This window comes from Lentibacter algarum, from assembly GCF_018860975.1.
Lineage (GTDB): Bacteria > Pseudomonadota > Alphaproteobacteria > Rhodobacterales > Rhodobacteraceae > Lentibacter > Lentibacter algarum_A.
On sequence record NZ_JAHKQI010000008.1, the window covers coordinates 597,635 to 654,140 of the forward strand.

The 56,506-nt window shown below is 57.2% G+C and carries 59 protein-coding genes and 1 pseudogene (1 of these 60 only partly in view); 43 read left to right on the forward strand and 17 right to left on the reverse strand.

What is annotated here, in order from left to right:
* Positions 1-393 (forward strand): hypothetical protein (locus KO498_RS12280; protein ID WP_215960176.1); only part of this gene is annotated, 393 nt, incomplete at its 5' end.
* Between the two features lie 58 nt (positions 394-451).
* Here the strand turns inward: KO498_RS12280 and KO498_RS12285 are convergent.
* A complete protein-coding gene (locus tag KO498_RS12285; protein WP_215960177.1) occupies positions 452-1,345 on the reverse strand; it encodes a translation initiation factor 3 in 894 nt (297 codons plus the stop codon).
* Between the two features lie 158 nt (positions 1,346-1,503).
* On the opposite strand from KO498_RS12285, the gene infC reads away from it, so the two are divergent.
* Positions 1,504-2,100, forward strand: coding sequence for a translation initiation factor IF-3 (gene infC, locus KO498_RS12290; protein WP_252731398.1), 597 nt, complete (start codon positions 1,504-1,506; stop codon positions 2,098-2,100).
* 66 nt (positions 2,101-2,166) lie between these two features.
* Here the strand turns inward: infC and KO498_RS12295 are convergent, their stop codons facing one another.
* The gene (locus tag KO498_RS12295; RefSeq protein ID WP_215960178.1) at positions 2,167-2,751 is read right to left on the reverse strand and encodes a YeeE/YedE thiosulfate transporter family protein; all 585 of its coding nucleotides are present in this window, start codon (positions 2,749-2,751) and stop codon (positions 2,167-2,169) included.
* A 1-nt stretch (position 2,752) separates the two neighbouring features.
* Positions 2,753-3,304, reverse strand: coding sequence for a YeeE/YedE thiosulfate transporter family protein (locus KO498_RS12300; RefSeq protein WP_215960179.1), 552 nt, complete (start codon positions 3,302-3,304; stop codon positions 2,753-2,755).
* A 264-nt stretch (positions 3,305-3,568) separates the two neighbouring features.
* Here KO498_RS12300 and KO498_RS12305 point away from each other — a divergent pair, with 264 nt between their 5' ends.
* From KO498_RS12305 to KO498_RS12425, 25 genes are all read left to right on the forward strand, one after another.
* Positions 3,569-4,600, forward strand: coding sequence for a glycosyltransferase family 2 protein (locus tag KO498_RS12305; protein ID WP_215960180.1), 1,032 nt, complete (start codon positions 3,569-3,571; stop codon positions 4,598-4,600).
* Positions 4,597-5,250, forward strand: a complete 654-nt coding sequence (locus KO498_RS12310; RefSeq protein WP_215960181.1) for a sulfotransferase — start codon at positions 4,597-4,599, stop codon at positions 5,248-5,250. The genes KO498_RS12305 and KO498_RS12310 overlap by 4 nt, the downstream gene beginning before the upstream one ends.
* Before the next feature lies 1 nt (position 5,251).
* Complete coding sequence (locus KO498_RS12315) at positions 5,252-7,612, forward strand: glycosyltransferase family 2 protein (protein WP_215960182.1); 2,361 nt, start codon at positions 5,252-5,254, stop codon at positions 7,610-7,612.
* A 4-nt stretch (positions 7,613-7,616) separates the two neighbouring features.
* Entirely contained in the window at positions 7,617-8,330 is a 714-nt protein-coding gene (locus tag KO498_RS12320; RefSeq protein WP_215960183.1) for an FkbM family methyltransferase, read from the forward strand.
* Complete coding sequence (locus tag KO498_RS12325) at positions 8,327-9,364, forward strand: glycosyltransferase family 2 protein (RefSeq protein WP_215960184.1); 1,038 nt, start codon at positions 8,327-8,329, stop codon at positions 9,362-9,364. Before KO498_RS12320 ends, KO498_RS12325 begins: the two co-directional genes overlap by 4 nt.
* A 97-nt stretch (positions 9,365-9,461) precedes the next feature.
* Complete coding sequence (locus tag KO498_RS12330) at positions 9,462-10,424, forward strand: phosphoadenosine phosphosulfate reductase (RefSeq protein WP_252731399.1); 963 nt, start codon at positions 9,462-9,464, stop codon at positions 10,422-10,424.
* Between the two features lie 41 nt (positions 10,425-10,465).
* Positions 10,466-11,506, forward strand: coding sequence for a dihydroorotase (pyrC, locus tag KO498_RS12335; protein WP_215960185.1), 1,041 nt, complete (start codon positions 10,466-10,468; stop codon positions 11,504-11,506).
* Positions 11,507-11,583: 77 nt separating this feature from the next.
* Positions 11,584-12,261, forward strand: a complete 678-nt coding sequence (locus KO498_RS12340; protein WP_215960186.1) for an orotate phosphoribosyltransferase — start codon at positions 11,584-11,586, stop codon at positions 12,259-12,261.
* Between the two features lie 223 nt (positions 12,262-12,484).
* On the forward strand, positions 12,485-13,969 hold the full coding sequence (locus KO498_RS12345; RefSeq protein ID WP_215960187.1) for a replicative DNA helicase: 1,485 nt from the start codon (positions 12,485-12,487) through the stop codon (positions 13,967-13,969).
* Between the two features lie 12 nt (positions 13,970-13,981).
* The gene (gene pepT / locus KO498_RS12350) at positions 13,982-15,229 is read left to right on the forward strand and encodes a peptidase T (RefSeq protein ID WP_215960188.1); all 1,248 of its coding nucleotides are present in this window, start codon (positions 13,982-13,984) and stop codon (positions 15,227-15,229) included.
* Positions 15,230-15,323: 94 nt separating this feature from the next.
* Positions 15,324-16,553, forward strand: coding sequence for a Hint domain-containing protein (locus KO498_RS12355; protein ID WP_215960189.1), 1,230 nt, complete (start codon positions 15,324-15,326; stop codon positions 16,551-16,553).
* 69 nt (positions 16,554-16,622) lie between these two features.
* Positions 16,623-17,660, forward strand: a complete 1,038-nt coding sequence (gene alr / locus KO498_RS12360) for an alanine racemase (RefSeq protein ID WP_215960190.1) — start codon at positions 16,623-16,625, stop codon at positions 17,658-17,660.
* Entirely contained in the window at positions 17,661-18,446 is a 786-nt protein-coding gene (locus KO498_RS12365) for an MlaE family ABC transporter permease (protein ID WP_215960191.1), read from the forward strand.
* Positions 18,447-18,648: 202 nt separating this feature from the next.
* Positions 18,649-19,395, forward strand: a complete 747-nt coding sequence (locus KO498_RS12370; RefSeq protein ID WP_215960192.1) for an ABC transporter ATP-binding protein — start codon at positions 18,649-18,651, stop codon at positions 19,393-19,395.
* 51 nt (positions 19,396-19,446) lie between these two features.
* Entirely contained in the window at positions 19,447-19,809 is a 363-nt protein-coding gene (locus KO498_RS12375; RefSeq protein WP_215960193.1) for a hypothetical protein, read from the forward strand.
* A gap of 227 nt (positions 19,810-20,036) precedes the next feature.
* On the forward strand, positions 20,037-20,501 hold the full coding sequence (locus KO498_RS12380; RefSeq protein ID WP_215960194.1) for a paraquat-inducible protein A: 465 nt from the start codon (positions 20,037-20,039) through the stop codon (positions 20,499-20,501).
* A 127-nt stretch (positions 20,502-20,628) separates the two neighbouring features.
* Complete coding sequence (locus tag KO498_RS12385; RefSeq protein ID WP_215960195.1) at positions 20,629-21,399, forward strand: DNA repair protein; 771 nt, start codon at positions 20,629-20,631, stop codon at positions 21,397-21,399.
* A 63-nt stretch (positions 21,400-21,462) separates the two neighbouring features.
* Positions 21,463-22,827 (forward strand): DNA repair protein RadA, encoded by a 1,365-nt coding sequence (gene radA, locus KO498_RS12390; protein WP_215960196.1) that lies wholly within the window; start codon positions 21,463-21,465, stop codon positions 22,825-22,827.
* Between the two features lie 20 nt (positions 22,828-22,847).
* Entirely contained in the window at positions 22,848-23,429 is a 582-nt protein-coding gene (locus KO498_RS12395) for a CvpA family protein (protein WP_215960197.1), read from the forward strand.
* 147 nt (positions 23,430-23,576) lie between these two features.
* Positions 23,577-25,052: an amidophosphoribosyltransferase gene (gene purF, locus KO498_RS12400; RefSeq protein WP_215960505.1), complete on the forward strand. Its 1,476-nt coding sequence runs from the start codon at positions 23,577-23,579 to the stop codon at positions 25,050-25,052.
* Between the two features lie 129 nt (positions 25,053-25,181).
* Entirely contained in the window at positions 25,182-25,436 is a 255-nt protein-coding gene (locus KO498_RS12405) for a pilus assembly protein PilP (RefSeq protein ID WP_215960198.1), read from the forward strand.
* A gap of 42 nt (positions 25,437-25,478) precedes the next feature.
* Entirely contained in the window at positions 25,479-26,120 is a 642-nt protein-coding gene (locus KO498_RS12410; RefSeq protein WP_215960199.1) for an SDR family NAD(P)-dependent oxidoreductase, read from the forward strand.
* Positions 26,121-26,223: 103 nt separating this feature from the next.
* On the forward strand, positions 26,224-27,003 hold the full coding sequence (surE, locus tag KO498_RS12415) for a 5'/3'-nucleotidase SurE (RefSeq protein WP_215960200.1): 780 nt from the start codon (positions 26,224-26,226) through the stop codon (positions 27,001-27,003).
* Positions 27,003-27,668 (forward strand): protein-L-isoaspartate(D-aspartate) O-methyltransferase, encoded by a 666-nt coding sequence (locus KO498_RS12420; protein WP_215960506.1) that lies wholly within the window; start codon positions 27,003-27,005, stop codon positions 27,666-27,668. Before surE ends, KO498_RS12420 begins: the two co-directional genes overlap by 1 nt.
* A 69-nt stretch (positions 27,669-27,737) precedes the next feature.
* Positions 27,738-28,937 (forward strand): LysM peptidoglycan-binding domain-containing M23 family metallopeptidase, encoded by a 1,200-nt coding sequence (locus KO498_RS12425; RefSeq protein ID WP_215960201.1) that lies wholly within the window; start codon positions 27,738-27,740, stop codon positions 28,935-28,937.
* Between the two features lie 141 nt (positions 28,938-29,078).
* Here KO498_RS12425 and KO498_RS12430 read toward each other — a convergent pair whose 3' ends face one another.
* The 4 genes from KO498_RS12430 to KO498_RS12445 are packed head-to-tail and all read right to left on the reverse strand — an operon-like array spanning position 29,079 to position 31,686.
* Positions 29,079-29,927: an ATP-binding protein gene (locus KO498_RS12430; protein WP_215960202.1), complete on the reverse strand. Its 849-nt coding sequence runs from the start codon at positions 29,925-29,927 to the stop codon at positions 29,079-29,081.
* On the reverse strand, positions 29,927-30,874 hold the full coding sequence (tatC, locus tag KO498_RS12435; protein WP_215960203.1) for a twin-arginine translocase subunit TatC: 948 nt from the start codon (positions 30,872-30,874) through the stop codon (positions 29,927-29,929). Before tatC ends, KO498_RS12430 begins: the two co-directional genes overlap by 1 nt.
* Positions 30,871-31,464 carry a Sec-independent protein translocase protein TatB gene (tatB, locus tag KO498_RS12440; RefSeq protein ID WP_215960204.1) on the reverse strand — a complete coding sequence of 198 codons (594 nt, stop codon included), beginning with the start codon at positions 31,462-31,464 and terminating at the stop codon, positions 30,871-30,873. Before tatB ends, tatC begins: the two co-directional genes overlap by 4 nt.
* A 6-nt stretch (positions 31,465-31,470) precedes the next feature.
* Complete coding sequence (locus tag KO498_RS12445; RefSeq protein ID WP_215960205.1) at positions 31,471-31,686, reverse strand: twin-arginine translocase TatA/TatE family subunit; 216 nt, start codon at positions 31,684-31,686, stop codon at positions 31,471-31,473.
* A 197-nt stretch (positions 31,687-31,883) separates the two neighbouring features.
* Here KO498_RS12445 and KO498_RS12450 point away from each other — a divergent pair, with 197 nt between their 5' ends.
* Positions 31,884-33,179 carry an MFS transporter gene (locus tag KO498_RS12450; protein WP_215960206.1) on the forward strand — a complete coding sequence of 432 codons (1,296 nt, stop codon included), beginning with the start codon at positions 31,884-31,886 and terminating at the stop codon, positions 33,177-33,179.
* Here the strand turns inward: KO498_RS12450 and KO498_RS12455 are convergent.
* The 7 genes from KO498_RS12455 to KO498_RS12485 all read right to left on the reverse strand — a co-directional run bounded on the left by KO498_RS12455 (position 33,176) and on the right by KO498_RS12485 (position 39,838).
* Complete coding sequence (locus KO498_RS12455) at positions 33,176-33,964, reverse strand: squalene/phytoene synthase family protein (RefSeq protein ID WP_354667659.1); 789 nt, start codon at positions 33,962-33,964, stop codon at positions 33,176-33,178. The two genes, KO498_RS12450 and KO498_RS12455, sit on opposite strands and share 4 nt — an antisense overlap.
* Complete coding sequence (locus KO498_RS12460) at positions 33,954-34,940, reverse strand: alpha/beta hydrolase (RefSeq protein ID WP_215960207.1); 987 nt, start codon at positions 34,938-34,940, stop codon at positions 33,954-33,956. The genes KO498_RS12455 and KO498_RS12460 overlap by 11 nt, the downstream gene beginning before the upstream one ends.
* A complete protein-coding gene (locus KO498_RS12465) occupies positions 34,937-35,146 on the reverse strand; it encodes a helix-turn-helix transcriptional regulator (protein WP_215960208.1) in 210 nt (69 codons plus the stop codon). The genes KO498_RS12460 and KO498_RS12465 overlap by 4 nt, the downstream gene beginning before the upstream one ends.
* Before the next feature lie 97 nt (positions 35,147-35,243).
* Complete coding sequence (gene cimA / locus KO498_RS12470; protein WP_215960209.1) at positions 35,244-36,869, reverse strand: citramalate synthase; 1,626 nt, start codon at positions 36,867-36,869, stop codon at positions 35,244-35,246.
* A complete protein-coding gene (locus tag KO498_RS12475; RefSeq protein ID WP_215960210.1) occupies positions 36,862-37,053 on the reverse strand; it encodes a hypothetical protein in 192 nt (63 codons plus the stop codon). The genes cimA and KO498_RS12475 overlap by 8 nt, the downstream gene beginning before the upstream one ends.
* Entirely contained in the window at positions 37,050-38,405 is a 1,356-nt protein-coding gene (gene cysS / locus KO498_RS12480; RefSeq protein WP_215960211.1) for a cysteine--tRNA ligase, read from the reverse strand. Before cysS ends, KO498_RS12475 begins: the two co-directional genes overlap by 4 nt.
* 179 nt (positions 38,406-38,584) lie before the next feature.
* Positions 38,585-39,838: an MFS transporter gene (locus KO498_RS12485; protein ID WP_215960212.1), complete on the reverse strand. Its 1,254-nt coding sequence runs from the start codon at positions 39,836-39,838 to the stop codon at positions 38,585-38,587.
* Positions 39,839-39,938: 100 nt separating this feature from the next.
* Between KO498_RS12485 and KO498_RS12490 the strand changes: the two genes are divergently transcribed.
* On the forward strand, positions 39,939-41,111 hold the full coding sequence (locus tag KO498_RS12490) for a pyridoxal phosphate-dependent aminotransferase (RefSeq protein WP_215960213.1): 1,173 nt from the start codon (positions 39,939-39,941) through the stop codon (positions 41,109-41,111).
* Entirely contained in the window at positions 41,108-41,881 is a 774-nt protein-coding gene (locus KO498_RS12495) for a class I SAM-dependent methyltransferase (protein WP_215960214.1), read from the forward strand. The genes KO498_RS12490 and KO498_RS12495 overlap by 4 nt, the downstream gene beginning before the upstream one ends.
* A 155-nt stretch (positions 41,882-42,036) precedes the next feature.
* Here KO498_RS12495 and KO498_RS12500 read toward each other — a convergent pair whose 3' ends face one another.
* Complete coding sequence (locus KO498_RS12500; RefSeq protein WP_354667660.1) at positions 42,037-43,983, reverse strand: TonB-dependent receptor plug domain-containing protein; 1,947 nt, start codon at positions 43,981-43,983, stop codon at positions 42,037-42,039.
* Between the two features lie 264 nt (positions 43,984-44,247).
* On the opposite strand from KO498_RS12500, the gene KO498_RS12505 reads away from it, so the two are divergent.
* From KO498_RS12505 to KO498_RS12545, 9 genes and pseudogenes are all read left to right on the forward strand, one after another.
* Positions 44,248-45,300, forward strand: coding sequence for a hemin-degrading factor (locus KO498_RS12505; RefSeq protein ID WP_215960216.1), 1,053 nt, complete (start codon positions 44,248-44,250; stop codon positions 45,298-45,300).
* Positions 45,297-46,166, forward strand: coding sequence for a heme/hemin ABC transporter substrate-binding protein (locus KO498_RS12510; RefSeq protein ID WP_215960217.1), 870 nt, complete (start codon positions 45,297-45,299; stop codon positions 46,164-46,166). The genes KO498_RS12505 and KO498_RS12510 overlap by 4 nt, the downstream gene beginning before the upstream one ends.
* A 3-nt stretch (positions 46,167-46,169) precedes the next feature.
* On the forward strand, positions 46,170-47,249 hold the full coding sequence (locus KO498_RS12515) for a FecCD family ABC transporter permease (RefSeq protein ID WP_215960218.1): 1,080 nt from the start codon (positions 46,170-46,172) through the stop codon (positions 47,247-47,249).
* 3 nt (positions 47,250-47,252) lie between these two features.
* Positions 47,253-48,038 carry a heme ABC transporter ATP-binding protein gene (locus KO498_RS12520; protein WP_215960219.1) on the forward strand — a complete coding sequence of 262 codons (786 nt, stop codon included), beginning with the start codon at positions 47,253-47,255 and terminating at the stop codon, positions 48,036-48,038.
* A 1-nt stretch (position 48,039) separates the two neighbouring features.
* Entirely contained in the window at positions 48,040-48,402 is a 363-nt protein-coding gene (locus KO498_RS12525) for a hypothetical protein (protein ID WP_215960220.1), read from the forward strand.
* A gap of 53 nt (positions 48,403-48,455) precedes the next feature.
* Positions 48,456-49,097 (forward strand): annotated as a pseudogene (locus tag KO498_RS12530) (MotA/TolQ/ExbB proton channel family protein); the annotation flags it as partial.
* 4 nt (positions 49,098-49,101) lie between these two features.
* Complete coding sequence (locus KO498_RS12535) at positions 49,102-49,479, forward strand: ExbD/TolR family protein (protein WP_215960222.1); 378 nt, start codon at positions 49,102-49,104, stop codon at positions 49,477-49,479.
* Positions 49,480-49,481: 2 nt separating this feature from the next.
* Positions 49,482-49,862 (forward strand): ExbD/TolR family protein, encoded by a 381-nt coding sequence (locus KO498_RS12540; protein ID WP_215960223.1) that lies wholly within the window; start codon positions 49,482-49,484, stop codon positions 49,860-49,862.
* 3 nt (positions 49,863-49,865) lie between these two features.
* A complete protein-coding gene (locus KO498_RS12545; protein WP_215960224.1) occupies positions 49,866-50,750 on the forward strand; it encodes a cell envelope integrity protein TolA in 885 nt (294 codons plus the stop codon).
* Positions 50,751-50,974: 224 nt separating this feature from the next.
* Here the strand turns inward: KO498_RS12545 and KO498_RS12550 are convergent, their stop codons facing one another.
* Positions 50,975-51,757, reverse strand: a complete 783-nt coding sequence (locus KO498_RS12550) for a ChaN family lipoprotein (protein WP_215960225.1) — start codon at positions 51,755-51,757, stop codon at positions 50,975-50,977.
* Between the two features lie 100 nt (positions 51,758-51,857).
* Positions 51,858-52,061, reverse strand: coding sequence for a hypothetical protein (locus KO498_RS12555; RefSeq protein ID WP_215960226.1), 204 nt, complete (start codon positions 52,059-52,061; stop codon positions 51,858-51,860).
* A 131-nt stretch (positions 52,062-52,192) separates the two neighbouring features.
* Here KO498_RS12555 and KO498_RS12560 point away from each other — a divergent pair, with 131 nt between their 5' ends.
* The 4 genes from KO498_RS12560 to KO498_RS12575 all read left to right on the forward strand — a co-directional run.
* Entirely contained in the window at positions 52,193-53,224 is a 1,032-nt protein-coding gene (locus KO498_RS12560) for a LacI family DNA-binding transcriptional regulator (protein WP_215960227.1), read from the forward strand.
* 112 nt (positions 53,225-53,336) lie between these two features.
* Positions 53,337-54,635 carry an ABC transporter substrate-binding protein gene (locus KO498_RS12565; protein WP_215960228.1) on the forward strand — a complete coding sequence of 433 codons (1,299 nt, stop codon included), beginning with the start codon at positions 53,337-53,339 and terminating at the stop codon, positions 54,633-54,635.
* Between the two features lie 156 nt (positions 54,636-54,791).
* Positions 54,792-55,730 carry a carbohydrate ABC transporter permease gene (locus KO498_RS12570; protein ID WP_215960229.1) on the forward strand — a complete coding sequence of 313 codons (939 nt, stop codon included), beginning with the start codon at positions 54,792-54,794 and terminating at the stop codon, positions 55,728-55,730.
* Positions 55,731-55,741: 11 nt separating this feature from the next.
* A protein-coding gene (locus tag KO498_RS12575) for a carbohydrate ABC transporter permease (RefSeq protein WP_215960230.1) crosses the window boundary here: on the forward strand, positions 55,742-56,506 show its 5' portion. The gene runs 69 nt beyond the window's last position; only the first 765 of its 834 coding nucleotides appear in the window; the start codon lies at positions 55,742-55,744; its stop codon lies off the right edge, out of view.

Sequence of the window (56,506 nt, forward strand, 5' to 3'; positions counted from 1 at the left end):
TGCTGGAAGACTTCGGCCTCATCGAGGGCGCCAACTCCGACCCGCAAACCTATGTTGTTGAAAAAGCCTTTTTGGATTAACGCAGCCATTCTCGCGTGCCTTGCCGGCCTAGCAGTTGCCGAACCTGTCCCTCTCTCGGAATGGACAGCGCAAAAATGCGTTCTTTATACAGAAGGCTGGAACTGGGTTTTGGAAACACAAGACCTGTCCGGCGCGCGCTCGGAGTTCCTAAGCGAACACCAAAGCTTCATCGACGCAGGCTGCGATCACGCAATCGAAATTTGCCCTTTGAGCAAAGGTGATCTGGCCTTGGCCAACCTGCTCACGCTCATTTCAATGAACGAAGGCATGGCGAGCACCTTCGTGCCCTTTGCTTGCGAAATGAATGACTAGGCAAAAAAAAGCCCCGCTCAAACAAGCGAGGCTTTTTCTGTGTCTCTAAAGGACTGGCTTACATGCCAAGTGCTTCTTTAACTTTCGCCAAAATCGCTTGAAGCGCTTCAGGGTTTTCCTGAGCTTTCTTAAGCCCGGCTTTCAAAACACCTTTTTGAACCGTGCCGACTTTGTCTGAACTGTCGATCATTTCGCTAACTTTATCGAGGTCGAAACCATCGGCTGTCAGCAAGTCTGCCATCGAGCCCGTGCCCTCTTCAGCCGCTTCAGTTGCAGCGTCTGTCGCTGCGTCTGTCGCCGCTTCTGTGGTTGTATCAGTGGCCGCATCTGTCGCGGCTTCCGCTGCATCCGAGGCTGCTTCTGTCGTTGCTTCAACCGCGTCGCTTGCTGTCTCTGTCGCGGCTTCTGCTGCGTCCGAGGCTGCTTCTGTCGTCGCTTCAACCGCGTCGCTGGCTGTCTCTGTCGCGGCTTCCGCTGCGTCCGAGGCTGCTTCTGTCGTCGCTTCAACCGCGTCGCTGGCTGTCTCTGTCGCGGCTTCTGCTGCGTCCGAGGCTGCTTCTGTCGTTGCTTCAACCGCGTCGCTGGCTGTCTCTGTTACCGCTTCCGCTGCGTCCGAGGCGGCTTCTGTGGTTGCTTCAACCGCGTCGCTGGCTGTTTCTGTTACCGCTTCTGCTGCGTCCGAGGCTGCTTCTGTGGTTGCTTCAACTGCATCGCCAGCCGCTTCTGCCGCATCGCCTGCTGTTTCAGTCGCAGTCTCAACCGCTGTCTCAACTGCATCAGAAACCGCATCAGCTGCACCTTCAGCTGCGTCTGTAACAGCTTCAACAGGCGCCGCTTCGGTTACTGTCTCGGTGACTGACTCAACAGCTTCGCTAACATCTTGGCCCGAGTAGACAAAATAGCCCACACCCAAAACGATCACTGCAAGTACGACCCATAGTAAATTCTTCATAACTCTTTCCCCTTAAGGTATGACGCACACCAAACAACCGGGTGCGCCTTCCACGTGCCACATGCCGCAGGCTGCATAAAGACACAAGGGGGAATGGCACCACAATAAGCTCATTTCAGCCGATTGCGGGGTTGTAACCCCCGATTTGCAAGTTTACCTTGCGCCATAAGACATTGGTTCATAACAAAAGGAAGAAAACCATAGCCCGCAGACCTCATAACGCGCCTCCGCAGCGCGACACTGGCCCCCGCGTCAATGACCGCATCACCAGCTCCGAAATTCGCCTGATTGGCGCAGAGGGCGAAAACGTCGGCGTGGTCAGTCCCGCCGAAGCTATGCGCATGGCAAACGAGGCTGATCTCGATCTGGTTGAAATCTCACCAAATGCAAGCCCGCCCGTGTGTAAGATCATGGACTTCGGCAAGTTCAAATATGAGCAGCAAAAGCGTGAAGCCGAAGCTCGCAAAAAGCAGAAGACCATCGAGATCAAAGAGGTCAAGTTCCGGCCCAACACCGACATCAATGACTATAACGTCAAGATGCGCAATGTGGTTAAGTTTCTTGAGAACGGCGACAAGGTGAAGATCACCCTGCGCTTTCGTGGCCGCGAAATGGCTCACCAGAACCTCGGCCGCGAGTTGCTCGAGCGCGTTGCCGCCGACGTAACCGATGCTGCCCTTGGCAAAATCGAGAACTTCCCGAAGATGGAAGGCCGCCAGATGGTTATGTTGATCGGCCCGACCGCCAGCAAGTAAGCCAGACAGCACCAAGAACACAAACGGCCTCCGCAGCAGCGAAGGCCGTTATCTGTTTATTGCGCCCTACTCGGCCGCTACCGCCATTGCACCGCCACCGATCCGCTCCGGCAGAACAAAGGCGATGACAATGAACGCCGCGCCGAGAATAATGCCAAGCACATCACCCGACATCGCCATCAGCCCGTCATAGCCCGCATCGGGAACCGTGCCGAGCGTCACTTTGCCGCCCGCTATGTTGTCGAGCAAACCGCTGGCCTTCCAGGCCGGATATGTCACCATATAGGCCGCCGATCCGAGCAGGCCACCGGCGATAAACACCCAGGCATCCTTACGACCAGAGGCCGCAGCACATACGCCGGTTCCCGGGCAATAACCCGCCGCCGCCCAGCCAACACCCAGCAGCAAGCCGCCTATGAACACGCCGACATATGCCGCCTTCACGCTCATGTGGCCAACATCAACGAGGCCGATCATCTGGCCTGCAAACATCAGAACCGAGCCAGTGCCGATCGCTGTCAAAATGGTTTTCATCAAGTTGAGATTGGTCAGCGCCAACATCTTGCCGATCCAGTTCGGGCTGGTCGCGCCGATCCGGTCAAGCACCGCGCCAAAGGCGGCACCAATTATGATTGCTAAAACAAGTGACATCTCAGTTCTCCTTTCTGTACATAAACATCGCCACAGGCACAGCCGAGGCAAAGGCCCCCGCCGCAAAGATGTAGCCGGACAATGAGGTTTGCATCATGCCGCTCATCATGTGGCCCGAGGTACAACCGCCCGCCAAACGCGCGCCGTAAAGAGCAATGAAACCGCCTGCAAAAGCAACGGCATAGCGCTTCATTTGTGTGTCACCAAAGCTGTTGCGCCAAATTTGCGGAATGCTGCGCTCATCCGCGCTCAATCCGCCCTTGGCCATGTTCGAGGCAAACGCACCGAGCATCATCGCCAGCACGAAAACGAACGAATAGTTCAGCGGATTGGCGACAGACTTGGCGTATTTGCCGTCTGATTTCGCCAGATAAGCGTTGGTCGAGGTATAGCCCTCTTCGGTTTTTGTTACCAATTCGCTGTTCACAGCATCGCCGATGATCCCGTCAAGAATGACAAACTGCGTGCTCACGCCGATAGGCTTGACTAGCAGCACCGCTAGAAAAAACACCAACCCGAGCAGCACACCGCCAAGCTTCCAATCTAAAGTCATGGTCTGTTCCTTTCCATATATTCCAGTAATTGAATATAAAAAATCATGAGCCCCGACTTTGATCTGCATCAACTCAAGAAACCGATGTCGAAACCTCACTATTGTTTCCATTTGCGAAAAAGTGTCAGCAAAGATTGACGCTGAATCGCGTAAATGGCATAAATTGTGGAAACAATAACGTGCTAAAAAGCTGAAAAGGCAGGCACTTCAGAGCGGCGGTCAACAGATGTTTTCTACAACCAGCACAATGGCGGGACGCACATAATGCGCATCACGGCCCTCACCTGCGTCAAAAACGAAGGCCCGTTCCTGCTTGAGTGGATCGCCTTCAACCGTATCATCGGCGTTACCGACTTTTTGTTCTATCACAACGACTGTTCTGATGGCACCGAGCGCTTGCTTGAGAAGCTGCAAGAGCACGAGATCGTCAACGCGCTGCCGAACCCTGCCGAGGGGCGGCACTTTCAAATGGAAGCGCTAAAAAAGTCGCGCCGCCAACCCGTTGTCAAAAATGCTGACTGGGTCTGGATCGCCGATGTTGACGAGTTTCTCAACATTCATGTCGGCGATCACACCATCCCTGCCCTGATCAAAGCCTGCAAAAATCCGCAGTGTATTTCGATCACATTTCAGTTCATGGCCAACAACGGTGTCGAAGCCTTTGAAGACCGCCCCGTGATCGAGCAGTTCATGCATTCTCACAATCCTGACATCTGGACAGGTGAGACAGCGATTGAAGTTAAGTCTCTGGTTCGCAAAGATTTTCCGTTAAACTATTATGGCGCTCACCGGCCGTTTCACAAGGAAGATGTGCCGCGCCGCAAGCAGCCCTCATGGAAAGACGGCTCCGGCCGCGACGTTCCGATCCAGTTTGTCAAACGCGTCAACAAACGCCGTATCCGCAAGTTTCCGGCCAAAGGCGTGCGCGATCACGCGACGCTCAATCACTATGCCCTGCGCTCGCTAGACAGCTATCTGGTCAAAAACGACCGCGGCGATGTCAATCGCGAGTTTCGCGAATTTGACGACACCTACTGGCGCGACCGCAACGACCCCTCCTATCTTGACGACAGCATCCTGCGATACTCCGAGCCGCTCAAAGCCGAGATGGACCGCCTCAAAGCCCTGCCCGGCATCGCGGCCTTGCATGATGAGTGCGTGGCCCTGCACCGTGCCAAGCTCGACGAACTCATGGCACAAGAAACATACCGCGAAATGCGCAAACAACTGCAAGCCGCGCCGCCCTACGGAGCGCTGGAAACAGAAGTGCGCACGCTCGTCGGCCTGCCTGTATGAGTGACTTCAAAATCATAAACCTTGGCCTGCCAAAAACAGGTACAACAACGCTCACCCGTGCTTTGCGTCGCGCGTGTATCCCAACGGTTGACTGGAAGGTTCACAAACGCCAGACGCCTGACGAGAGCCTGCATGGGCAGCACCTCGGCACGCTGATGTATCGCGACTATTTTGACAGTGGTGACCCGCTCAAGCGCCTCACAAAATGGCGTGCATTCAATGAGTTAAGCCATGCTGGCCTCAAACACTCGCTTTGGCCGCAAACCGACTGGGGCCTGCTGAGTGCGATCCTCAAACATCACCCCGACACGCGGTTTATGCTCAACACCCGTGACCCCGAAAGAACCGCTGCTTCAATCATCCGCTGGGGCAACCTTGGCTCATTGCGCCTGCCCAACACCAATGTTCCGGGCTTGCCCAAGGGCTACGGCGAACAATCCCATATCGCGCGCTGGATCGAAGCTCACTATGCCTTTGTGCGTCGCGTGTTTTCCGGTGCCGACAACTTCCTCGAGTTTGACATTACCGACAGCGACGCTCCGAAGAAGATCGGGGCATTCCTTGATACCAAGCTGCCTTGGTGGGGCCGTGCAAACGCCCGCCCCGAAGCCGACACTCCGATGCTCCAGCCAGAAATGACAGATAACTAGTATGCGTATTCACCTCCTCATTGGCCCCACGCCTGAAAGCTCCGACAGGTTCCGCACGATCCTCAAGAAAAAGTCGGCCCTGCTCGAGAAGTCGGCCATCATGTGCCCGGACTGGAACCATATCCGTCTCTACATGGCCTGTGCCGATGAAGATGCCATAGGCGTTGTGCGCTTCAAACGCGGCTTTGCGACAGCGCTGGCGCAAAAGGCGTTGTATGACGAGATCGAATTGCAACTCAAACGCGCTGTGGAAGAAAACAAACCTGACATTCTGGTGCTGGCAAACGGGCAGATCGGCTCAATGTTACACACGAAGAGTGAGCTGCAACGCCTTAAAAAGCTTCTAAATTCTGTATCCGATGATATCCGCATCACAGCTCATGTCGACGCCCAGACACGCGTGCTCGCACCGCTCTATTCCTCCAAAGTCATGGAAGGTCGCAGCCGCCCGCTTGATGTCGAGTTCGCCTTGGCCAAGAGCCGCAAGGGGTGGTGGAAACATGCGCTTGAACTGCGCGAAGAGAACCAGCCCTACTACGGCCTCTTCAACGACATCCAACACCCCGCTCCCTGGCTTGACTACGAGGCCATGCTTGCTGCTTGGGAAGACGTGTTCGGTGAAAACACCGTGTTCCTTCGCCCGCTTGATCGCACGCGCCTCCTGTCCGAGGACGCGCCATCCGAACTTAACGAAATTCTTGAAACCGATATCACCCTTGGCAAAGTTGAAGCCGGCAAGCCCGAGGGGTTGCATTCGGCTGCCTCCGTAGGCCGCGTGCGGCAGTTCAACGACATCCTTATCAAGTATATGCAAGCCAAGGCGTTTTTCACCCCGCGTGACTTATGGCGCAACATGACAAGCCATTTGCGCCAGAACGGTGCCCCCATTTCTGCGGGGTCTCTCTTCGAAATCTCTGACAAGTTCGCACCTGCAAACGCCCGCCTTATCAAGCGTTTTCCTACGCTGAAGGCCTGCCTGACACCCGATGCCCCGCTTGAAAGCTGGGTCGAAGACGACGGCGGCAAAGGCTATCGCGCCAGCCAATATCTCACCGCTTTTGCACACCAGATCCGCAACAACTCAACACCCGTGGCCGAGCTTGAGGCCGAGGCCGCAAAAGCCACAGAAGGGAGCTCGCATTTTGACGATTTGATCGCCAACGAGCACAACGGTGATCAGTCAAAAGACGCGCGCCAAAAGCTGCTCGACAAGCTCAAGGTTAACCACCAGATCGTGCTGTCAACGCATATCAGGCCGCACAACGACGTTGGCCGCGTCAATGAAGAAGATCCCGGCTCGCCCTATTCTGAAGTCCCGATACGCGAGCTTCCGGACGGCAACAGCGGCAATGTCATTGTTGGCTGCATGAAAAACGAAGCGCCCTATATCGTCGAGTGGATCGCCTATCACCGTGCGATGGGCGTCGACAATTTTGTCATCTACACCAACGGCTGCGAAGACAGCACGACAGATGTGCTGGATCGGCTGCAAGAAATGGGCATTGTCCAACATCGCGACAACACCGACTGGCGCGGAAACTCGCCGCAGCAGTTCGCCCTTAACAGCTCGCTCAAAGAGCCGGTTATTCAAAACGCCGAGTGGATCATTCACATTGATGTCGACGAGTTCATCAATGTGCGCACAGGCAACGGCACGCTTGAAGACCTCTTCAAAGCCACTGGCAAAGCCACCAACATCGCGATGACATGGCGGCTGTTTGGCCACAATGGCGTTACCAAACTGTCAAACGACTTTGTGATTGACCAGTTCGACACCTGCGCCCCGAAATATTGCCCGAAGCCGCACACGGTCTGGGGCTTCAAGTCGATGTTCAAGAACATGCAGGCCTATAAAAAAATATCCTGTCACCGTCCCAACCAGATCATCGACGAAAAGCGGGATCAGGTGAAATGGGTCAACGGTTCGGGCAAGGATGTCACCGAAGATTACATCAAAGGCGGTTGGAGAAGTTCCAAGAAAACAGTCGGTTACGACTTGGTGCAGCTCAATCACTATGCCCTGCGGTCGGCTGAGAGCTTCCTGATCAAACGCCAGCGTGGCCGCGCATTGCACGTCGATCGCTCCATCGGGCTCAACTACTGGATCCGCATGGACTGGTGCGATTTCAAAGACAACACCATCAAGCGCAACTCCGAGCGCACCCGCGCCGAGTATGAGCGCCTCATGAGCGACCCCGCCCTGAAAAAAGCCCATGACGACGGGCTTGAGTGGCACAAAGCCAAGGCCGAAGACCTGCACAGCCAGCCAGAGTTTCAGGAGCTCTACGCACAGGCACTCAACGTCAAGCTGTCAGAAACCGAGCGGGTGGCCTATGCCCTCGCCCTCGATATGGAAAGCTGAGAACATGGACGGACAAGCCAGCCCGAAGTCAAAGTTCAAAATGGTCGCCTCGCGGGGCATCCTCGTGCCGCGTGACCCTGCCATTATGACACCCAAGCTGCGGCGCAAACTGCGCATGGATGCCTATGAAGCGAAGGAAGCGCAGATAGTGCTAAAATGCGTCTCCAAGGGCGACACCGTGCTCGAGCTTGGCGGCGGCATCGGCTATATCTCGACGTTGATCGCCAAGAAACGCGATGTTGCTGCGGTTCACAGCTTTGAGGCCAACCCGCATCTCGCGCCCTTTCACGCCCAGATGCACGCCGCCAACGGTGTGACAACTGTCACAACCCACAACGCCCTGCTCGCCCCGCGCAAAGGCAAACCGCAGCCGTTCTATGTGCGCGAAGATTTCCTCGCCTCTTCGCTTGAGGAAGAGATCGACGGCATGCCTGTCAAGTCGGTTGAAGAGGTGGAAGTGCGCGGCCTTAACGCCGTGTTCAAAGAGCTCAAGCCTGATATTCTGGTTTGTGACATCGAAGGCGCTGAAGCGACGCTGCTGCCGCACCTCAAATACGCCGGCCTGCGCGCCGCGATTATTGAGCTGCACCCGCAGTGGATCGGCGCCGAAGGCGTGCGCTCGGTGTTTGACGCCATGCATGCCATAGGGCTTACATATTTTCCGCAGTGGTCAGATCAGAAAGTCGTTTGCTTTCGTAAGGCATGGAAAACAAAGTGAAGTTTCTCGCTGTCCTGACAGTTCGCAACGAGGCTGCCTTCCTGCTCGAGTGGCTCGCGCATCATCAGGCGGTTGGCTTCACCGACTTTCTGGTGCTCTCTAACGACTGCGACGATGGCACCGACGCGATGCTTGATCGCTTGGCCGAGCTTGGCCACATCACGCATATACGCAACGACGGCCCCTATGACAAAGGCGGCATCCAGTTCACCGGCCTCAAACGTGCCGACAAGCTTGATATTGTGCGCGAGGCAGACTGGATACTCGCGTTTGATGTCGACGAGTTTGTCAACATCCACACCGGGGATCATACCCTGCCCGCATTGCTCTCGGCCTTGCCTGATGCCACGGCGATCACTCTGACGTGGCGGTTGTTTGGTAGCTCCGACATTGCACGCTATGAAGACAGGCCCGTGACTGAGCAATTCACCCGGGCCGCCCCTGAAGTCATGCACTGGCCCTGGCGCTCGGCGATGTTCAAAACCCTCTATAAAAACAACGGCCTATACGGTAAAATTGGTGTGCACCGTCCGCGCCAGCCCGACAAGGCCCGCCTTGACGAGGCTCAGTGGTATGACGGTGAAGGCCGCCTGCTTGAAGAGCAGTTCAAAACCCGGCGGATTTTCTCGAACTATGGTCAGCCCAACTACGGCCTTGTGCAACTCAACCACTATCCGCTCGGATCACTTGAGAGCTTTGTTGTCAAAGCCGCGCGCGGGCGGGCTGTTCACTCAGATCACATGCTTGACGTCGACTATTGGGTCGAGCGTAATTACAACACCGATATCGACACCTCGGTGCAGGCCCTTGCCCCCGAAATGCAAGCCCGCCTTGCCCCCCTTCGGGCCGACATCACCCTCGAACAACTGCACCATGATGCGGTGGAGTGGCGCCGCGCCAAGTTTCTGAAATTGCTGGAAGAAGAACCCTACCGCGCCCTGTTCGGCCGGCTCTTGCAAACCCCTCCCACACGCCCCGTCGCGCCGGAGATGGCCATGCTGATGCGCAAAAGCGCTTTGAAGGGCAAGAAATAGGCATCGAATAGACCCAGAGCCTCCCCATTTCTGCCAGAATTCTCCGCTATCCCTCCCTCAAAGACGCCGGAAAAACCGCGCGAAGAGGATAGAGCTGATGCAGGACGACACACAAACAACCGACAATTCGCTCGACAATTCGTTGGCCGATATGCCCAAGCGCGACTGGCTATTGGCCTTCTCCGGCATCGCCGAAGAGCACGGCCACTTTCAGCCCCTTGGCAAAAGCCACTTCTCGTCTTTCATCGAGGGCGGTGAGATCTTGCTCGTCACTTTCGAGAGCTACGAGAACATCCAACGTATTTCGCCCAAAGCGCACCCGCTGGGCTGGGAGATTGCCAAAGTTCTCGGCTGGTCCACGCTCAACATCATTTCTGACGGCCAATCGTGGTATCGCGACGCCGACATCTACAGCTATTTCGATGATCTGATCGATGATGGTTTCTTTGAAGAGTTCGACTCGGTGCTGTTTTATGGCGCAGGCGCAGCAGGTTACGCGGCGGCGGCTTATTCTGTCGCTGCGCCCGGAGCACGTGTTCTAGCCTTGCAGCCTCAAGCCACGCTTGATCCACGCGTCACCGAATGGGACGATCGCTACCCCCGTCAACGCCGCCATGACTGGACAAGCCGCTATGGTTTTGCACCCGACATGATAGACGGAGCCCAGGAAGCCTTCGTGCTCTATGACCCGCAAGAAACCGAGGATGCCATGCACGCTGCACTCTACACGCGTCCAAATGTGCACAAACTGCGCATGCCCAACGCGGGCGGCGCCTTGCAGTTCTCCCTGCGCAACATGAAAGTTCTCTCGCGCATTATCGCGCTTGCCGGCACAGGTCAGCTCACCCCCGAGATATTTGCCAAACTTTACCGCGCCCGCCGCGATGACCGCAACTATCTGCGCTCGCTTCTGCGTCGCCTGGAAGACCAGGGCCGCACCAAGCTTGCGCATGTGCTATGCACGAATGCAGTCGCGCGGCTTGAAAATGCTCCCGCCTTCGAGCGCCGCCTGAAGTTTCTCAGCCAAAAACTGGAAGAATCCTTACCGCACGAAAGCTAAAGCCCTTCCCCCGCCCGCGCGATTTGTGTAATCGCGGGAGTATGACACAAACGCTTACGCTCCGCCGCCCCGATGACTGGCACCTGCACCTGCGCGACGACGCGATGCTGCAAGCCGTGCTGCCCGAAACCACCCGACACTTCGCCCGCGCGATCATCATGCCAAATCTGGTGCCGCCGGTGGTCACAATGGCCGATGCCCAAAGCTACAAAGCCCGCATCAAAGCCGCGATGCCCCAAGGCAGCCGCTTCACCCCGCTGATGACTTTGTATCTCACCGAAAACACCGAGGCCGACGATCTTGCCGCCGCCTACAGCTCAGGCCTGATCTCGGCCGTAAAGCTTTACCCCGCCGGCGCAACGACCAACTCCGCCTCAGGCGTTGCCAACTTTGACAAGGTGCGCCCCGTGCTCGAGCGCATGGCCGAAATCGGCTGCCCGCTCTTGGTTCATGGCGAAGTCACTGACCACGACATCGACATATTTGACCGCGAAGCCGTGTTCATCGACCGCGTGCTCGACCCGATCCGCCGCGCCACGCCCGCGCTAAAGGTGGTGATGGAGCACATCACAACCAAAGACGGCGCCGACTACGTGCGCGCCAACCCCGAGCGCCTCGGCGCGACAATAACAGTCCAACACCTTATGCTCGACCGCAATCACATGCTGGTCGGCGGCATGCGCCCGCACTACTACTGCCTGCCGATCCTCAAGCGCCGCGAGCACCGCGAGGCGCTGCTTTCTGCCGCAACATCCGGCGATAAGCGCTTCTTTCTCGGCACCGACAGCGCCCCACACGCCACCCACGCCAAGGAATCCGAGTGCTGCTCTGCGGGTTGCTTCACAGCTCCGGTCGCGCTCGCTTGCCTCGCCCAAACGTTCGACGACGCAGGCGCTCTGGACAGGCTCGAAGGCTTCGCATCGCTCAACGGCCCCGGCTTTTACGGCTTGCCGCCTAACGAGGACAGCATCACCCTGACAAAATCAGAAAGCCCTGCAAATCTGCCCAAACAGGTCGAAAACGGTTCAGACCCGATCACAGTCTTTGACCCGGGATCACCCGTCTATTGGTCAGTCACCTAACCCTTTTTCTTGTTTCAAATATCCCCGCCGGAGGCATCCGAGCTCACCACTAAGGCCCCGTCTCAAAGGAAAGCGCCATGATCCCGACAAGCCACCCCTCGCCTGAAGAAATCGCCCGCCTCACCGCGCGTATGCTGCTCGAAATCGGCGCAGTCAACTTCAACACCGACGCGCCTTACACGCTGGCTTCCGGTTTGCCCTCACCAAGCTACATCGACTGCCGTAAGCTGATCAGCTTCCCGCGTATCCGCTCAACCTTGATGGATTTTCTCACCGTCACCGTCATGCGCAACGCGGGTTTCGAGGCTTTCGACAACATCGCAGGCGGCGAAACAGCCGGCATCCCCTTTGCCGCACTTGTTGCCGAGCGTATGGCTTTGCCGATGTCCTATGTGCGCAAAAAGCCCAAAGGATACGGCAAAAATTCTCGCATCGAGGGCGCCATGAGCGAGGGCGAGCGCGTGCTGCTGGTCGAAGACCTGACAACAGACGGCGGCTCCAAGCTCAGCTTCGTTGACGCCATCCGCGACACCGGCGCAACCTGCGCGCATACCGCCGTCATTTTCTATTACGACATCTTCCCGGAAACGCCCAAAACCCTTGGCGATCACGGCGTCACACTGCATCACCTTTGCACTTGGTGGGACGTGCTCAAAGAGGCCCGTGCCCAGAAATCTTTCACCGAAGAGACACTGTCTGAAGTCGAGAAATTTCTGCGTGATCCGCGTAAGTGGCAAGAGGCCAACAAGAAATAAACTTTTCCACAGACGGGCCACTGTGCTCTGCCGCGGAATCACCGGACTACACTTCATTTTGCGGCTACGCGCACTCATGCTACACTATCTAGCGAGGCTTTGGTAAGCAGGCCGTTATCCACAGGCTTATCCCGCAGACAATCCCCAGTTTTTTCCAGATGGGGTTTTGCCTGCGATATTGGTATCAAGACCGAACAACAAAAACGGGCGAGGCAGAGCAAAGATGAACGAGATCACAGCATTCAATCCAACAGGTGCCGAAGTCAGCACCCCCGAAACTGTGCCGCATTCAATCGAGGCCGAACAACAACTTCTCGGCGCGCTGCTGACCAACAATGATGTCTACGACAAGATCGCCAGCATCATCAATCCCAAGCATTTTTACGACCCGCTGCACAGCCGCATCTTTGAAACAGCCGCCGCGCGTATTGCCAAAAACAACCTCGCCTCACCCGTCACCCTGAAGGCCTTTTTTGAGGATGACGAAGGCCTCAAGGAAGCCGGAGGCACAGGCTATCTTGCCCGCCTCGCAGGTGCCGCGATCTCGGCCTTCGCCGTGCGCGACTATGCCCAGCTGATCTATGATCTCGCCATCCGCCGCGACTTGATTGCACTCGGTCAGGAGATCAGCTCAAAGGCCGCCAAGGTTGATGTAAGCTCCGAACCGCGAGAGCAGATCGTCGAGGCAGAGCAGCAGCTCTACAAACTTGCCGAGCAAGGACAGACAGAAAGCGGATTTCAGAGCTTTCTCAAAGCTGTAACCGACGCAGTTAATGTCGCCAATGCCGCCTATCAGCGCGACGGCGGCCTCGCGGGCGTCTCCACAGGCCTCTCGGATATGGACAACATGCTCGGCGGTTTGCACAAGTCCGACTTGCTCATTCTCGCAGGGCGCCCGTCTATGGGCAAAACCTCGCTGGCAACCAATATCGCCTTTAACGTCGCTAAAGCCTATAAGCGCGGCAAGCTCGCTGACGGGGCTGAAGGCGCGGTTGATGGCGGGGTCGTCGGCTTCTTCTCACTGGAGATGAGCGCCGAGCAGCTCGCGGGTCGTATCCTCGCCGAGGCCTCCGAGATCAGCTCGCACAAGATCCGCCAAGGTGACATGGACGAGGTCGAGTTCCGCCGCTTTGTTGATGCCGCCAAGTCACTTGAAGCCTGCCCGCTGTATATCGACGACACAGCTGCCATCCCGATTGCGCAACTTGCCGCCCGCGCCCGCCGCCTCAAGCGCACACACGGGCTTGATGTCTTGATCATCGACTATCTGCAACTGGTGCGCGGCACCGCCGAAAACCGTGTGCAAGAAATCGGTGAGATCTCGATGGGCCTCAAGGCCATCGCCAAAGAGCTGCAAATTCCGGTGATCGCGCTCTCGCAGCTCTCACGACAGGTCGAGAGCCGCGAAGACAAGCGCCCGCAGCTCTCTGACCTTCGCGAATCCGGCTCGATCGAGCAAGACGCCGACGTTGTGATGTTTGTGTATCGCGGCGAATACTACAAAGAACGCGAAAAGCCCTCTGATCACGAGCTCGACAAAATGGCCGAGTGGCAAGACGAGATGTCGCGCCTGCATGGCAAGGCCGAGGTGATCATCGGCAAGCAGCGTCACGGCCCCATCGGCACGGTCGAGCTCTCCTTTGAGGCGCAGTTCACCCGCTTTGGCAACCTCGCAAAAGCGTGGCAAGGCGGCGGCGAAGATTTTTAGAACAGGTAGTTTATGTCCGAAGCTTTCAACAAAGAACTCGAAACCCGCCTGATCCGCTATTGCAAGATCGACAGCCAGTCAGACGCCAGCGTCGCCAGCAGCCCGAGCACGGAAATTCAGCTTGATATGCAGCGGTTGCTGGTGGACGAGCTCAAGGAGATCGGCGCTCAGGATGTGACGCTGACAGCCTACGGCGCGGTGCTCGCAACCCTCCCGAGCACGGCTGGCAACAAAGCCCCGACACTTGGCTTGCTCGCCCATGTCGACACCGCACCGCAGTTTAACGCCAGCGGAGTTAAGCCAGTGGTGCACCGCAGCTATAACGGCGGTGACATTACCTTTGCAGACGCGCCCGAGCTGACACTTTCACCCGAGAACTCGCCGTACCTATCCGGCAAGCAAAATCATGATATCATTACAGCTTCCGGGACAACACTCTTGGGCGCCGACGACAAATCAGGCGTTGCAGTGATCATGACAGCCGCCAGACACTTGCTGGCCAACCCCGAGATCAAGCACGGCAAAATCCGCCTCGCTTTTACGCCCGATGAAGAGATCGGCCGAGGCGTTCACCCTGACTTGCCCAAAGATCTGGCCGCCGATTTCGCCTATACATTTGACGGCGGCAAAGTCGGTGAGATCGAGTATGAGAGCTTCTCTGCTGATGGCGCGAAAGTCACCATCGAGGGTGTGTCTATTCACCCGGGCACAGCCAAAGACACGATGGTCAACGCGCTGCACCTCGCGTCCAAAATCATCATGACCCTGCCACATGTGAGCATGACGCCCGACACAACTTCAGGCCGCGACGGTTTTATCATGGTCACCGACATGACAGGCAACGCCGCCACAGCCGAGCTGACGTTCATCCTGCGTGACTTTGAGCTCGACGGGCTCGCAGCCAAGGGCGCATTGCTGCAATCGGTCTGCGACACGGTGCAACTCAGCGAGCCGCGCGCGCAAATCGGCTGCGCAATCAAGCCACAGTATCGCAACATGCGCTACTGGCTTGAAAAAGACATGACGCCGGTTGAACTCGCCCATAAAGCCGCCAAAGAGATCGGCCTCACACCCGTATCAAACCCCATCCGTGGCGGCACCGACGGTTCGCGCCTGACAGAACTCGGCGTGCCCTGCCCCAATATCTTCACCGGCATGCAAGAGTTGCACGGCCCGCTTGAGTGGATCTCGGTGCAAGATATGAACATCGCCACAGAAATGTGCCTCAAACTGGTGCAGTTGGCAGGCAAGAACAGCTGACACGGGCTAAACTTGGCCCAAACTGTAGAACTGCCATTCTTCTGCCTTAGTTGCTCGTTACGAAACAATGAGCAGCAAAGGTAAGGATTGAAAAATGCCATCGGTCAACACAGGTCTGGGTGGCCCTACGGGGCACGGCGAGAACAACTTTCTCTCCTCTTCACTGACAACCGGAAACTATGATGATGGCTCGATCCTGGTTGATATCACCTCGGTCTTCGGCGCCGGTGGTATCGACTTTTTCGGCACCAGTTACACCAGCCTCTACATCAACTCCAATGGCCTCATCACCTTCACTGGCCCGAACACGACCTATAACGGCACTGACTTGGCTTCGCTCAATCAACCCGCGATCGCCCCCTTCTGGACAGATGTAAACATCACCGGCGGCAACGCCTCGGGCACCAACAACATCTACTGGGATCTTGACCCAGCCAACGGCACATTCACCGTCACATGGTATGAGGTGGAGCCCTACAGCGGCAGCGGCACCGACACATTCCAGATGGTGCTGTCTGATCTCGGCGGCGGCACTTGGGGGGTCGAGTTTATCTATGAAGATATCGGCTTTACCAACGGCTACGGCGCTCAGGCACAAGTCGGCGTAACCGACGGCGGCAGCAACGACTATATTGTTCCCGGCTCTGGCAACGCCACGGCCCTGTCAAACTATGACACCGCCGACCTTGACTCAGACAGCCCGGACGGAACTTGGGATATGTTCATGAACAACGGCACTGTGGTGTGTTTTGTTCAAGGCACACTGATCGAAACCGACACGGGCTATCGGCCGGTCGAATGGCTGCGCGAAGGCGACATGATCCGCACCGCCGACAACGGGTTTCAACCGCTCAAAGCCGCGCTCAACTCGCGGTTTGTTGCCGGTGAGCGCACACAACCCGTCTGCATCAAGGCCGGCTGTCTTGCCAACACGCGCGATCTCTCGGTGTCGCCCAATCATCGCATCCTGATCAACGACAGTCTCTGCGAGATCTTGTTCGGAGAGCGTGAAGTCTTTGTTTTAGCGAAGCATTTGCTTGGTCTGCCCGGCATCGATACGTCAGAATTGCCCTATGCACAGGTGTCTTACTATCACTTGCTGCTTGATCAACACGAGGTGATCTTTGCCAATGAGCAGCCAACCGAGAGTTTCTTTACCGGTGAAATGGCCGAGCTTACCTTGGGCAACACCGCGCCGAGAATGCAAAGCGCCATTGCACTGCTAGAGCCTGAGCAAGAAACCGCACGTATGACGCTAAAATCCTATGAAGCACATATCCTGATCGAGGCGATGCGTTCCGCCACGCAAGAACACGCCGCCTAACTGCCTCTCCTTTGGCTGAATGTTGCGTATTCCCCTTGACGGCACGCGCCCCTCTGCGGACAAGACCTCATGGTCAATTCAATACTCACAGTCGATCTTGATGCGCTGGTTCGCAACTACCGCGCCTTGCAAGAACTTAGCAGCAACGAAACCGGCGCCGTGGTTAAGGCCGACGGATACGGTTTAGGCCTTGGGCGTGTGGCCCGCAGCCTTGCCAAAGCGGGCGCGCGGCAGTTTTTTGTTGCCACGGCCAGCGAGGGCGCCGAGCTGCGCCGCGAGCTGGGTGATGGCCCCTCAATCAGCCTTTTCGCCGGTCACATGGCTGGCGACAGCGACATGATCAATGATCTCTCGCTCACGCCGATGATCAACTCCATCGAGCAGTTGCAGCGGCACTTGCAAGCCCTGCCCAAAGCGCCGTTTGGCGTGCAGCTAGACACAGGGATGAACCGCCTCGGCATGGAGCCCGCTGAATGGTCGGCGCTGCGCGACATCGTCTTGCCGCAGAACCCGACACTGCTGATGAGTCACCTCGCCTGCGCCGACGCGCCCGACCATGCGATGAACGCTCAGCAACTGCAGTCCTTTCGCGAAATGACCGACGACACAGGTATCCCCCGATCGCTTTCGGCAACCGGCGGCATCTTGCTTGGCGCCGACTATCATTTTGACGTCACCCGCCCCGGCATCGGCCTCTATGGCGGTCTTCCCTATGCTGACGCGCTGCCTGTCGCCTACCTCGAGCTGCCGGTGATACAGGTGCGCGAGGTGGCCGAAAGAGAAAGTGTCGGCTATGGCAATGCCTATATTGCCGAGCAACCGCGCCGTGTTGCCACACTTTCGGCAGGCTACGCCGACGGGCTTATCCGCGCCATGTCAGGTAAAGCCCGCACCTTCTACGGGCAGACAGAATGCCCCGTGCTTGGCCGCGTCTCGATGGACAGCATCAGCGTCGACATCACCCGCCTTTCCGACACGCCCGCCTCGCTCACCCTTTTGGGCCGCCAGCAATCCGTTGATACCCTCGCGGACGCAGCCGGCACCATCGGCTATGAAATTCTCACATCCCTCGGGGCGCGCTACACGCGGCGCTATTCAGGCGGTTAAATGGCCACAGTTCTTACCCCCCTCGCCGCAATCGGCGCTACCGTGCTTGGCCTGCTCGCCGCAGTTGGCCGCGTCGCTCTCTTCGCCTTAGAGACGGTTACACACCTCTTTCGCCCGCCGTTTTATGGCCGCGAGTTTCTCTCGGCGTTGGTGCAAATCGGCTGGCTTTCGCTTCCGGTTGTCGGCCTCACAGCCTTGTTCACCGGTGGCGCTCTGGCCTTGCAAATCTACTCCGGAGGTGCGCGCTTCAACGCCGAGGAGGTCGTGCCCTCCATCGTCGCCATCGGCATGGTGCGCGAGCTCGGCCCTGTGCTTGGTGGCCTCATGGTGGCCGCGCGTGTGACAAGCTCGATCGCCGCCGAAATTGGCACTATGAAAGTCACCGAGCAGATCGACGCCCTGGTGACGCTCTCCACCCATCCGATGAAATACCTCACCCTGCCCCGCGTGCTTGCCGCAACGCTTTCGGTGCCCGTGCTCGTGGCTGTTGGCGACGCTATCGGCATCTTCGGCGGCTACATCATCGGCGTGACAAGGCTTGGCTTTAACGAAGCCGCCTACCTCAAAAACACCGTCGACTTCCTGCAAATGTGGGACATCACCTCAGGCCTGCTCAAAGGCGCGGCCTTTGGCTTCATCGTCGCCACGATGGGCTGCTACTATGGCATGAACTCGGGCCGCGGAGCCCAGGGCGTTGGCCGCGCTACAAAATCCGCTGTCGTCGCCGCCAGCGTCATGATCCTCGCCGCCAACTACCTGCTGACAGAGTTGTTTTTCACGTCATGAGATCGCAAGCACCTACCCGCACGGAATCAAGGCCGCAGGCCGCCGTGCATCGCAGACGCGCCCTCACGCGGCGGCGATTGGCCACTGTCATCACACGACAGAAAGTTTACACAGGTTCTGCGACCATAAACTGCCAAACACCCAACTTGCATCGCCCCCACGCGCGCCTGCAATACACGGCTTACACTTCAAGGGTTGCACCATGATCACCCTCACAAACGTTCACAAATCCTTCGGCCCCAAGCATGTCCTGCAAGGCGTTGACCTGACCATCGACAAAGGCACCTCAATGGTCATCATCGGCGGCTCGGGCACTGGCAAGTCGGTTATGCTCAAGTCTGTTCTCGGTCTCGTCACCCCTGACAGCGGCGAAATCACCGTTGGCGGCAACAATGTGCAATCCGGCGATCGCGACGCATTCCTCGCCCGTTTCGGGATGCTCTTCCAAGGCGGCGCACTGTTTGACAGCTTGCCTGTCTGGCAAAACGTCAGCTTCCGCCTGCTGCGCGGCGCGCTCAAACGCCCGCACAAGGAAGCCCGCGAGATCGCCATTGAAAAGCTCCGCCGCGTCGGCCTTACCCCCGAAACCGCCGATCTCTACCCCTCCGAGCTCTCCGGAGGCATGCAAAAGCGCGTCGGCCTCGCCCGCGCTATTGCGGCGGAACCCGAGATCATCTTCTTTGACGAGCCAACCACTGGCCTTGATCCGATCATGTCCGGTGTCATCAACGAGCTGATCCGTGAGATCGTCGTGGAAATGGGCGCCACCGCGATGACCATCACCCACGACATGTCATCTGTGAGGGCCATCGCCGACAACATCGCTATGCTCCATGACGGCGTGATCAAATGGACAGGGCCCGTCAAAGACATGGACGACAGCAAAGATCCCTACCTTGAGCAGTTCATCCATGGCCGCGCCGAAGGCCCGATCGAAGCCGTGCGCTAGATGTGCGGCGGTGGCGATGATCCTTTTCCAACAATTGTTGAGGCAACCGGCATGCGCGTAAATGATCTCCTCGAACTTACGTTTCTCAGTGCTGCTCCGCTTGGCATTGCTGTTTCGCTGGCAGCGGGTGTCATAATCTTTCGTGGCCCGGCGCGACTGCTCAGCATCGCCGCACTGCTCACCGGCGCATTGGGGCTGGTTGTGGCTTTGGACATCCTGCCTCTCAATTATCGACAGGCCCACATCAGCCGAAACTCCGACCTCGCTGCGCTGCTCTTTCTTCTGTCTTTGGTTTTGTTCTACTGGCGCGTCACTTATCATCCAAATCCGAGAAAATGGATCACGCTCCCTGCGACAATCGGCATTTGCATCAGCTTGTTTTGCACCCTGTTTCTGACATTTGACATTATCTAAACCTTACAACAACGCGCGCACCGTTAAGCCGCCCCAACCGCTAAAACTGTCTGCACTGGTATATGCACTGCGGTATGCACTGAAATATGCACGCAGCTCACAGCCCCCTTCAGAGCCGTTAACACTTAGGGTGAAACTCGCAAATTTTCTCCCCACAAGCACCCATTGCCGCAAGCGAACCCCGCACTTAGCTGTTAAACAGCGACAAACTGATCGGAGACACCGACGTGCAAAATATCCTACGCCTCGCCAACCTCGCCTTGCTGGTTCTGTTCCCCATCGCCTGGTTTGCGCCGTTGATGAAAGCCGGCCTTTTGCCGCTGTTCAGCCTCAAGGAAATCTCGGTGATCACCGGCCTGCAATCCCTCTGGGGGAGCGACGTTTTCCTCGCGCTTGCAGTCACGTTCTTTGCACTTTTTGCGCCGTATATCAAAACCTTGGGCCTCGCACTTGTGCAGTTTGATCTGCTCAAGCCAAGCACCCTCCCGGTGCTCTCGATACTGGGCAAACTGGCGATGGCCGATATCTTCCTGATCGCGCTCTACATCACATTGGCAAAAGGCATCGGCGTGGGCCGTCTAGAAACAGCTTGGGGCCTCTATCTCTTCACAGCCTGCATCATATCATCACTGGTGATCTCGATGCTGACGAAACAGTCAGAGACAAAAATCGCATCTGTTTCTGATTCGTGAACAATCATCGGCTTCAACAGTCTATTTCTCATCTACGACGCTATTTCGCATCTTTTCCCCTGCCATTTACCTCAAATATAGGCATAATCTTGCCTATATCCTGCTATTTGGTTTCTGGGGGGAAATCATGAAGACCTTTTTGCACGCATTGCGCGTCATATCATTTCTCTTTCATCGCCTCGCTTTTGCGCTCGTGGTGCTTGCTGCTCTGGCGGCCGTAACAGCGACAGTTCTGGCGCTTCTCGGGCTGCTTCCATGGCTTGAGCTTTCGCTCGCCTTTGGCGGCGAACCCCTCGTAAACGCTGGGGTTTGGGTGCAATCAGGCGTCACGGCCTTGCTGCTGATGCTGGCGTTTTTCGTGCCCTCGACAAAACGCATCCTGACGCTTGAAAACTCGCATCGTTCCTTCCAGCTCGGAATGCATGATGTGGCCCGTGCCTATCACTATGCCCATGCAGCCGACCGCGCCGATGCTTTCCAGCTCTCAAGCGAGTTTGATTCGGTTCGCGAGCGTCTCGTCTACTTACGCCAGCACCCTGATCTCGGCTCTTTGGAGCCGGACGTGCTCGAAGCCGCCGCCCAGATGAGCCATATCTCGAAAGAACTCTCCGACACCTACTCTGATGAGGCCTTGGCCCGTGCACGCGATTTCCTGCGGCAGCGTCAGAGCGAGGTCGAGCGCTTCAACTCGCGGCTTGATCAAGCGAAGGTTGTTGCCACCGAGCTTAAGCACTGGCTGCACGAAGTCGAGTTGGAAGAAAGCGTAGCCGCATCACAGCTAGAGCGCCTGCGCGACGAGCTGCGTGAGGTCCTGCCCGAGCTTGGAACACAGATTGTTCTCGAGGCACAGGTTGAAGCCGAAGAGAACATTGCCCGCCTACCCCGCGCGGCCGAGTAACTTTTAGTGAAAAAAATGCGGCTAGTGTTTGACGATGCCCCGACTCTCAGGCATCAAAAATAAATGGCAAAAAAACTCAATTACGTCTGCAATGCATGCGGTGCAAGCACCACAAAATGGGCCGGACAATGCGATTCGTGCGGTGAATGGAACACCATCAGCGAAGAAAAGCCGCTAACGTCCTCGTCATCGTCCAAGGCTATTGGGGCAAAACGTGGTGGGCGTGTCGCTCTCACGGCGCTCGATACGCACGAGACACCGCCGCCGCGCACCCGCAGTCTGATGGACGAACTTGACCGCGTTTTGGGCGGCGGCCTTGTGCCTTCATCCGCGATCCTTGTCGGCGGTGACCCGGGCATTGGCAAGTCCACTTTGTTATTGCAAGCCGCTGCAATGTTTTCATCTAATGGTTTGAAAACAATATATATTTCTGGCGAAGAAGCTGCTGCTCAAGTTCGGATGCGCGCGCAACGACTGGGCCTGAAAGACGCACCGGTGCAGCTCGGCGCCGAGACAAACCTGCGCGATATTCTCACCACGCTGGAAGAAGAAAAACCGCAGCTCGCCATCATCGATTCCATCCAGACGATGTGGGTTGATACCGTCGATTCCGCTCCTGGCTCCGTCTCGCAAGTGCGCGCCGCAGCACATGAACTCACCAGCTTTGCCAAGCGCAAAGGCATTTCGGTGATCCTTGTTGGTCATGTCACAAAAGACGGCCAGATCGCCGGTCCGCGCGTGGTTGAACACATGGTTGATACAGTGCTCTATTTTGAGGGCGAACGCGGGCATCAGTTCCGCATTTTGCGCGCCGTCAAAAACCGTTTTGGGCCCGCCGACGAGATCGGTGTGTTCGAGATGACAGGCGGCGGATTGCAAGAAGTTCGCAACCCTTCAGCCCTGTTCCTGAGCGAGCGCGGCACGCCCTCGCCCGGTTCTGTGGTATTTTCGGGCATCGAAGGCACGCGGCCAGTTCTGGTTGAATTTCAAGCGCTTGTGTCCCCAAGCCCGCACAGTCAGGCCCGCCGGACAGTCGTTGGATGGGACAGTTCACGCCTTGCAATGATCCTGGCTGTGTTGGAAGCGCGCGTTGGCATTCCCTTTGCCGGGCTGGATGTATACCTCAACGTTGCTGGCGGCCTTAAGGTTTCCGAGCCCGCCGCTGACCTCGCCGTCGCCGCTGCGCTGCTCTCTGCCCGTGAAGACGCCGCCTTGCCCGAAGGCGCGATCGTTTTTGGCGAATTGAGCCTCTCAGGGGCACTCAGAAACGTCAGCCAGACAGAAAACCGGTTGAAAGAAGCACAAAAGCTTGGTTTCACGACCGCAATTATGCCAAAGGGTGAGAAGACCCCGAAAGTGGCAGGTATCGGAACCCGAGGGTTTGATGATCTGACAGGTTTCGTCGGCGAGATTTTCGGTGCAGGTTAGCGCCACAAAGGAGCGACAAGATGGATGGATTTACAATAGTTGACGGTGTCGTCGCACTGATCGTTGTGGTCTCGGCCTTGCTGGCTTACTCACGCGGACTTGTGCGCGAAGGCCTTGCGATTGCTGGCTGGATACTGGCGGCGATTATGGCCTTTATCTTCGCCCCTCAACTTGAGCCATTGGTCAAGGAAGTCCCGGTTGTCGGCGGGTTTATCTCTGACAGTTGCGAGCTGTCTATGATCGCGGCCGCCGCAGCTATCTTTGCCATTGTGCTGGTCATTGCGTCATTGTTTACGCCGTTGTTTTCCTCGCTTATCCAGCGCTCGGCCCTTGGCGGGCTTGACCAAGCCCTCGGCTTTTTGTTCGGCGTTGCGCGTGGTGTGTTGCTGGTCGCAATCGCTTTCTTCGTTTATGAAACTGTGATCACCTCACAAAACATCACCGCCATCGACGACAGCCGCTCAGCGCGGGTTTTCGGCCGCATGACTGGCCGCATCGAACAACGTGACCCCGAGCAAGCGCTCGGCTGGATTACCCAGCAATATGAAGAGCTTGTCAGCGGATGTTCAGCCCCTGCGGACGAAGTCGAAGCAACAGAGTAACGCGGGCGACCAAAAGCTCACAGGCACAAACCACAAACACAAGTTACAAGTTTTGTGATCGTTTCGTGACATCGTGCTGCCGCCCCCGTATGAAGAGCCTAACGTTGATCTCAAGATTCGGAGCTGCCCGCTGTGACGAAATCGCCGATGTCCCTTGCTGACGCCCCAAAGTTCTACGCTCATCCGTTTGACGACAACAAACTCAAAGAAGAGTGCGGCATATTTGGCGTCACAGGCGTCACCGATGCCGCAAACTTTGTTGCACTCGGGTTGCATGCCCTCCAACACCGAGGGCAAGAGGCAGGCGGCATCGTCAGCCACGATCCGGAAGATGGCTTCAACTCCGCCCGCCGCTTTGGCTATGTGCGTGACAATTTCACCAAGCAATCTTTGATGGAAACCCTCCCTGGCCCACTGGCGATCGGCCATGTGCGCTATTCAACCGCTGGCTCCAAAGGTGCTGCGATCCGCGATGTGCAGCCTTTCTTTGGCGAGTTCTCGATGGGCGGCGCAGCGGTTGCCCACAACGGCAATATCACCAACGCCGAAGCCCTGCGCCGTGAGCTCACCGAGCGTGGCAGCATCTTTTCAAGTTCGTCAGACAGCGAGTGCATCATTCACCTGATGGCCCGAAGCCTGCAACGTAACATCCCCGAGCGCATGGAAGACGCTCTGCGACGCGTTGAAGGTGCGTTCTCGATCGTTGCCATGACCCGCACCAAGCTGATCGGCGTGCGTGATGCGCTCGGCGTGCGTCCGCTTGTGCTTGGCAAGCTAGGCGATGGCTACGCTCTCAGCTCAGAAACCTGCGCACTTGATATCATCGGTGCAGAGTATGTCCGCGAGATCGAACCCGGCGAGATGGTTGTCATCACGGGTGACGAGATCGAAAGCAGCTACCCTTTCCGCAAGCAGTCACCGCGTTTCTGCATTTTTGAGCATGTCTATTTCTCGCGCCCTGACAGCATCATCGGCGGTCAATCCGTCTATGAAACCCGCCGTCAGATCGGGGTTGAGCTGGCCCGCGAGGCCCCTGTCGACGCTGACTTGGTCTGCCCTGTGCCTGACTCCGGCACGCCTGCCGCGATCGGGTTTTCACAGGAAAGCGGCATCCCCTACGCGATGGGCATCATCCGCAATCAATACATGGGCCGCACGTTTATTGAGCCAACAGAGCAGATCCGCAACATGGGTGTGCGCCTCAAGCTCAACGTCAACCGTGCTCTGATCAAGGGCAAACGGGTGATCCTCGTTGACGACAGCGTTGTGCGCGGCACCACTTCGCGCAAGATCAAAGAGATGATCCTCGACGCAGGGGCCGCCGAAGTTCACTTCCGAATAGCCTCTCCACCCACGGCATGGCCTTGTTTTTACGGGGTCGACACGCCACAGCGCGAAAAGCTTTTGGCCGCGACCATGACTGAGGAAGAGATGCGCGAGCACCTGAATGTTGACAGCCTCAAGTTCATCTCGCTCGACGGTCTTTACCGCGCGGTGGGCGAGGCCAAGGGCCGCAAAGCCAGCTGCCCGCAATATTGCGATGCCTGCTTTAGCGGCGAGTACCCTGTCACACCAGCCGACATGATCGAAAAAGGTTTTGTGCTGAAAACAGCGGCTGAATAGGCGGATTACCACACAAACAGGCGCGGATCGGCTGTTTTCTGCTGCATTGCAGCATTCTCGCGCTCCGGCTCTTTCTCTCCTTGTCACTTGCCCCTAAGTGCCTCTCTTGCACCTGCAAAGAGACACACCATGACGCCCGACATAAACGAAGAAACAGCCCAAGCAGCAACTCAAAAAGACCAACTCGCACTTGGTAGCCTGCGTTTGCTTGGCGTCGTGATCCGCCCGAGCGAGTCCGAGGCCCTGCTGCGCGCTCCTGATGGACGCACGCTCATGGTCAAATCCGGTGAAGACACGCCGTTCGGGCGTGTTCAAGCGGTTGGTGACGACTTTGTGCTCGTCGACACTGGCGTCAAAACCCGCCGTCTTTCGCTGCCTGCTTAAGGCCCTGTTGCCAAGCCTCAAGCGCTGATCTAAACCAAGCCCATGACAAAGATAGCTCTCATCACCGGTGCCTCTCGCGGGCTGGGCGCAGGCCTTGCCGAAGCCCTTTCCAAGACACATCATATCGTCGCGGTCGGGCGCACCACAGGCGCGCTGGAAGAACTGGATGACCGTATCCAAGCTGCCGGAGGCCAAGCCACATTGGCGCCAATGGACATTATCAACCCCGATGCCATGGCGCAGCTCTGCCGCTCGATCTATGATCGTTGGAGCACAGTTGATGTCTGGGCGCATACCGCTGTGCACGCTGCCCCCCTGTCACCTGCCGATCATATCGACGCCAAAGACTGGGGTAAATCGGTTGATATCAACATCGCCGCCACAGGCCGGTTGATCAGCTATATCGCCCCGCTCCTCACTTCCGAGAGCCACGCGCTGTTTTTTGAAGACGACCACCCCGCCGAAAAGTTCTTTGGTGCGTATGGCGCAACCAAATCTGCGCAATCCGCCCTCGTGCGAAGCTGGGCCGCTGAGACCGCCAAGATCGGCCCCAACGTGCACCTGCTCAAGCCTGCTCCGATGGCCACAGCCCTGCGCGCACGTTTCTTCCCCGGCGAAGACCGCGATTTGCTTGCCAAACCCCGCAATGAGGCTATGCGCCTGCTGGCAGCGCTCGACCTCTGAGAAACTGTCGCATAAACGACTCTATCTGAGGCGCGTCTGCATGCGCCTTCTTGCCCTGTTGGCTAGGCTCTTCTATGCAGGGTTAAACCTACAGGGACAGCTCATGCGCATACTTCTTACCAATGATGACGGCATAAATGCACCGGGGCTCAAGTCTCTTGAAAAAATCGCGTGGGATCTCTGCGGCCCCGACGGAGAAGTCTGGGTTGTGGCACCTGCTTTTGAGCAATCCGGCGTTGGTCACTGCATCAGCTACACACATCCTATGATGATCTCGAAGATGGGCAAACAGCGCTTTGCAGCAGAAGGCAGCCCTGCCGACTGCGTGCTCGCAGGCCTTCACCACGTCATGCCAGAGCGGCCAGACTTGGTGCTTTCTGGGGTTAACCGTGGCAACAACTCTGCTGAAAACACACTTTACTCTGGCACAATCGGCGGTGCGCTTGAGGCAGCCTTGCAAGGCGTTCCTGCAATGGCCTTGTCGCAATACCTCGGCCCGGACAACTACGAGATCGACAACCCCTTTGAGGCCTCCGAAGTCTATGGCGGCGAGCTGATCAAAAAGATACTGCGCGCCGACCCAAAAGAGCAGTCGGGCTATCGGTTGTTTTACAACATCAACTTCCCGCCCGTTCCGGCCAGTGGCGTTCTCGGCACGCGCGTCGCAAAGCAAGGCTTTCGCGAAGGTACCAATTTCTCGGTGGAGCCACATGCCTCTCCCTCGGGGCGCAAGTTTTTGTGGATCAAGGGCGGCAATCAGCGAATCAAAACCGGTGCTGGCACCGACGCACAGCTAAACCTTGATGGCTATATTTCGGTAACGCCCATGCGCGCCGACCTGACAGCCCATGATGCGCTCGACGCGCTCGCAGGCATTGAATGATGACCACTGGCAAGCAGTTTGAGCATGATCTTGCCGAACAGAAAATGCAGTTTCTATTCACCCTGCGCTCAAAAGGCGTCACTGACAAACGCGTGCTCGGCGCAATGGAAAAGATCGACCGCGGGTTGTTTGTGCGCGGCACCTTTGCTGAACGTGCCTATGAGGACACCCCCCTGCCGATCGCATGCGGACAAACGATCAGCCAGCCTTCGGTTGTCGGGCTGATGACTCAAGCTCTGGAAGTTGGGCCGCGCGACAAGGTGCTCGAAGTCGGCACCGGCTCTGGCTATCAAGCCGCCATTTTGAGCCAACTGGCTAGGCGTGTATACACTGTCGAGCGACACCGCCGTCTTGTGCGCACAACGCAGGAACTGTTTGAAAAACTCGACCTGACGAATGTGATTGGTATGGCTTCTGACGGAAGCTACGGGTTGCCCGAGCAAGCACCGTTTGATCGCATCATCGTGACCGCCGCCGCAGAAGATCCGCCCGGCCCACTCTTGGCCCAGCTCAAAGTTGGCGGTATTATGGTGGTGCCGGTCGGGCAGTCGGACGCGGTGCAAAGCCTGATTAAGGTCACACGTCATGAGCATGGCTTTGACTATAACGAGCTTCGCCCTGTGCGATTTGTGCCGTTGCTTGAAGGGCTTGGTAAAGACGCGTAAAGGCTGCTAGGTTGCAGCAATGTATTTGGTTAGAGCTCCGGTCAACAGGAGCCAAACGAGGACTTCGAGATGAAAACAGGTTTTGCCATTCGGCTACTATCGGGCGCTGCGGCGCTGGCGCTTCTAGCTGGCTGCGACGAGCCGCTTGATCTGGACTTGCGCGGCAAGTTTGACAGCGCGTTTGACACATCGGATGCAGCGCGCAACGCCACGGCCAACCGCCCCAAACCCGACAATCGCGGCATCATCTCTTATCCCAACTACCAGGTTGCCGTTGCCCAACGCGGCGATACGCTGGCGACAGTGGCTGCGCGCATCAACTTTGATGCCGTGGAATTGGCGCGCTACAACGGTATGCAAACCAACGACAGCCTGCGCGCTGGTGAGGTGATCGCCCTGCCGCGCCGTGTGGCAGAGCCCTCCCCTGCAACCGGCGCTGTTACGACCGGCCCGATCAAGCCGGCTCCGGTTGATATCAGCACCTTAGCTGGTGATGCGATTGACAGCGCTGACGCCAGCAAACCAGCGACCGCGCCGAAAGGCCAAACCGGTATCGAGCCTATTCGCCACAAAGTCGTGCGGGGAGAAACCGCCTTTACTGTCTCGCGGCTTTACAATGTATCTGTCCGCTCGCTGGCGGACTGGAACGGCCTTGGTTCCGAGTTCACCATCCGTGAGGGACAGTATCTGCTGATCCCGACAGCGCTTTCTGAACCGCCAAAAAGGACACAACAAAAGTCCTCAAGTGACAAGGCCACGACCTTGCCAGGTAACGGTTCGCCCACGCCGGTGCCGCCAAGTGCGGTTAAACCTTTGCCTGCCCCCGAAGCGGCGAAACCTACCGCGTCTGCTGCCAAGTCAGAAGGCGTACCCGCAAAGACGCCCGATTTGAGTGCATCGCAGAGCAAACCTACTAATTCCGGCAAGTTTGCATATCCGGTGCGTGGTAAGATTATTCGGGAGTATTCAAAGGGCAAAAACGAAGGCATCGACATCGCCGCACCGGCTGGCACGGCGATCGGCGCGGCCTCGTCAGGAACTGTGGCCGCGATCACTTCTGATGCCGACCAAGTGCCTATTATTGTTGTAAAACACCCCGATAATCTGCTGACGGTTTACGCCAATGTCGGCACGATCAATGTCAAGAAGGGCGATAAGGTGCGCCGTGGACAGAGCCTTGCCAAGGTGCGCTCGGGTGACAGCGCCTATGTGCATTTCGAAGTGCGTAAGGGTTTCGAGAGCGTCGATCCGATGCCTTACTTGCAATAAAGATTGCGCCGCGCTTCGCGCGTCGCGATAGCTCGGGGCTTCGCCCCTCGCTTCCATTCAAACTAATGTAACGGTAACGACTTCAGCTGCCTGTCTGCGCTTAGAGCGTTGAATGGATATTTTTCCAAGAAAAAGAGCGGCTTAAAGCGAGACACCTGTGCGGCCTGCAAGGTCGGTGACATACTGCCATGCGACACGGCCCGAGCGCGCTCCGCGGGTTGCTTGCCACTCGATGGCCTCGGCGCGCAGGTTGTCTTCGCTGATAGAAATGCCAAAGTGGTCGCAATAGCGGCGAATCATTAGAAGGTATTCATCTTGGTCGCAGGGATGAAACCCAAGCCAAAGGCCAAAACGATCTGACAACGAAACTTTTTCCTCAACTGCCTCCGAAGGATTGATGGCAGAGCCGCGTTCGTTTTCGATCATGTCGCGAGGCATCAGGTGTCTGCGATTTGAAGTGGCGTAGAAAATGACGTTCTCGGGCCGCCCTTCTATCCCCCCGTCCAACACCGCTTTCAGCGATTTGTAGTGTTGGTCATCATGGCTGAAGCTGAGATCATCACAAAACAACAGGAAGCGCTCGGAGCTGGCCCGCAGCAGGTTGAGCAAGCGTGTGACGCTGGGAAGGTCTTCGCGTTGCAGCTCGACCACTTTGAGCGGCAGGCCCTCGGAGATGACTTGCGCGTGCACCGCCTTGACCAGAGAACTTTTGCCCATACCGCGCGCGCCCCAAAGCAAAGCGTTGTTGGCGGGCAAGCCACGGGCGAACTGACGGGTGTTTTCAAGCAACGTGTCGCGTGATCGGTCAACGCCAATAAGCAGTGAAAGATCAATGCGAGACACCTTGGAAACCGGCTGCAAATGGTCAGGTGCTACGTGCCATACAAAGGCATCAGCCGTCCCGAAGTCTGGCGCAGGTTGCGGCGGAGGGCTGATACGTTCAAGCGCCTCGGCAATGCGCTTTCGTGTGGCAAGCGTTTCGAACTCCATCAGCCTTTATCTGCCTCGTCGGCTTCCTCGTCGAATTCTTTCATCAGCGGGTCGTCGAACTCTTCTTCATCATCAAAGTAGCCCTCTTCACGCAACCGGTTGTTACGAACCGTTTCGACGCGGCGCACCAGTAAGATCGAAACTTCGTAAAGGCCGTAAACCACTGTGAACAAGATCAGTTGCGTTACGACATCAGGCGGCGTGACCAATGCTGCGAGCACCAGAATGCCGACCATTGCATACTTGCGAACGGCGCCAAGACCATCAGCGCTGACAAGGCCGGCCTTGCCCATAAGCGTCAGCAACACTGGCAGCTGGAAGCAGAGACCGAACGCCATGATGAACTTGAGCGTAATGTCGAGACTCTCGTTCACCTTACCGAGAAAGGTGATCTCAAGACCTGTTTCGGTGGTTGGCACTGTGGCCACATCCGGAGGTATGTCACCCGCTGCGCCCGCGAGTAGGCTGGCAAAAATCGAGCTAACATCCGCGAAGCCGAGGAAAAAATCCATCGCCAGAGGTGTGACAACGAACTGCGCAAAAGACGCCCCGAGGATGAACATCAACGGTGATGCAAGGATGAAGGGCAGGAAAGCCCCCTGCTCGTTTTTGTAAAGGCCGGGAGCAACAAAGCGCCACATCTGAAAGGCGATGACAGGGAAAGCCAGCGCAAAGCCAAAAACCATCGAAATGCGGAACAGCGTAAACAGGTATTCTTGCGGCGAGGTGAAGATCAGCGTCGGGTTAGGATCACCCATTTCGCGCAGAACCCGCACGATGGGTTCCACCAGAAAATCAAGGATCGGCTCGGCGACGGTGAAGGCAAGGATGATGCCAACAACAAAGGCCAGAACCGAGCGGATAAGCCGCGTGCGCAGCTCGGCGAGATGCTCAATCAAGGGCGCGCTAGAGCTGTCAACCTCGTCTGGCGTGTCGGTCTGGCTCATGCTTTATCTTTCGCAGATGGCTTGGAGGTGCTCTTTTTAGCGGTCGCTTTGGGGGCGGCAGATTTCTTTGCCGCTGTTTTCTTGGCTGCAGGCTTTTTGGCGTTTGTCGCCTTGCTCGCAGGCTTTTTTGCTGTTGTTTTCTTCGCAGCCGTTTTTTTCTTAGGTGCTGCCTTCTTGGCCTCGGCCGCTTCACGGGCGGCATGGGCCTCGCGGACTTCCTTGGCTTGGCGCGCCGCAGCGGCGTTGGCCGTGGCTTCCTGAATTTTCAGCTTATCAAGTTTGCGCTGCTCTGAAAGCTTGCCAGTCTCGCTGTCCGGATCCCATGACTTAAGATCATCAACAGCTTCATTGATACCATCAAGCCCCATCTGCTTCGGATCGCTCATCTTGCGAAGCGAAGCGGCGGTTTCCTTTATACCAGCTTCATCAGCCGCGGCGTTCATAGCCGAGGAAAACTCCCGCGCCATGCCCTTCATGCGGCCAACAAACTCACCCACTTTGCGAAACAAAACAGGCAGATCTTTGGGGCCAACCACAATCAGCGCGACAACGCCGACGACCAGCATCTCGGTCATGCCAAGATCAAACACGGGCGCTTAGGCCTTGTCTTTTTCTTCTGACGGCGTGACGTCTTTTGCATCTTCGGCCATTTGGCTTTCGATCTCTTCAGAGCCGTCCTTGATGCCGCGCTTGAACGAGGTGATGCCTTTTCCGACTTCGCCCATTAGCCCGCTGATCTTGCCACGTCCGAAAAGGACAAGCACGACAATCGCGATCAGAACGAGACCCATTGGGCCGATGTTGTTAAGCATGAATTTTCTCCCATTTGTGAGCGCCACAGGACGCCCGAACATCTGTGTTAACAAACTATCTAAGGGCTAAGGACGTCAGTGAAAAGATGCAAAGACCCATAAAGCCTTGAAATTTGCGTTCAAACAGCAACTTTTGCCACTGCACATGTCGTCGATCCTCTCTTGCGGCCCCCCGACAAAGGGACTAGCCAAGCTTCATGACAGAGACAAACACCCCCTCCGCACCGGCGTCTGACAGCCGCGCCAAGCGCAATGTAATAATCCTTGTGATGGCGCAGGCGTTCCTGGGTAGCCAAATGCCGATGATCTTCACAATCGGCGGTCTGGCCGGTCAGTCATTGGCGTCAAACATCTGTTTCGCGACGCTGCCGATCTCGATGATCGTTCTCGGCTCGATGATCGCAGCGACGCCGCTCAGCGCATTTATGCAAAGCCACGGTCGGCGCGCAGGCTTTATGCTCGGCGCAACTTGCGGCGCTGCCGGTGCGGCGGTGTGCGCCTATGCGCTGACGATCGGCTCGTTTCCGGTGTTTCTGCTCGGCAGTTTGCTGACTGGTGGCTATATGTCGGCGCAGGGTTTTTACCGCTTCGCTGCCTCTGACACCGCCTCGCCTGCCTTCCGCCCGAAAGCGATTTCCTATGTCATGGCTGGTGGCTTGCTCTCAGCTATTATCGGCCCTCAACTTGGCAACTACTCGTCTTTTGCTTACGGTGCAGTGCCTTTTGTCGGCACATATCTCGCGGTCATGGCGCTCAACATCGTTGGCTCGCTGCTGTTTATGTTCCTCGACATTCCAAAGCCGGACGCCCCTGCCGAGGGCGCACCTAAAGGCCGCTCGCGAATTGAGTTGCTCAAAACGCCGGCTATTGCCGTGTCGATCATTGCCGCGATGGTGTCTTATGCATTGATGAACCTAGTGATGACCTCCACACCGCTGGCGGTTGTCGGGTGTGGTGTCGGAGGAGAAACCAGCATTCCCGACTGGCTTATTGCTGTCGTCCCCGAAGGCAGTGCCCGCGAGCGTTTTCAGTTTATTGCGGGATACGTTGTCACAGCGCATGTGCTGGCTATGTATATTCCGAGTTTCTTCACTGGGCACCTGATCGCCCGGTTCGGCACCAGAAAGATCGTCGCAACAGGTTTGATGATCCTTGCTGGCGCGGGCATCGTAGGGCTTGCCGGTGTTACGCTTGAGCATTTCTTTCTGGCGCTGGTGCTGCTTGGCATCGGCTGGAACTTCGGCTTTATCGGCGCGACAACCATGCTTGCTGGCTCCCACAGTGAAAGCGAACGCGGGCGTTTGCAGGGCATGAACGATCTGATCGTCTTCGGCGGCGTCTTCGTGGCGTCACTGGCGTCGGGTGGGCTGATGAACTGCTCGGGCACTTCGGCGCAAGCTGGCTGGACCTCTGTGAACCTCGCGATGGCACCGTTCCTGATGTTGGCAGGTGGCGCGCTTATCTGGCTCGCAATGCGCCCGAAGCAGGACTAAAGCTGTTTTAACATTGCCATGCGCGCGAGACGCAAGCGGGACATTGCTGCGGATTGGCCGAGTGATCCGTTGAGAATACCTTCAGGGTGTTTCGCAGCGAGGGCAAGGACAGGAGCCGCCTTCCAGCCCGAAAGCAACACCTGCTTTGCCTGGTTGGAGGGCTTGGCAGAGCGAAGGGCCTGGAGCTTGTTGAGCCCGCTTTTTGCCAGAGCTTTCAAGGCCGTTACGCTTTCGTCCGGTAAGGGAGCGCGGCCTGCGGCCTTTAGAGTTGGCACAGCCAAAAACCACCCGGCCAGCCCAAAGGCCTGAGCCCCAAGAGCGAGCGGTTCACTGTCAGCGAGCGCGACCTCACCTGCCTGCCTAAGTGCGGTCGCCAGCAGTGGTGTTGATGTGTCGTTAAGATGTTGCCAAAGCGCGGCATCGCTGCTGAACCCGTCAAAGTAAATGTCCCAACGACGTGCCTCGATCATCGTTTGCAGTTGCTGGGCGTCAGCCCGTGTGAGCAGCGCTGCCAGAGGCGTCGTCACCTCATGGCGTCGCACAGGCTTGCCCTCAATGATCTCGCCGAGAGCGTCATGCCACCACTGAAGGCGCATCTCGGCGATCATCGCCTCGCCTGTCACCCAAGGGGCGCGCGCGACTTCGGCGTTGAAGGCATAGAGCGGTAACAGTTTTTCGCGTATGCTTAAGGGCGTGGCCATAAGGGCCCGAAAGCGGTCTGGATCAGCTTTGAACACGATCTCGGCACAAGCAGGCAGGCTGTCGTTTGGATCGTCAAAGCTCACTCAAGTATTCCCGGATAAAAGCAGCGGTGCGCGCATCATCTACGATATCGAGGTGACGAACGCCATCAACAACTTTGTACTGCCCCTTGTCAGTCGCCGCCGTCATCAGGGGCTCATAGCCCTCCGCTCTAAAGGCCTCGTCCTCGCGGCCAACAACGAGCAGGAACTTCGGCAGAAGCGCCACATCGTTGAGGTAGTCACTGCGCGGGGCATATGAGGTGTTAAGCCGCCAACTGTAGGCCGTTGTGGCGTAGCCGCCCTGATCGCTTTCGAGCACTTGCTGAGGCAGGCCAAACTGGATCATCATCAGGTGGTCCAGCGCGTGAATGCCAAGTTTATTGAGCATCGAAAGGCCTATGATGCGGCGCAACAGCACCCGCGTCCAGCCGCCGGAATTGGGCCTAGTCACCGGCGCATCGTGCTTGAGAAACGGCGCAAGCAGCACTGCCCCGTCGATCATTTTGCGATGTTCACCGCCCGCAAAACGCACCACAAGCCCGCCCCCGGAGGAGTGCCCAAGCAAGACAACCTTGCGTTCAGTTTCACCGATCAAATCGGCGATATCGTCCTCAAACTGGCCGATATAGTCGATGTCTCCGCGCCGCTTTGGCGTCAGGCCGTGCCCCCGCAACGTCAGCGCCTTCACTTCGGCAACATCCCGCAGGCCCCAAGCGAGCGCATCAAATTGCCCGCCGTGCCAGCCAGAACCGTGCAGCATGATGACCAGCGGCAGGCGCGCGGCCTCGTTGGTTTTGACATGCGTAAAGCTCAGCTTGGTTCCGTCACGAGCGGCGAATGTCGCGCGTCTGAAATCATCACTGTCAGGCGCCTCAAAATCGCGCGCCATGGTGTTGCTAAAATCAAGCCCTTCACGTTCCGGCATATCTGTCGTGCCTTGCGATACGATCATAGCAATTGCAACCGCGACGTAGCCAATAGCCAAACTTGCCAGTAATTTCATTGCACTATAGATCATTCATCATCTCCTAGATAAAACACATCTTCTACTGGCACACCGAGTTCGGCTGCCAGTTTAAGTGCCAGTAAAGCTGACGGAATAAACACGCGGTTCTCGATGGTGTTTATAGTTTTGCGGCTAACGCCCACGGCTTCGGCGAGTTGTGCTTGCGTGTGTCCCGCCTCTGATCGCAACTCTTTGAGCCGGTTGAAAAGCCTGCTCATCTGCCCGCCCTCTTTCGATAGTTTTTGATGTAACTTGCATGGCGCATCCCCATGTAACCTACAGGTGACATATTGCACCACAAGTGTAACGTCAAGGTTACCCCCGAGCGAGCTTTCCAGTCGCGCGCAAAAGCTTCCAGTTGATCGCATCAAGCAGCGCATCAAAGCTCGCGTCGACGATGTTTGGCGATACCCCGACCGTGCTCCAACGCTGGCCTTGGCTGTCTTCACTGTCGATGATCACGCGGGTTACCGCCTCAGTGCCGCCTTGGGTAATTCTCACTTTGAAATCAACAAGGTGCATATCAGAGATCATCTCACTGTAGTGGCCCAGGTCTTTTGAAAGCGCCTTGGAAAGCGCATTCACGGGGCCACGATCAGAGCCCGTCTCATCATGGCTTTCACTCACCGACAGCCGCTTTTCGCCATCAACCTTGACCACGACAACCGCCTCGGAGAGCGAGATCATCTTGTTATACTTGTTCTTGCGGCGTTCAACGCTGACACGGTAGCGTTTCACCTCGAAAAACTCCGGCATTTGCCCCAAAATACGCCGCGCCAGCAGCTCAAAACTCGCCTGCGCGCTGTCATAAGTATAGCCCAGAGCCTCGCGTTCCTTGATCTCATCAAGGATTTGCTGCAATGCCGGATCGCTCTTGGCAACCTCTAGCCCCGCATCAGCAAGCCGTTTGCGCAGGTTGCTTTGACCCGCCTGGTTTGACATCGGAATGATGCGCGTATTGCCGACGACTTCGGGCTTGATGTGCTCGTATGTGCTCGGGTCTTTTAAAATCGCGCTCGCATGCAGCCCCGCTTTATGCGCAAAGGCACTCGCACCTACATAAGGCGCCTGCCGCTGAGGCACACGATTAAGGATATCATCCAGCTTGCGGCTGACTTGCGTGAGGCCTTCCAGCGCTTCAAGGCTAATGCCTGTCTCAAAGGTGCTGGCGTAGGGCTCCTTGAGCAGCAGCGTCGGAATGAGCGTCGTCAGGTTGGCATTGCCACAGCGCTCCCCGAGGCCGTTCAACGTTCCTTGCACCTGCCGCGCACCTGCGTCGATCGCGGCCAGAGAGCAAGCCACTGCGTTCTCGGTGTCGTTATGCGTATGTATGCCAAGCTTGCTGCCTTTGATGCCTGCTTTGATCACCGCCTGAGTGATCTCGAACACCTCATGCGGCAATGTCCCGCCGTTGGTGTCGCATAGCACAAGCCAGTTTGCGCCAGCCTCTTCGGCGGCTTTCAGGCATTCAATCGCATAAGCCGGATTGGCCTTATAGCCATCAAAGAAATGCTCGGCATCAAACAACGCCTCACGCCCCTGCGCCACAATATGGGCCATACTCGCGCGGATGTTCTCGGCGTTTTCCTCAAGGCTAATACCCAGCGCCGTGACTACATGAAACTCATGGGTTTTCCCCACAAGGCAAACATGTTCGGTGCCCGCATTCAGCACTTCAGCCAGCACATCGTCGTTCTCTGCCGAGCGCCCTGCGCGTTTGGTCATCCCGAAGGCGGTGAACTTAGCGCGGGTCTTCGGAGCTTCATTAAAAAAGTCGCTGTCCGTCGGGTTCGCCCCGGGCCAGCCGCCTTCAATGTAATCCACCCCTAGCGCATCAAGCATCTCTGCAATCTGGTGTTTTTCAGGAGTCGAGAACTGCACACCCTGCGTCTGCTGCCCGTCCCGCAACGTAGTGTCGTAAATGTAAAGCCGCTCAGTCATGTGCTTGCCCCTTGTCTGGGCAGTGCCCGAACCGCATGGGGCGGCTCTCTGTCAGGCAATCTGGTATCACAGCCACAGGCGCCGGATACTTGGTCAGCCCTCCGCCAAAAGCGCCCGCCCCGTGGGGGGCGGTTCGGGCGCTGCCCAGACAAGCTGGGCGGTTGTGTTTAAAAGGAAAACTCATAGCAAGCCCTCCAACTTGGCTGCATCGAATCCAGCGCTCGGAACCAGCTCAACACCGTCCTTGCTCATCCGCACTTCTAGGCCAGCTTCGATGAAGGCAGCTTTCAAGCGGTCAACTTCCGAGAAGTCTTTGGTTTGCATGGCCGCTTGGCGCACCTCAAGCATGTGGGTTTCGTATGCAGACATATCTGTCGCGTTCACCCAGCTTGGTATGTCATCTCCCAACAGGCCAAGGAAGCGAAGGCCGCCTTTCAATCCTTGGGTCTCGTTAAGTTCGCTAAGGCCATGCAGAACAGTAATGGCTTGAGCAGTGTTCAAATCATCCGCGAGCGCAGCAACCACACTTTCTGACACACGGCTTGCATCGGCTTTCTCAACTTGCCCATACCACTTCCGCAGCGTCTTCTCCGCCTCAACCCGCTTCTTCTCCGTCCAGTCCATAGGCTTCCGGTAATGCGTGCTCAGCATCACAAACCGGATCACCTCTCCCGGCACACCTTGGTCTAGCAAGTCGCGCACGGTGAAGAAGTTGCCAAGGCTTTTCGACATCTTCTTGCCCTCGACCTGTAGCATCTCATTGTGCATCCAGTAGTTGGCAAAGCCGTGACCAGCGCATGTAGACTGCGCGATCTCGTTCTCGTGGTGCGGGAACTGCAAGTCGTTACCGCCACCGTGGATGTCAAACCTATCGCCGAGCAAGTCATAAGCCATCGCCGAGCATTCAATATGCCAGCCCGGGCGCCCGCGACCCCAAGGTGACTCCCACCCCGGTTGATCCTCCGAAGAAGGCTTCCACAAGACAAAATCCATCGGATCTTCCTTATAGGGCGCAACCTCAACTCGCGCTCCCGCGATCATGTCATCAACCGAGCGGCCAGACAAAGCACCGTATTCTTTATATGAGCGCACACGGAACAGAGCATGCCCTGCGGCCTCATAAGCATGCCCCTTGGCGATCAGCTCTTCGATCATCGTAATCATCTGGGTGATGTAAGCTGTCGCGCGCGGCATATGCGTCGGCTCCAAAGCCCCCACAGCGGCCATATCATCCAGATACCACTGCGTCGTCTCTTCGGTGATCTCGCCAATAGAGCGCCCGCTCTCTGCTGCGCGTGCGTTGATCTTGTCATCAACATCAGTGAAGTTGCGCACATAGGTGACGTGCTCTTCGCCATACACATGCCGCAAAAGCCGAAACAGCGTATCAAACACGATCACAGGCCGCGCATTGCCGATATGCGCACGGTCATAAACCGTCGGCCCGCAGACATACATCTGCACATCATCAGCATTGATCGGTGCAAAGACCTCTTTCTTGCGGGTCTTGGTGTTGTATAGTTTGATGTCAGTCATAGCGCCCTCGTGCACACGGGTTGTCCGATGGCGGGCTTAGCAACTTCAACTCAGATATGAAACAAAGAACAGCGGCCCGCGTGATCAACTCAGCAGGTGATAATGCAGGTAATAATGCAAATTACAGATTTGTATCCGGTGTTCATAGGCATAGCCCTAGCGCGCCTGAACCGCTCCGGTCAAGTGTCTTGCATCCTGGCAAAGCCCTTTGCCAGCGCGCGCCACCCCCAGACACCAAGCGCCAGAGCTCCTAATCCCGCGGCAAAAAAAGGCATGGTCAGCGCCCATCCCCGCGGCAACACACTCTCTCCCCCGCGCACAACAAGCCCCGAGGCGATCATACCAATCGGCATCATTCCCCATGCAAACATCCTGTAAAGCGCATTCACACGCCCCATCAGCTCGTCAGGAATACATCGCTGGCGGTAAGACACAGAAACCGTGTTCCAAACCACCCCGAAGAACTCAAACACAGTGAGAACAATAGCCAGCGCCAGAGGACTGGGCAAAAACGCAATACAAAGGTAAATCGGCCCCGAAACAATCAGCGATAGCTGTGCTGTCTTCATCGGCCCCAGTGCTTTGACGATGTGCTCACCGACAAAGCCCGCAATGATCCCGCCTAACGCCCCCCCTGCCAGCACAAGGCCATAGACCCGCACAGTCGCCTCAAGGTTCTCCTGCACATGCAGCACCAAGGCGATGTGAGACATATGGAAAAACAGGTTCCATAAACCCGTGATCAGCGCCAGCGCCATCAGCAAAGGCGCACCGCGTAGAAACTGCCAAGCCTCGCTCAGCTCAACGCGCCAATGCCCGCCAAACTGCCGCTCCGGCTTGAACCGCCCGGTAATGCGCCACACCAGCGAAACAGCCGCCAAGTAGGCCAGCGCATTTACAAACATCGGCAGAGGCAGCGCCCAAGCGATCAGGAATGCGCCAACCACAGGCCCGAGCAACACATTGCCGATCAGTTCGACACTCCACAGCCGCCCATTGGCACGCTCAAGCATATCATGCTCGACAATTGCAGGCAGCATGGTTTGCGCGGCGTTATCGCGAAACACCTCAGCCGCACCAACAACCAAGGCGGCAGTGAGCAAAGTCCAGTAAAGCCAGGGCGTTGATATCCCCCTCATTGGCGCCTCTCCCAAGGGAAGCGCACTCCATACAGCGACTCCAGCCAAGGCAAAGCCCACAAAGCGCAAAGCATCCATGCCAAAAATCAACCGTCGCCGATCGACGCGGTCGGTGATGATCCCTGCGGGCACAGCAAAGACAAACCAAGGCAGGCGCAGCGCCACCGACACAAGCGCAATCAACAACGGGTCGCGCGTCAGCAGCGAGGCAATCCATGCCCACGCCACCATCGCGATACCATCTGCAAGATTGGTAAAGCCGCTGGCAATCACAAAGCGCTGAAATCTGTTCATGCCCGCAGAAGACAGCAATCTCGCAGCCTTCGCAATTGACAAACAGCAAGCCCCGTGTTCCCGATGCCCGCAACACATCCTTTTGCTAATGAGGCCCGCCATGCGCATGTCAGACAAACTCAAATCAATCGCAGGTGAAGGCGGCGACGGCTGGGAGCTGTTCCTGCGCGCCCGTGGGATGATCGCCTCTGGCACCCCTGTCACCGAGCTGACCATCGGCGAGCACGACATACGCACCGCCGCCCCCGTTTTGCAGGCCATGCACGAGGCCGCAAAGGCTGGCAACACCGGCTATGCTATCATGCATGGGCAGATGACCCTGCGCGAGGCCGTTGCCGCACGTGTGCAAGCCCGCACAGGTGTGCCAACAACATATGAGAACGTGTTAATCACCCCTGGCGGGCAGTCTGCCCTTTTCGCTGCGCATATCGCCAGCTTGGACAATGGGCAAACCGCGCTTTACATGGACCCGTTCTACGCCACCTACCCCGGAACTATCCGTGCAGTGGGGGCCGTTGATAAGCCAGTGCCCGCCCGCGCCGAACACGCCTTTCAGCCCCAACGCGCCGATCTGGAAGCCGCGATCAACGAGAGCACCCGCACGCTGCTGATCAACTCGCCCAACAACCCGACAGGCGTGATCTACACGCCTGAAACCATGCAGATGATCGCCGATGTCGTGCAGGCGCATGGCCTCACGCTGATTTCCGATGAAGTCTACGACACCCAGATATGGGAGGGCGTTCACATCTCACCGCGCTCGCTTGAAGGCATGGCCGACCACACGCTGGTTGTTGGCTCCATGTCAAAAAGCCACGCCATGACAGGCTCGCGCTGCGGCTGGCTGGTTGGCCCAGCGGATGTGATCGATAAACTGGTCGATCTTTCGACTGTCACTACATACGGCGTGCCGGGTTATATCCAAGACGCCGCCCTCTTCGCGCTTGAGCAAGGCGAAAGCTTTGAAGAAGAGATCGCCGCCCCGTTCAAACGCCGCCGTGAAGTGACTTTGAAAGCCTTGGCCTCCCAGAATATCCTCACCCCTGTCCCCACAGCGGGCGCAATGTATGTGATGCTCGACGTGCGCCAAACCGGCCTCACCGGTGAAGAGTTCGCCAACCGTTTGCTGGACGAGCGCCACATCGCCGTCATGCCCGGTGGATCGTTCGGAAACGAGGCCGCAGGCCATGTGCGTGTGGCTATGACAATCGAGGACAGCGCCTATGAGGCCGCTCTCAAAGATATCTGTTCATTTGCCGCTGCCTTAGCGTGAGCAAAGACAGAGGCAGAGACAGAGACAGAGACGGCGGTGATATCTACGACCCCGCCTTTGTTGCAGGGCTGTTTGATCGCTGCTCATCAAACTACCGCCGTTGGAGCGCTGTGAGTTCGTTTGGCTTTGTCTGGCTGTGGCGCAAGCAATGCGTGGGCCTCCTACCCGTGGAGAACCACCAAGGCGCTGTTGTTGTTGACCTGATGGCAGGCACCGGCGAAGTCTGGCCTCATCTGCTGAAGCGTTTGCCTAAGCTTGGCACCATCACCGCGCTTGATATCTCGCATCGCATGCATACCGAGGCCGTTGAGCGCTTGCATGGAGCCTATGCCGAGAAGATCACCCACATCGAGGCCGATGCACTGCAAACCGATCTGCCGCAAAACCACGCCGACCTTGTGGTCTCAACCTTCGGCCTCAAAACCTTCAACGCCGAGCAGCAGACCGTCTTGGCCAAACAAATCGCCCGCATCCTCAAGCCCGGTGGTCGTTTTGCTCTCATCGAAGCGTCTGACCCGAAGGGCTGGGTGCTGCGCCCGTTCTACCGCCTCTACCTTGACCGCCTCTTGCCCAAGATCGAAAGCCTGTTCCTGAAGGGCGCCAATGATTTCAGCATGATAGGCACCTACACGCGCAACTACTCAAACAGTTCGTACATGGCCGACGTCCTGCGCACGGCGGGGTTGGGCGTGGTTTGCAAAAAACACTTCTTCGGCTGCGCAACAAGCGTCGCGGGGCATAAGCCGCACCCGCATCAAAGCCAACCCTGATAGCTGAACGCCGCATGGCCAGTTATGCCAGATATGCCGACAAAACGACATTTCGCCGGGGACCGTATGACGATGACGAGGTTAGAGTGGTCATTGGCTTCAAGCACTCCGAGAGGCATGTCGCAACGCCTCCCGGATGATCTTATGGGCTATTGTCAGAACGTCTTCGCCAAAGTGAACTTGAAGTTTCGCCCCGGGGCTGTGCGTGTCGCGAGGTGCGGCGTGTATTCCTTGTCGAAAATGTTCTCGACACCAAAACGCATCTCTGTGCCTTCAAGAACACCGGATTGCGGTTTGTAAGTTGCACGCAGGTTGTGCGTCACATTCGAGGCGCTTGGCGTGGATGACCGCGTCATCTTTTTGTTTGCGACAACTTCCCAGCTCAGGTCGAGTTCGTCGTCCCACTTTTTGCCGACGGTCAAACGAAGCTGATCGGCGGGGATGCCTTCCCAGTCACCACCCGGCGCAGGGCTAATGTATTCGCCACGCTGGATATTGAGGTTGGCGTCAAAATAGACACCCGAAGCAAGGCTGTAAGCCGCTTCAACCTCAAAGCCTTTCAGCTCGGCCGAGCCGAGAGGCGTGAATGTGCCCGCAACATTATACGAGGTGATGTCGTAAAACTTGGTCTTGTAGACATTGGCCTTGAAAGCAAAGTCGTCGCCCTCGGTGAACACATCGAGGTTGTCAAAGGAGAAGCCAAGCTCAAAGGTCGTCGCTTTCTCGCTTTGTGTCATGTAGGCCGGAGTTCCCAAGTCGTCGATGATCGGCATGCTTTCGGAGTAAGCGGCCGAGCCGAAAATGCCGAAGCCGTTGTCAAACTTGTAGAATGCCGACAAGCCGCCCATGAGGACATCGTTGCTATAGGACACAGTGCCGTCACCGATCGACTGACTTTCAAAGCGCAGCGCGGGTGTCAGTGTCAGGCGCTCACCGATTGACATATCATCGACGATGAACAGCGCGATGCGGTCATCCGTGCCGCCGGCCGCTGAGGAGGCGTCGAGCCGCTCTTTGCGCTTGAACTCAACACCGGTGCGCAAATTGTGCGAAACAGACCCAGTTTCAAACAGCGCGGTGTTTTTGACTGTGAGCTTGGTTGTTTCATACCGGTGGTCTGCATCGACAAGCGGCTGCAAGAATGGCCAGCTTGGCCCGCCCTCGAGCGGCGAACTGCCGGCAACATAGCTCTGGTCGATTTGTTGGTCTGAGTAAGACAAGATAACATCTAGGTCGATCAGGTCATTGTCATAGGGGTTGTATTTGTATCCCAAAGTCGCGGTGCGCGAATGCGTTTGCCTGTCAACATTACCAAACTGCCCGCCTGTTGTTTCAAACGAGTCATACGGCACATCTTTGGAGTCGGAGTTGGTGTCGGTCAGCGAGAAAGTCACTGCGTGATCACCGTCGCCAAATGTCTTCTTGGCTTTGATCTGCCAGCTTGGGAGCGAGAAAGAGGAGTTGCCGATTGTCGCACCTGCGCCATCGGTTTGGTCGTTTTGGGTTGTGTAGGTGTAGTTGCCGAGTACCTCAAAGTCTTCAGCGACCTGCCAAGCAAAGATTGACGAGCTCGACATGCCGTCGCCGTTGCTTGAGAACTGCACGCTTTGGCGAAGCCGGAACCCCGGGGCGCCACCCGTGAAGTCGGACGCATCTTTGGTTTCAAGCCGCACCATGCCGCCGATTGCACCTGAGCCAAACTCGAATGTGCCGGCCATGCCGCGGACAACGTCAACCGACTTGTAGAGGGCCGGGTCAGTGTAGAGCTGCGTGCCGATCCGGTAGAGCTCTTCTGCGCCGACGTCGGCATCATCAACCTGAATGATAACCTTCTGGTCCGAACCATAAGTTGAGTTGGCCCCAAAACCACGAATGTTGATGCCCGAGCCTTGTGGCGTCTGGCCGTTGATCAGGGTCACACCGGGAACAGAGTCAACAAGCTCGGCAACTGTGCTGGCTTGACGGTCATCCATTTCGCTTTGATCAACCGTGGTCGCGGCGGTCGCGGTATCCGTTTGGACCTCACGTTTGGTTTTGCCAAGAATAACCTCATCAAGGTCGGTGGCGTAGTCTTGTGCAAAGGCCGGCAGTGTCAGAAGCACAGCTGTGCTGCACAACAATGAGGCTTTCGCGAATCTCTGAATTCGCATGAGTGTCCCTTCCAAATCTTAACGAATTAAGGCTGGCGGGAGGCTGGCGTCTTCGTCTTCATGCGCCCGTTTCATCGGGCAATGCAGGTTTGCTATTGATCCTGACTATTTTTGTCAATAATAACTTCCTCAGAAAATCAGGCGCACCAGCGAGTTGTATCCAAGCGATACCCAGCCAGACGCACCCCTCAAAATGCTTTGAAAAGGAGAGCTCTCATGGGAGCGACTACAACCATTTCCGCGGGTGAAATAAAGGCCGCCCGCCTTGAAGAACCCAAGATGCGCGACCGTGACTTCGCCGACAAAATCGGCATCTCCGAAGGCCAGCTTGTGGCGGCACATGTTGGTGAAACAGCGACACGAATCACGGCTGATATGGATATTCTCATGCCTGCCCTTACGCGGCTTGGTGAGGTCATGGCGCTCACCCGCAACGAAAGCTGCGTGATCGAGAAGGTCGGCGTCTATGATAACTACCGCGGCGGCGAGCACGCCTGTCTGATCGTCAACGGCGAGATGGATCTGCGGATGTTCCCCAAGCGTTGGGTGCACGGCTTTGCGATCGAACACGAGACTGAGAAAGGCATGCGCCGCACCATTCAGATTTTTGATGCCGCTGGTGATGCGACCCACAAAGTCTTTATGCGCGAAGGCTCGAATGTGGATGCTTGGGCCAGCGTCGTCGCAGAACTGCGCATTGACGACCAGAGCAACACTTTGAATGTCGAGCCGCGTCAGCCGGTTGAAGATGCCAAGGGCGACCCTGCGAAAGCCGACAAACTGCGCGAAGAATGGGACAAGATGACCGATACCCATCAGTTCCTGATGATGACCCGCAGGCTCAAGTTCAACCGTCTCGGGGCCTACCGCGTTGCGGGCGAGGGCTATGTGCGCAAGCTTGACACCACGGCTGTCGAAATACTGCTCAACAAGGCCGCCGAAACAGAAACGCCGATCATGGTTTTCGTCGGCAACCAAGGCTGCATCGAGATTCACACCGGCCCTGTTAAGCGCATCGTCGAGATGGGCCCGTGGATCAACGTGCTTGATCCGGGCTTTGATCTGCACCTGCGCAAAGACCATATCGCCGAAGTTTACGCTGTGAAGAAGCACACCAAGCGCGGTGACGCGATTTCGGTTGAGGTGTTCGGCGCAGACGGCTCTTTGATCACGCAGGTGTTCGGCGTTCTGGCGCAGGAAGGGGCTGCTGAACAGTGGAACGCGCTTGTCGCCGCACTTCCTGATGCAAACACGGAAGATGCAGCATGACACGGCTACACCCACTATTTTTGCTGCAGGTTGTGACAAGTCTCGCGATCTTTTTGTTCATCGCGACAACAGCTTGGGCGAACGAAAAGCCTAGCCGTATTGTCTCGATCGGTGGCTCGATCACCGAAATCATCTATGCCTTGGGCGAGGAAGACCGCCTTGTGGCCCGCGACACGACATCAAACCACCCGTCAGTTGCCACCGCGCTGCCTGATGTGGGTTATATCCGTCGGCTCTCGCCTGAGGGGCTCTTGTCGGTCAACCCTGATCTGATCATCGCGCGAGAGGGCGCAGGGCCGCTGGAAACGATGGAACTCATGCGCGAAGCGGAAATTGATTTGGCCGAGATTCCGCATGGGTTTACGGCAAAGGATGTGGCACTGAAAATCACATCGGTTGCTGACGCCTTGGGTGTGCCTGACAAAGGCGCGGCTCTGGCAGACAAGGTGACGGCCGAAATAGAGACCGCACACGCATCTGTTGGCGAAGGCGCGCCAAAGCGCGTGCTCTTTGTCCTGTCGATTGCGGGCGGCAACATCACTGCGGCTGGTGACAACACAGAAGCCGGGGCTATCATCGAGATGGCAGGCGGCGTGAATGCGCTCAAAGGTGTTGAAGGCTACAAGCAGATGTCGCCCGAGGCTGTGGCGACGAGCAACCCTGACGTGATCCTGGTGATGGATCGCGGGGGCGACCACGGCATTAGCCTTGAAGGCATCAAGGCGCACCCTGCCCTGTCAACAACGCCAGCCGCCATGAACGATGCTCTGGTAAAGCTTGACGGTATGCTGATCCTCGGGTTTTCGGTGCGCACTGGCGAGGCCGTTGCGAGCCTTTCTCAGGCGCTTGCGACGGTCGGAGAGTAAGCCATGAGCCTTGCGTTGCAAGACAACATAGGCGTCACGACCGTCGCTGGAGATAGAACCCGGCGCGCGCGGCAACTGACGTGGTTTCTGGCGCTTTTGCTTGCTGGTGGCATGCTGCTCAGCCTCGCCGTTGGGGCTTCGGGCACATCGCTTTGGAGCGGTGTGTTTGACCTCGTCACAGGGCAAGATCTTGCCCTTCGCGACAAGGTGGTTCTGCTCGACATACGCCTGCCCCGTACGCTGATGGGCGTGTTGGTGGGCGCTGCTCTGGCCGTGTCGGGCGCTGTCATGCAAGGGCTGTTTCGCAACCCGCTTGCCGACCCTGGACTCGTTGGCGTCAGCGCAGGCGCGGGGCTTGGCGCGATCATCGCGATCGTTCTTGGCGGGCTGCTTCCTGCGGTGGTGACAGATAAACTCGGCTACTATCTTGTGCCCGTGGCCGCCTTCGCGGGCAGCTGGGCTTCAACGCTTGTTCTCTACCGTGTTGCAACACGCAAGGGGCGCACTTCGGTTGCAACGATGCTGCTCGCAGGCATCGCACTTGGTGCAATAGCGGGGGCCATATCCGGCCTGCTCGTCTACAAGGCCGACGATGCGCAGCTGCGCACCCTCACCTTTTGGGGCATGGGCTCGCTTGCTGGCGCGACTTGGACAAAACTGCTGGCGGCAACTCCTCTCATTGTGGCCGCACTTGCTGTTTCACCCTTCCTTGCGCGCGGCTTGAACGGGCTTGCCCTGGGCGAAGCTGCGGCCTCGCATATGGGCATCTCTGTGCAACTCACCAAAAACGTGTCGATCCTTATGGTGGCAGCCGCAACTGGCGCAGCCGTCGCTGTCAGCGGCGGTATCGGATTTGTCGGCTTGGTGGTGCCGCATCTGCTGCGTCTGATGGTCGGGCCTGATCACAAGTATCTGTTGCTCAACTCGGCTCTGCTTGGCGCTGCCTTGCTGCTCGTGGCCGATGTGATCTCACGGATCGTGATTGCACCAGCCGAACTGCCAATCGGCATTGTCACCGCGACGCTGGGTGGGCCGTTTTTCCTCTGGATCCTGCTGCGTCAGCGCGGCCTGTTGGACATGTAAGCCATGCTGAAAGCTCAGAATATAACTGTCAGCCTCGGCAAATCCGAGATCCTGCATGACGTTTCGTTTGAAGCCAAACCGGCACAGCTTACCGCGATAGTCGGGCCGAACGGATCGGGCAAAACAACGCTGCTTCGAGCGATGACAGGTGATGCCGAATATTCCGGCACGGTCGAACTCAACGGCCACGACATCAAAACCGCCCGCGCATGGGAGCTTGCTTCAGAGCGCGCCGTGCTGCCACAGGCGACGCCGCTGGCCTTCCCATTTACCGTGCTTGAAGTTGTTCGCCTCGGCCTTAACAGCGGTGTTACGGCTGACAAAGGCGGGCTTGTTATGCGGGCCTTGCGGCGCGTCGGCCTAGCGGGCTTTGAGGGCCGCTTTTACCAAGAACTTTCAGGCGGTGAGCAGCAGCGCGTTCAGCTCGCCCGCGTGCTGTCGCAAGTCTGGGAGCCTGTCACTGACGATACCCCGCGCTGGCTGTTTCTAGATGAGCCGGTTTCGGCGCTTGATATCGGCCATCAACTGCAAGTCATGCAGATAGCCAAAGACTACGCAGATGCGGGCGGCGGTGTGGTTGCAGTGATGCACGACCTGAACCTCACAGCCATGTTCGCCGACAGCATCGCGCTCATCAGCGAGGGCCGTGTGCTGCGCCAAGCCGCACCCGAAGCTGTGCTGCAAGACGAGCTTCTGAGCCGCGCCTACCAATGTTCGGTGCGCGTTAACACCCCTCCCGCTGACGGCACCTATCTGTTGCCTCACGCAGCCTCATTTGCGGCAGAATGATATGCATGATTTACAAGCAATCCCGATCCTTTTGACACCCGATCCAGCGGCAACAGAGGCCTTTGGAAAACAGGCCGGCTTTGACGTTGAAGTTTTCGGAGATAACCACCTGATCTTTCGCGGCCATTCTATCGAGTTGCACTATTCTTTCACAACGCGACCCGACGTTTGCTCGGAAACCAGTTGCTACATTCGCGGTGTCGACATCTTGCAGATATTTGAAACGCTCAAAGCCAGTGGCATTGCCAACCTTTCAGAGATCGTCACGCGCCCTTGGGGCATGGCAGAGTTCTACCTGCATGACCCGCATGGCAACCTGCTCAAGTTTGGCATGAGCACTGATGAGTTGCCTGAACCCCACTAGCACCTGAAGGAGGCCACGATATGAGCCCTGACCTAACTGCCCGCCTAACGGCTGCACTCGACTTCTTGGTTAAGGGCGGCCCGGCCATTTGGGCGATCGCCGCCCTGTCTGTCATCACCCTGGCTTTGATCTTGTTCAAGATCTGGCGCTTGGCACTTCTCGGGGCCTGGGCAAAAAACAAGACCGAACACGCTGTCACGCTCTGGGAAGCGGACGACGTGCAGGGCGCAAAGGCGCTGATAGCAAACCGTCACTCAATGCGAGCAACTGTGGCGCGCACGGCGTTTGAGGCGCGCACGTCAGAGAGATTTACAGATGCCGAAGCGCGAGAAGAAATCGCACGGGTTGCGAAAAACACCCTTGCCAATGCGCGCACCGGTTTGCGCGGGCTTGACCTGATCACAACCATTGCTCCGCTGCTCGGCCTGCTTGGCACGGTCTTGGGGATGATCGAAGCTTTCCAAGCCCTGCAAGACGCCGGCTCTCGTGCTGACCCTGCCGCATTGGCGGGCGGCATTTGGGAAGCCTTGCTCACAACTGCGGCAGGCATGGCTGTGGCCATCCCTGCGGGCATTGCGCTGACATGGTTTGAAAGCGTGATCGACCGCGCGCAACGAGACATGGAAGACAGCATTACCCGCGTGCTGACACGCCACCCCAAGGCAAAAACCGAAGCCTTGAAAGCAGCCGAGTAACCTCATGCAGCTCGGCCCCTCCCCCACACGACGCAAGCCCAGCCTCACGCCGATGATCGACGTGGTGTTCCTCTTGCTGGTGTTTTTCATGCTGGCCTCGCGGTTCGGGCAGGATGTCGAGATCAACCTGCCGCTGACGGCCGCTTCCGACAAGCCATATACAGGGCCACCAAGGTTGATCGAAGTGCTGCCTTCGGCGGTGAAGCTGAATGGCGTTGAACTCGCCCCGGATGTGCTGGTCGCCGAGCTTGGACAGATGATGCTATCTCACACCGACGCGATCATCCTGCGGCCGCGAGAGGAAGCCGAGCTGCAACGCATCGTCGAAGTGATGGAAGCGCTTTCAAAGGCGGGTTACGAAACCCTTGTGTTGGTGGAATGAGCATGGATTTGTCTCCCCCTACGAAACGCAAGAACCGCGAGAGTGTTGTTCCAATGATCAACGTGGTGTTCCTGCTGCTGATCTTTTTCCTGATGACCGCCCAAATCGCCCCGCCCGAGCCGTTTGAAGTGACGCCGCCACAGTCGAGCGCCGAGGCCCCTGCGGAGGGCAAACATATCCTGTATATGTCTGCGAGCGGCGAGCTGGCGATGGGCGATTTGCGCGGTGATGCTGTGTTTGAGGGCTTGCGTAATCTTGGCGAAAACGAGCCTTTGATGATCAGGGCAGATCAGGCCCTGAAAGCGAATGAAATTGCCAAGCTATTGCCCAAGCTCGCCAGCCACGGCGTGCGCCATGTCAAACTAGTGTCGAGGATGAGGTAACTCATGCGTGCTCTTCTGGAGATCATATCTTTCGGTGCCATTGCGCTTGCGGCGCATCTGGCTATCTGGCCAGCACCCGACGAAACATCGCTGGAAAGCGCAGGCAGCGCGGGCAACGAGCTTCTGACGATCAGCGCATCCACGGCCTCTGTCGCGCAGATGGTAGAGGCATGGGACAAGCCGCCAGAAGTTGCGCAGATTGCCGAACCCGATGTCGCCCCCCCCGAGACACCAGAGGTGCAGCAAGCTGCCATGCCGCAGCCTCAGGCTTCCCAGCCGCCTCGGGCAATGCCGACGATCAAACTGCCCGAGTTGTCTCCCTCGGCTGACGCGCCTGCGCTTCCGACCTACGAAAAGCCGAAACCAAGGCCCAAGCCAACCCCGAAGCCAACCCCGAAGCCCGTGCAAAAGGCGACCCCAAAGCCGCGCCCCAAACCGGCGGTTCAGCCTAAGCCAAAACCCGCGGCGCAGCCCAAAGCAAAGCCCGCGGCGCAGCCCAAAAAGGCGCATAAGCCCGCTGTTCAGTCTACGGCGCGTAAGGCGCAGGGCACCGGCGGAAACACCGTAAAAGGCAACAACCGAAAGGCCCGAACGGCTACACTTTCCAAATCAAAACGCAACTCTTTACTGGGCAAATGGGGTGGGCAGATCCGGGCTCGCGTTGCCCGCCGCTCGCCCAGAGGAGTCGGCCGTGGCAAGGCGGTTGTGAGGATCACGGTCTCGGCAGATGGCTCGCTGATCTCTGCGCGCCTTGCCAAGTCGTCCGGCAACAACAAAATTGACAAACTGGCGCTTCACGCCGTCAAGCGCGCTGGCCGCTTCCCCGCCGCACCAAAGCAACTGGGCATAAGCAAACACACGTTCAACCTGCCGATCGTCTCGAAATAGAGTGACCGATCAACAGATCTACTCTTACTGGTTTACCGCGTCGGCGCGAGAAGGCTCAGTCGGGCGGCACGGCATGCTCTTTCCTTCATCGGTTACATGTTCGTTCGCGACCTGATTGAAGCGGCGTCAGGGCGTGGTTTTGGTGAAGTTGTCTCTGATCTGGTCAGCAAGCCGCTCGGGTTGACGCGCGCAGAGCTTGCCAGCGGCCTCTGAAGGATGGCTCTTCAGTCTTTCTTGAAAGCGAGACAAGGGTCTTCGCGCTCAGCCACCGGCGCGCTGACAACTTTGTCAAACACACCCTCAGTGCTTCTTCCGTCTTCGATCTGCCCGAGCGAGAAGACTGTCAGATCAGGCTTCACACGCGCGAGATAGACAGCCAAGCCGCGGTCTTTTCTGGCGTGGCCATTGCCGGTGATGACAGCAATAGGCCCGCCTGTTTCTTCAAAAGCCTGCGCCACAGAGCGCGCCAAAGCCGCATCGCGCAGCCTTTGAAGGCTGACAAGGACAGGCAGCATTTCGGCTGGCATCGCGTCGCAGTGAGCAGCAAGCTGGTCGGCTTCACGGGCCTCTTGCTCGGCTTCTGGCAAGGCCAGATCAAGCCCGTAGGTTGCGGCCTCTGCGCCGAATGTCTCGGCAACACCGGCTTTCATGGCGGCTTGCATAGCGGGCCTATCAAGCAGGGAGCCATAAAGCTTGGCATCTGGTGCGGCTTCGATAATCGGCCAATACATCTCGGCCTCCTCGCTTGCACGGCCCCACCAATCTAGCTGGGTAAGCAAGGCCGCTTTGTCATGGCGTATATCTGCGCTCACGCCCTCGGCGGCTTCGGTTGAGAACATCTCAAAAACCAGTGCTTTCGGGGCAAGGCCGGAAACCCATTCTGCCTGCGTGGCGTGGTGGTGCGGGTTGTCATGCAGTTCTCCGAGCAACACCACATCGGCTTGCGGGAAGTTCTCGGCACTCGGGGCGGTCGCAGCAAAGGCGAGTAAAATAGTTAGGTATTTCATAGCACATATGTGCAGCGCCTCTTTGCAAACTTCAAGTCACTTTTTGGCATTCACCGAAATGAACCAAACGGTGTGGAGCGCGTTGAAAAACCTCTGTCGGCTAGAGCCAAAAATCGGTGCGCCCCTGCCCTTGCCTGTGCCAGTGCCCGCGCCAGTGCCAGTGCCAGTGCCAGTGCCAGTGCCAGTGAATGGTGTCTTTTCTATCCGATCTCAGCCCTTGCGGGGCCAAATAGGCCTGCAAGCCAGAAACCCTGGCCAGATCCGGCATTTGCTCGCTCGCAAAACCGAAAAGAAGTGTGGTCATCTTCCTCACATTGAAAGCTTACATGGATTCTCAAGAATTTTGCGCGCGGCAAATTCCGTTCTTTACACAACGCTCGAACCCACGCATCATTGTGGAATGAGAAATAAGCCTACCAACGGAAGGATTTGCCTGTGAGCAATCCGAAAATCAAAAACATGGAAGAGTTTGCTGCTGTAAGCGGTATCTCCCGCCCGACGATCTCAAAATACTTCAACGACCCCGAAAGTGTCCGGGCATCTACACGCGAGAAGATCGAGGCGGCGCTCAAAAATCACAACTACCGGCCGAATATCTATGCGGTCAATCAGAACCGTCGACACACCAAGAACATAGGGCTTGTGGTGCCGAACCTGACCGATCCGTTCTTTGCAAGCATTGCCCGCACGATTGAAGGATTGATCGTTAAGGCGGGCTTCAATCCGCTGTTGCTTAGCTCCCATGGCGGGCCGAGACAGGAGATTTCCAATCTCGACAGTCTGCGCTCGATAAAGCCGGCTGCTGTCTTGCTGGCGCCTCTGGGGCGCGCGTCACTGGCCGATGAAGTGGCGGCTTTCGCGCGTGAAGTGCCGACAGTGCTCTTTGATGCAAACCTTGAGGGGATTGGCGAGGCATTCTTCGGGTCGGATAACGACCATAGCATCAACTTGATCGTCGAATACCTGTGTCGTTCCGGAGAACCACCGATGTTCTTCGAATTGAAGACGCCGATCAATCCTAATGCTGTCAAACGGCGCAATGCCTATGTTGCGGCAATGGAGCGGCTCAACCACAAGCCACATCTGATTCAGGTCGATGGCCAGGGCTGGAACTTCGAAGAGATCGGTTTTAGCGAGGGCGAGCGTCGGGTGATTGGCCGGTCGCTTCCGACCAACACGATCCTATGCTCAAATGATCGCCTAGCAATAGGATTGCTTTCTGCGGCTTATGAAAACGGCGTTCATGTCGGGTTGGGCAGCGGCGCATCCCTGCGCATTGCAGGGCATGACGACCACCCGTTTTCGCGGTTCACCTGCCCCGGTTTGACCACGGCATCCCAAGACTACAATGCCATCGCCACCCGCAGCGTCGACACGATTTTGTCTCTGATCGAATCGGCAGAGCGCATGGACGTGCGCGAAGAAACCCTGTTCGAAGGCAGGCTGGTTATGCGCGGGTCCGCGTAAGTCACTCAATTGCTTGAATGTTAATATTTTGCGCGCGTAAATATTTACATTGACGCGAATAAATTTCTAGTGCTAGCCTAAGCTAGGGAGAAATCAATCTCGGGAGGATTTTATGAATTTCTTGCAGAACACGGCCCTTGGCCTCACGCTTGGCATGGCCGCATCATCATTTGCATTGGCCGATGATCATGCGAAAGAACTGACAATCGCGATCGTCAACAACGGTCACATGATCAACATGCAAAAAGTTGCTGAAGCTTACACGGCTGAAACCGGCGTTGCGCTGAACTGGGTCTCACTTGAAGAAGGCGTTCTGCGCGAGCAGGTCACGTCGGACACAGCGACTGGCGGCGGCCAGTATGACATCATCAACATCGGCATGCAGGAAGCGCCTATCTGGGGTGCCGCAGGCTGGGTCGAGCCGCTGAAATTCGGCGCCGACTACGATGTTGAAGACATCCTGCCAGCCATGCGCGAAGGCCTCTCACATGAAGGCACGCTCTATGCTGCGCCTTTCTACGGTGAGTCCTCGATGGTCATGTATCGCAAAGACCTGACAGATGCCGCTGGCGTGACAATCGCTGACAACGACAGCTGGGACAACGTGAAGGCGGCTGCGGCTGCGATGCACGATCCTGACAACGGTGTTTACGGTGCTTGCCTTCGTGGCAAGCCCGGTTGGGGCGACAACATGGCCTTCATCACGACTGTGGTGAACTCCTTTGGCGGCGCATGGTTTGACAAAGACATGAAGCCCGCGCTCGACAGCGCCGAGTGGAAAGCCGCGATCAACTTCTATGTTGATCTGCTCGGAAACTACGGCCCTCCCGGCTCGGAAGGCAACTCGTTCAACGAGATCCTCGCGCTTTACAACGAAGGCAAATGTGGCCTGTGGATCGACGCCACAATCGCGGCCTCCTTCCTTGAAGTTGACGGCGTGGCCTACGCCCAGTCGCCAAACGCAGGCAACCCTGTCGGCGCAAACTGGCTTTGGGCTTGGGCGATGGCCATTCCTGCCGGATCACCCAACGCGCAAGAGGCTTCAAAGTTCATCGAATGGGCAACCTCTAAAGACTACGTTCAGGCCGTTGGCAACCACCCCGACTTCGGCTGGGGCTCGGTTCCAACCGGTCAGCGCGCGTCAACATATGCGATCCCCGAGTTCAAAGCCGCTGCGGCCTTCGCAGACGCTGAAATGGCTGCGATCAACTCTGCCGCACCCGGCGCAACAGACCTGAAGCCATATGTCGGCGTTCAGTTTGCTGCGATCCCCGAGTTCCCGGAAGTTGGCTCAGCTGTGGCACAGGAAATGGCTGCGGCCTTGTCTGGTGCCAAATCGGTTGATGACGCTCTAGCTGCGGCTCAGGAAGCCGCGCTGTCGATCATGACCGAAGCAGGTTATTACGAGTAGCCTTTTTATCGGAGAGATCCGGCTCAGTCGGGTCTCTCCACCTATTTTCTGCCTGTCGCTTGCACATCTGTGCCCAAATAGCGACACTCAAAACCTCATTCACCACCTCACCCGCTAGGGCAACACGCAACCATCGTTTTGCTTGGAGGATAGATTATGTCTGACAGAAAGCTGCCCCGGCTCTTGCAAACACCAGCGGTTCTGCTGCTTCTGGTTTGGATGCTGGTCCCCCTCGGGATGACCTTGTATTTTTCGTTCATCCGCTATGTGCTCAACAACCTGCGCCGCCCTGAGTGGACAACACCGAGCCCAAGCAACTGGCGTGGATTTGGCAATTACGAGTTTGTTCTCAACTCGAAAGACTTCCTGCTCGCGATCCAGAACAGCTTGTTCATCGTTTGCAGTATCTTGTTCCTCACCATCATTCTGGGAATCCTGATTGCGGTTCTGATCAACAAAAGCTTTCCCGGGCAAGGCATTGTGCGGGTTCTGCTGATCTCGCCGTTTTTCGTTATGCCCGCGGTGAATGCCGTGCTCTGGATCAACATGATCCTTGATCCGGTGCTTGGCTTGCAAGGGATCGCCGTTGCCGGACTGAACGACCTCATCGAAGGCTTGAGGCAAATGCCCGTTTTGGGCGGATTCTTCTCGCTATGGCCCCAGTTCGAGCCGATCTCGTTTCGCGCCACGCAAACTTCAGCCATTGCGGTTATCATGATGGTGACATGGCAATGGACACCCTTTGCGGTTCTTATTCTTATGACCTCGCTGCAATCGGAAGATCAGCAGCAAAAGGAAGCCGCCGTACTGGATGGCGCAAGCACCTGGTCACAGTTTCGCTTTCTCACCCTGCCGCATCTGGGCCGCCCGATCGCGATTGTGGTGATGATCCAGGCAATCTTTCACCTTTCACTCTATGCCGAGATCGAAATTGTCAGCCGCGGCAACGGCAACAAGAACCTGCCCTACCTGATCGGTGAGTTTGCCAACAACAACATCGGCGCCGCCAGCGCCACGGGCATCTTCGCCGTAATCCTCGCCAACATCGTCGCGATCTTCCTGCTGCGCATGGTTGGCAAGACCTTGATGGAATAGGAGCGCAAATCATGGCAATCGTTGCACAATCCTCAAAGGTCAGCCGATATGGCCGTCCCGTCTTGGCATGGGGTGTCGGGCTGTTGTTCTTCTTCCCGATCTTCTGGATGGTTTTGACCAGCTTCAAAACCGACGCCGACGCGGTGAAGCCCGAGCACCTGATCTTCTTCACGCCGACGCTTGAGAACTATCTCAACATGACGGAAAACTACGACTACTGGCGCTTTGCCCGCAATTCGGTGATCACCGCCGTTTCGGCCACGATCTTCACGCTTTTCGTCAGCATCCCCGCGGCCTATGCGATGGCATTTAACCCAAGTCGTCACACCAAAGACGTGCTGATGTGGATGCTCTCAACCAAGATGCTTCCGGCCGCCGCTGTGCTGTATCCGATGATCTTTCTCGCCAAGGGTATCGGGCTCTATGACACGCATATTCTGGTCATCACGGTGCTCAGCTTGATCAACTTGCCAATCGCGGTCTGGATGCTCTTCACCTACTTCAAAGAGATCCCCAAGGACATCATCGAAGCGGGGAAGATGGATGGCGTCAACACATGGGGCGAGATCAAGGAGATACTCATCCCGCTGGCTTGGGGCGGCATCGCCTCGACGGCCCTGCTGGTCTTCATCTTCTGCTGGAACGAGGCCTACTGGACTGTCCGCCTCACAACCATCGACGCGGCGACGCTTTCAAAGCTCATCGAAGGCAACCGCGCGCCTGAAGGGCTGTTCTTTGGCCGCCTCTCCGCCGTCTCAACAGCCGCCGTCGGGCCG

What these genes read in the sequence shown, in the direction of transcription:
- cimA (WP_215960209.1), bottom strand. Translation starts at nt 36,869, where the DNA reads ATGACTGAGCGGCTTTACATTTACGACACTACGTTGCGGGACGGGCAG.
- KO498_RS12565 (WP_215960228.1), top strand. Translation starts at nt 53,337, where the DNA reads ATGAATTTCTTGCAGAACACGGCCCTTGGCCTCACGCTTGGCATGGCC.
- KO498_RS12345 (WP_215960187.1), top strand. Translation starts at nt 12,485, where the DNA reads ATGAACGAGATCACAGCATTCAATCCAACAGGTGCCGAAGTCAGCACC.
- KO498_RS12385 (WP_215960195.1), top strand. Translation starts at nt 20,629, where the DNA reads ATGAAGACCTTTTTGCACGCATTGCGCGTCATATCATTTCTCTTTCAT.
- pyrC (WP_215960185.1), top strand. Translation starts at nt 10,466, where the DNA reads ATGACACAAACGCTTACGCTCCGCCGCCCCGATGACTGGCACCTGCAC.
- purF (WP_215960505.1), top strand. Translation starts at nt 23,577, where the DNA reads ATGTCCCTTGCTGACGCCCCAAAGTTCTACGCTCATCCGTTTGACGAC.
- KO498_RS12295 (WP_215960178.1), bottom strand. Translation starts at nt 2,751, where the DNA reads ATGTCACTTGTTTTAGCAATCATAATTGGTGCCGCCTTTGGCGCGGTG.
- KO498_RS12420 (WP_215960506.1), top strand. Translation starts at nt 27,003, where the DNA reads ATGACCACTGGCAAGCAGTTTGAGCATGATCTTGCCGAACAGAAAATG.
- KO498_RS12490 (WP_215960213.1), top strand. Translation starts at nt 39,939, where the DNA reads ATGCGCATGTCAGACAAACTCAAATCAATCGCAGGTGAAGGCGGCGAC.
- KO498_RS12430 (WP_215960202.1), bottom strand. Translation starts at nt 29,927, where the DNA reads ATGGAGTTCGAAACGCTTGCCACACGAAAGCGCATTGCCGAGGCGCTT.
- KO498_RS12410 (WP_215960199.1), top strand. Translation starts at nt 25,479, where the DNA reads ATGACAAAGATAGCTCTCATCACCGGTGCCTCTCGCGGGCTGGGCGCA.
- radA (WP_215960196.1), top strand. Translation starts at nt 21,463, where the DNA reads ATGGCAAAAAAACTCAATTACGTCTGCAATGCATGCGGTGCAAGCACC.
- KO498_RS12355 (WP_215960189.1), top strand. Translation starts at nt 15,324, where the DNA reads ATGCCATCGGTCAACACAGGTCTGGGTGGCCCTACGGGGCACGGCGAG.
- KO498_RS12545 (WP_215960224.1), top strand. Translation starts at nt 49,866, where the DNA reads ATGCGTGCTCTTCTGGAGATCATATCTTTCGGTGCCATTGCGCTTGCG.
- KO498_RS12300 (WP_215960179.1), bottom strand. Translation starts at nt 3,304, where the DNA reads ATGACTTTAGATTGGAAGCTTGGCGGTGTGCTGCTCGGGTTGGTGTTT.
- KO498_RS12285 (WP_215960177.1), bottom strand. Translation starts at nt 1,345, where the DNA reads ATGAAGAATTTACTATGGGTCGTACTTGCAGTGATCGTTTTGGGTGTG.
- KO498_RS12550 (WP_215960225.1), bottom strand. Translation starts at nt 51,757, where the DNA reads ATGAAATACCTAACTATTTTACTCGCCTTTGCTGCGACCGCCCCGAGT.
- KO498_RS12555 (WP_215960226.1), bottom strand. Translation starts at nt 52,061, where the DNA reads ATGACCACACTTCTTTTCGGTTTTGCGAGCGAGCAAATGCCGGATCTG.
- KO498_RS12370 (WP_215960192.1), top strand. Translation starts at nt 18,649, where the DNA reads ATGATCACCCTCACAAACGTTCACAAATCCTTCGGCCCCAAGCATGTC.
- alr (WP_215960190.1), top strand. Translation starts at nt 16,623, where the DNA reads ATGGTCAATTCAATACTCACAGTCGATCTTGATGCGCTGGTTCGCAAC.
- KO498_RS12485 (WP_215960212.1), bottom strand. Translation starts at nt 39,838, where the DNA reads ATGAACAGATTTCAGCGCTTTGTGATTGCCAGCGGCTTTACCAATCTT.
- pepT (WP_215960188.1), top strand. Translation starts at nt 13,982, where the DNA reads ATGTCCGAAGCTTTCAACAAAGAACTCGAAACCCGCCTGATCCGCTAT.
- KO498_RS12475 (WP_215960210.1), bottom strand. Translation starts at nt 37,053, where the DNA reads ATGAGTTTTCCTTTTAAACACAACCGCCCAGCTTGTCTGGGCAGCGCC.
- KO498_RS12505 (WP_215960216.1), top strand. Translation starts at nt 44,248, where the DNA reads ATGGGAGCGACTACAACCATTTCCGCGGGTGAAATAAAGGCCGCCCGC.
- tatC (WP_215960203.1), bottom strand. Translation starts at nt 30,874, where the DNA reads ATGAGCCAGACCGACACGCCAGACGAGGTTGACAGCTCTAGCGCGCCC.
- KO498_RS12445 (WP_215960205.1), bottom strand. Translation starts at nt 31,686, where the DNA reads ATGCTTAACAACATCGGCCCAATGGGTCTCGTTCTGATCGCGATTGTC.
- KO498_RS12340 (WP_215960186.1), top strand. Translation starts at nt 11,584, where the DNA reads ATGATCCCGACAAGCCACCCCTCGCCTGAAGAAATCGCCCGCCTCACC.
- KO498_RS12315 (WP_215960182.1), top strand. Translation starts at nt 5,252, where the DNA reads ATGCGTATTCACCTCCTCATTGGCCCCACGCCTGAAAGCTCCGACAGG.
- KO498_RS12450 (WP_215960206.1), top strand. Translation starts at nt 31,884, where the DNA reads ATGACAGAGACAAACACCCCCTCCGCACCGGCGTCTGACAGCCGCGCC.
- KO498_RS12460 (WP_215960207.1), bottom strand. Translation starts at nt 34,940, where the DNA reads ATGATCTATAGTGCAATGAAATTACTGGCAAGTTTGGCTATTGGCTAC.
- KO498_RS12310 (WP_215960181.1), top strand. Translation starts at nt 4,597, where the DNA reads ATGAGTGACTTCAAAATCATAAACCTTGGCCTGCCAAAAACAGGTACA.
- KO498_RS12510 (WP_215960217.1), top strand. Translation starts at nt 45,297, where the DNA reads ATGACACGGCTACACCCACTATTTTTGCTGCAGGTTGTGACAAGTCTC.
- cysS (WP_215960211.1), bottom strand. Translation starts at nt 38,405, where the DNA reads ATGACTGACATCAAACTATACAACACCAAGACCCGCAAGAAAGAGGTC.
- surE (WP_215960200.1), top strand. Translation starts at nt 26,224, where the DNA reads ATGCGCATACTTCTTACCAATGATGACGGCATAAATGCACCGGGGCTC.
- KO498_RS12540 (WP_215960223.1), top strand. Translation starts at nt 49,482, where the DNA reads ATGGATTTGTCTCCCCCTACGAAACGCAAGAACCGCGAGAGTGTTGTT.
- KO498_RS12395 (WP_215960197.1), top strand. Translation starts at nt 22,848, where the DNA reads ATGGATGGATTTACAATAGTTGACGGTGTCGTCGCACTGATCGTTGTG.
- KO498_RS12465 (WP_215960208.1), bottom strand. Translation starts at nt 35,146, where the DNA reads ATGAGCAGGCTTTTCAACCGGCTCAAAGAGTTGCGATCAGAGGCGGGA.
- KO498_RS12375 (WP_215960193.1), top strand. Translation starts at nt 19,447, where the DNA reads ATGCGCGTAAATGATCTCCTCGAACTTACGTTTCTCAGTGCTGCTCCG.
- KO498_RS12305 (WP_215960180.1), top strand. Translation starts at nt 3,569, where the DNA reads ATGCGCATCACGGCCCTCACCTGCGTCAAAAACGAAGGCCCGTTCCTG.
- KO498_RS12330 (WP_252731399.1), top strand. Translation starts at nt 9,462, where the DNA reads ATGCAGGACGACACACAAACAACCGACAATTCGCTCGACAATTCGTTG.
- KO498_RS12570 (WP_215960229.1), top strand. Translation starts at nt 54,792, where the DNA reads ATGTCTGACAGAAAGCTGCCCCGGCTCTTGCAAACACCAGCGGTTCTG.
- KO498_RS12405 (WP_215960198.1), top strand. Translation starts at nt 25,182, where the DNA reads ATGACGCCCGACATAAACGAAGAAACAGCCCAAGCAGCAACTCAAAAA.
- KO498_RS12535 (WP_215960222.1), top strand. Translation starts at nt 49,102, where the DNA reads ATGCAGCTCGGCCCCTCCCCCACACGACGCAAGCCCAGCCTCACGCCG.
- KO498_RS12525 (WP_215960220.1), top strand. Translation starts at nt 48,040, where the DNA reads ATGCATGATTTACAAGCAATCCCGATCCTTTTGACACCCGATCCAGCG.
- KO498_RS12425 (WP_215960201.1), top strand. Translation starts at nt 27,738, where the DNA reads ATGAAAACAGGTTTTGCCATTCGGCTACTATCGGGCGCTGCGGCGCTG.
- KO498_RS12365 (WP_215960191.1), top strand. Translation starts at nt 17,661, where the DNA reads ATGGCCACAGTTCTTACCCCCCTCGCCGCAATCGGCGCTACCGTGCTT.
- KO498_RS12520 (WP_215960219.1), top strand. Translation starts at nt 47,253, where the DNA reads ATGCTGAAAGCTCAGAATATAACTGTCAGCCTCGGCAAATCCGAGATC.
- KO498_RS12320 (WP_215960183.1), top strand. Translation starts at nt 7,617, where the DNA reads ATGGACGGACAAGCCAGCCCGAAGTCAAAGTTCAAAATGGTCGCCTCG.
- KO498_RS12515 (WP_215960218.1), top strand. Translation starts at nt 46,170, where the DNA reads ATGAGCCTTGCGTTGCAAGACAACATAGGCGTCACGACCGTCGCTGGA.